The following is a 56,837-nucleotide window of genomic DNA, read 5'->3' as shown; positions in this document are numbered from 1 at the left end:
CACCCGCTTCCTGGTGACCTACCTCCTGTCCGCCCTCGGCGGGTCGGCGGCCTTCGTCCTCATCGCCGGCAGCGTCCAGAGCGGTCCCGGTGGCCCCTTCCTGACCAGCGCCGTCGGCGCGTCCGGTGCGGTGTTCGGGCTGTTCGGTGCGCTCGTCGTCGTCCAGCGACGGCTGGGACGACGGCTCGGTCAGATCGCCGTCGTCCTCGGCCTGAACCTCGTGCTCGGGTTCGTCGTCCCGCGCATCGCCTGGGAGGCCCACCTCGGCGGTCTCCTCGTGGGCGTGGCGTGCGCCGCCGCCCTGGCGTACGTGCCCGCCGGGCCCCGGCGCCGGGTGCTGCAGGTCGCCGGTCTCGTCGTCGTCGGCGTCCTCGTGGCCGCGGCGACGGTCGTCGGCCTGGCGTACGCGCCGCAGTTCGCGCACTAGGACCCACCGGCCGGCCGACGAAAGTCGGGGACGGCGTGGCGGAACGGCCGTCGCCCCCGCACCGGGCCGGCCGCGAGGCTGCGGTCGTGGGGGACGAGCTGCTGGACCTGGCGACGAACGTGGCGGGCTCCCCGTGGCTGGTGCCCGTGCTCGTGCTGATGGCCGCCGCCGACGCCGTCGTCCCGATGGTGCCCAGCGAGACGGCCGTCGTCACCGCCGGCGCGCTCGCGGCGAGCGGCCCGCCGTCCCTTCCCCTGGTGGTGCTGGCAGCCTCGGCGGGCGCGCTGCTGGGGGACCACGGCGCGTACCTGCTCGGCCGGCTGCTCGGACCCCGCGTCCCCCGGCGCCTCGCCGGAGCGCGCGACGTGGCCGCACGCGCCCTGCGAGCGCGCGGCGGGGCCGTGATCGTCCTCGCCCGGTACGTCCCCGGCGGCCGGGGCGTGGTGACCGTCACCGCCGGTGCGACCGGTTACCCCCTGCGCCGGTTCACCCCGTTCGCGCTGCTCGCGGCCCTGAGCTGGGGCACCTACTGCGGGCTCGTCGGCTACCTGGGCGGTCTGGCGTTCGCGGACGACCCGGTGCGCGGCGTGCTCCTGGGCGTCGGGCTCGCCCTGGTCGGGACGGTGGTCGTCGAGGTGGCGCTGCGCCTGCGGGCCCGTCGGGCACGTCGTCGCGCCGCGCCCCCGGATGCGGCCCCCGCGCCCGCGTCACCTGTGGACGACGAGGTTCTCCACACTGTGGACAACCGCTGTTGATGAACCACAGCGGTGTAATTCCACACCTGTGAACAGCGCTGTGGACAACCGGGCGGGGGGCCGGCGCCTCAGCGCCAGCGCGTCGTCATCACGAAGCCGGCCATCACCACGCCGAAGCCGGCGACGAGGTTCCAGCTGCCCCAGCCGGGGACGGGGTACTGCTGCTGGCTGACGTAGAACACGACGATCCACGCCAGGCCCACGACCATCAGGCCGAGCATGACCGGCACGAACCAGCGGGGGTTGGCCTTCGGCCCGGACGACTTCTCCGGCGGGGGGGTGTAGGCGGTCTTGCGGCGGATCCTGGACTCCGGCATGCCGTCCTCCTTCGACTCGTGAGCGGGGCCGGCCGTGTGGTCCACTCGACCGCACGGGGCGCAGTCGCCCCACGACGTCCGTGCGGGGGTGCGACGTCGTCTAGCGTAGTCCGTGGGGCCGCGCAGACCCCGTGACGACGAGCCAGCACCGAGCCATCGCAGAGGAGGAGCCGCGTGGACCACCAGCACGCCCGTCGCGCCTCCCGCCTCGGCACCGCCGCGGTCACCGGCGTCGCCGTCGCCGCCGGCATCCTCTTCGCGACCAGCGCGGGCGTCAGCGAGGGCACGAACCTGCGCAACGACAGCAGCGACCTGCCAGGCCTGGTGCGCGGCGAGGCCGCCCGGCTCAGCGAGCTGGAGGCCGAGGTCGCCGCGCTGCGCGGCGAGGTGCGGGACCTGACCGCCGCGGTGGACGACGCGCAGGTGCAGCAGCTGCGCACGCGGGCCGACGAGCTCGCGGAGGACGCCCACCTGGTCGCCGTCGAGGGTCCGGGCCTCGAGGTGGTCCTGGACGACGCCCCCACCGACGTGCCCGTGCCGGACGGCATCGGGCCCGACGACCTCGTCGTCCACCAGCAGGACCTGCAGGCCGTCGTCAACGCCCTGTGGGGCGCCGGCGCCGAGGCGATGACGCTGATGGACCAGCGGGTGGTCTCCACCAGCGCGGTCCGGTGCGTCGGGTCGACCCTGCGCCTGCAGGGGCAGGTCTACTCCCCGCCCTACGTGGTCCGGGCCATCGGCGACCCCGGCGCCCTGCAGGACGCCCTGGACGCCTCACCGCAGGTGGCGGTGTACCGCGAGTACGTGCGCGCCGTCGGGCTCGGCTACGACGTCAGCCGCCGCGACAGCATCAGCATGCCGGGCTTCGAGGGCGCCCTGGACCTGCAGCACGCCCACGTCGCCTACGCGGCGCCCGGCGACGACTGAGCGACGACTGAGCGACGACCGAGCGACGACTGAGGCAGGGGGCAGGGCACTGGGACGCAGGGTCGAGGGGTCGCGCGGGGTGCGGCCGGGGGACGTCGTGCGCGTCGTCGTCCACGCCGTCGGGGAGCTGTTCATCACCGCCGGCTGCCTGCTGCTGCTGTTCGTCGCCTGGCAGCTGTGGTGGACCGACGTCGAGGCCGACCGCGAGCAGGCGGCGATCACCGAGGCGCTGCAGCGCGAGTGGGAGCAGACCCCCGCCGTCCCCACGCAGCTGCCGGCCGAGCCCGTCGACCACGGGCCGCCACCCGACCTCGAGGCCCCCGCGGACGGGGACGCGTTCGGCATCCTGCACGTGCCGGCGTTCGGGCCGGACTGGCAGACCCGGCCCGTCGTCGAGGGCACGGGACTTGACCTGCTCGAGCGGGGGATCGGCCACTACGAGGGCAGCGCCATGCCCGGGGAGGTCGGCAACTTCTCCCTCGCCGGCCACCGGGTGACCTACGGCCGGCCGTTCCACCAGATCGCGGAGCTGCAGGCGCAGGACGCCCTCGTGGTGGAGACGGCGGACGCCTGGTACGTGTACCGCGTGCGCGAGCACCAGATCGTGACGCCCGACCGGGTGGACGTCGTCGCCGCCGTCCCCGGCGACCCGCAGGCCCAGCCCACCGAGCGGCTCATCACGCTGACCGCCTGCCACCCGATGTACTCCGCCCGGGAGCGCTACATCGTCCACGGGGTGCTCGAGCGGTGGCAGCCGAAGACCGCCGGGACCCCCGCCGAGCTGGGAGGCGCGTGATGTACGGCTGGATCTGGCGGCACCTCCCGGGGCCCGCGCTGCTGCGCGTCGTGCTGGCGCTGCTGCTCCTCCTCGTCGTGGTGTGGGTCTGCTTCGAGTGGGTCTTCCCCGTGCTCGCCCCGTACATGCCGTTCAACGACAACACCGTGGGATGATCCACCGATGAGCGAGCCAGCGCCTCCTACTCGGCCCGTGCGCGTCCTCGTCGTCGACAACTACGACAGCTTCGTCTTCACGATCGTCGGGTACCTCGAGCAGCTCGGGGCCCGGTGCGAGGTCGTCCGCAACGACGTCGTCGAGGCGGAGGCGGCGGACGAGGTGGACGGGGTCCTGCTCTCCCCCGGCCCGGGGACGCCGGCCCGTGCGGGCGTCTCCGAGGAGATGGTCCGCCGGTGCGCCACCACCGGCACGCCCCTGCTCGGCGTCTGCCTGGGCCACCAGGCGCTGGCCGAGGTGCACGGGGCGACCGTCACCCACGCCGAGGAGCTCATGCACGGCAAGACCTCCCGGGTCCACCACGAGGGCACCGGTGTGCTCGCGGGGCTGCCCGAGCCGTTCACCGCGACCCGGTACCACTCGCTCGCCGTCGTCGGCAGCACCGTCCCCGACGACCTCGTCGTCACGGCGCGCACCGGCGGCGGCGTGGTGATGGGGCTCCAGCACCGGGAGCTGCCGCTGTTCGGCGTGCAGTTCCACCCGGAGTCGGTGCTCACCGAGGGGGGGCACCGGCTGCTGGCCAACTGGCTCGAGGTCTGCGGGGACGGCGGTGCCGTCGAGCGCTCGCAGGGCATGGCCCCGCTCGTGCACCGCTGACGGGCGCCGGCGGCCCGACCGGGTCACCCGGGCGGACCCCCGGACCGTGGGGTCGCCTCGCGCTCAGCCGTCGTCGCCGCCACCACCGCCACCACCACCGCCGCCACCGCCAGGCGGCGGCTCGGTGGTCTCGGTGGCCGTCGGCTGGGTGGGCTGCGGCCGGGGCTGCTGGGCGGCGACCACGACGACCGTGCTCGCCTGAGGCACCGCGCCGGGCTGCGGGTCCTGGCTGATCACCGTGTCGGGGGTCTGGTCGCTGTCCTCGTAGCGGAGGTCGATCTCCAGGCCGAGCTCGAGCAGCGCGCGACGGGCGTCGGCCGTCGTCTCACCCGTCAGGTCGGGGAGCTCCACCTCGCCGGTGGAGACCACCAGGTCGACCTCCGTGTCCCGCGCCACCTCGCTGCCGACCTCCGGCTCGGACCGGATGACGGTGTCCCGGGGTGCGCGCACGTCGTTCTCCCGCGTCACCTCGCCGACCGTCAGCCCCGCGTTCTCCAGGGCGGTGCGCGCCGCGTCCTCGGTCAGCCCCTGCAGCTGGGGGACCTGCACCTCGCCGGGGCCGAGCGAGATGACGACGGCCACCTCCGTCCCCTCGGGCACCGTGACGTTCTCCACCGGGTCCTGGGACACGACGGCGTTGGCGGGCACCTCGGGGTCGTTGACCTCCTCGGCCTCCCGGTACGTCAGCCCTGCGCCCTCGATGGCGGTCTTCGCCGCGGCGCGGTCCAGGCCGACGACGCGGGGGACGCTGACGTGCGCGGTCTCGTCGTCCCCGGCGGACCCGAGCAGCTGGTTGACGCCGAACGCGGCCAGCGCGAACACCGCGAGCACGGCCAGCGCGAGCCCGACGTAGGCGCCGGTGCGCCGCTTCGGCGGCTCCTGCTCCGGGTACTCCTGGTACCCCTGGTAACGGTCGAACGCCGCGGTGCCGTGCCCGCCGTCGTCGTAGTCGTCGTAGTCGCGGTACGCCGAGGCGGGGATCGCCTGCGTCGCCCCGGCCGCGGACGCGGCCACGGTGGGCGCCGTGACGGGGCGGCCGGCGAGCGCGGACACGAGATCGCGCCGGAACGCGGCGGCGTCGGCGTAGCGGTCCTCCCGCTCCTTGGCCAGCGCCTTCATCACCACGCGGTCCAGCGACTCGGGCACGTCCGGGTTGAGCTGGCCCGGCGGCGTCGGCACCTCCCGGACGTGCTGGTAGGCCACCGACACCGGGGAGTCGCCCACGAACGGGGGCCGCCCGGTCAGCAGCTCGTACAGCAGGCACCCGGCGGAGTACAGGTCGCTGCGCGCGTCGACGTGCTCGCCGCGTGCCTGCTCCGGGGACAGGTACTGGGCGGTGCCGATGACGGCGTGCGTCTGCGTCATCGTCGCCGAGGAGTCGGAGACGGCGCGGGCGATGCCGAAGTCCATCACCTTGACGTCGCCGTCGTCGGTGACCATGACGTTCGCCGGCTTGATGTCGCGGTGCACGATGCCCGCGCGGTGGCTGTACTCCAGCGCGGAGAGCACCCCGGCGGTCATCTGGACGGCCTCGGCGACGTCGAGCGGGGCGACGGCGTCGTGGTCGGACCCGGCGGGGCGGTGCACCTGGGTCGCGTCGTCGTACGCCCGGGTCGAGCCGGCGTAGGGGTCGGCGTAGGTCTCGGCGTGCGCCTCGCCGTGCAGGCCGCCCGTGCCGCCGTACTCGCCGCCGCTGCGCAGGATCTCGCGCAGCGTCCGGCCGTGCACGTACTCCATGACGATGAACGGGGTGCGCTCCTCGACACCGCCCGGCCCCGTGTGCACGTCCTCGCCGGTGTCGTAGACCGCGACGATGGACGGGTGGTTCAGCGCCGCCGCGGACTGCGCCTCGCGCCGGAACCGGGCGTGGAACGAGGGGTCCCGGGCCAGGTCGGCCCGGAGCATCTTGATGGCGACCTGCCGGCCGAGGCGGGTGTCCCGGCCGAGGTGCACGGAGGCCATGCCGCCGCGGCCCAGGAGCTCGCCGACCTCGTAGCGGCTGGCGAGCAGGCGGGGGTTGCGTCCCTCATCGGGGTTCACGGTGCGTCCTTCGTGTCGTCGTCCGGGGACCCCGGACGGTCGGTCAGCGCCCTCGCCGCGCGGGTGCCGGCGCCGTCGCCGGCGGGCGCGGTGGGCGTCACGGTCGGCTCCCCGCCGGCCGTGCCGGTCGGTGCGGGGGTCGTCGGCGTCGGCGCCGGGTCGCCGCCGCCACCTCCACCTGGCGGGTCGTCGCCCCCGCCGCCACCCCCGGTCGGGGTGGGCGCGGGCTCGTCGCCACCGCCACCGCCGTCGTCGTCGCCCCCGCCCTGGCCGGGCGGCGGCGCCGCGACGACCACGGTCACCAGCTCCCCCACCTGCAGGGTGCCGGACGGGTCGACCGCCAGCACCGTGCCCGGCTCGGCGCCGCCGGAGACCCGGGTCGTCTCGTCGACGCGCAGGCCGAGGCGGGACAGCTCCGCCACGACCTCGCCGCGGGGCCGCCCCTCGTACCGGGACGCGACCACCTCCACGGTCCGCGGCGCGGTGGTGCGGGTCGACGTGGGGTCGGCGTCGTCGTCCTCGGTGGTCGGGGGTGCGCTCGTCGCCGGCGCGGAGGTGGTCGCGGCGGGGGTGGGCGCGTCGCCGGGCTCCCGCTCGTCACCGGAGAAGACGCCGTCGGCGAGGAGGGCGCCCACGACGACGAACAGCAGCAGCGCGAGCAGCGCGAGCAACGGCGTCGTCAGGCGCCGCCGTGGCGGACCCCCGGGCGCCCCGGTCCGCAGCGCCCGGTCCCCGGCGCTGCCCGCCGCGCCTCCGCTCACCCCGGCGCCGGAGGCCACAGGGGCGGCTGTGGTGCGCGTGTCGTCGGTGCCGCGGCCGGGCACCGCCCCGCCGGGCACGACCGTCGTCGCCGCGGTGGCGCGCGGGTCACCGACCGCGGTCGCCGCCCCCGCCGTCCCCAGACCGGCCGCCGCGGCGGCGGTCGCGGGCAGCATCGCCAGCGCGTCGTCGTCCCGCCCCTCCGCCACGGCGTCGGCGGCGTCGGCGAACACCAGGGCGTCCGCGGGCCGCTCCTCGGGCTTCTTGGACAGGCAGGCGGCGACCAGCGCCCGGGCTCCCGCCGGCAGGTGCTCCGGGAGCCTCGGCGGCGGGGTGTTGACGTGCGCCATCGCGATGGCCACCGGCGTCTCGCCCGGGAAGGGGCGCTCGCCCGTGAGCACCTCGTACGCCACGCAGCCGAGCGCGTACACGTCGCTGGCCGGGACGGCCGGGTGGCCCATCGCCTGCTCCGGCGCGAGGTACTGGGCGGTGCCCATCACCTGGCCGGTGGCGGTCAGCGGCACCTGGTCCCCCGCCCGGGCGATGCCGAAGTCCGTGACCTTCAGCCCGCCGTCCGGGGTGACGAGCAGGTTGCCGGGCTTGACGTCGCGGTGCACGACCCCGGCCGCGTGCGCGGCGGACAGGCCGCGGGCGGCCTGCGCCAGCAGGGCCATCGCCCGGCGCGGCTCCAGGACCCCCTCGCGGTCCAGGGTGTCGTTCAGCGGCTCACCGGGGACGAGCTCCATCACCAGGTAGGCGGCGGAGTCCGTCTCGCCGTAGTCGAACACGCCGGCGATGTTCGGGTGCGTCAGGGCCGCCGTGTGCCGGGCCTCGTTGCGGAACCGCTCGAGGAACTTGCTGTCGCCGGTGTACTCCGGCTTGAGGACCTTCACGGCGACCTCGCGACCCAGGACCTCGTCCTGGGCGCGCCACACCTCGCCCATGCCGCCGACGGCGATCCGGTCGGTCAGCCGGTACCTCTCACCGAGGACCTGCCCGCTCGTGGGGTTCACCGCTCCAGCACCGCCTCGATGACCTCGCGCGCGATCGGGGCCGCGGTCCGGCCCCCGGAGGCCTGGTCGCCGGCGCTGCCGCCCTCCTCGACCACCACGGCCACGGCGACCCGGGGCTCGTCGACCGGGGCGAACGCCGTGAACCAGGCGTGCGGGGCGCGACCCTCGGCGTGCTGCGCGGTCCCGGTCTTGCCGGCCACGGACACGCCGCTGACCTGCGCGGCGCGACCGGTGCCGTCCTCCACGACCGCACGCATCATCTGGGTGAGCTGCTGGGCGGTGCCGCTGCTGACGGCCCGCCCCAGCTCCTCGGGCTCGGGCCGGTCGACGACGGAGGCGTCCTCGGCGCGCAGCACCTCGCGGACCATGTTCGGGCGCATCACGACGCCGTCGTTGGCGATCGCCGCACTCACCATCGCCACCTGCAGCGGCGTGACGCGCACGTCGTACTGGCCGATGCCGGCCTGCGCCTCCTGCGGTTCGTTCATGCCCTCCGGGACGCTGCTGGGGGTGACGCGCAGCGGGATGCGCAGGTCCTCGCCGAACCCGAACTCCTGCGCCTGCTGGCGCAGCACGTCGCCCCCCAGCTCCATCCCGAGGTGCCCGAACGCGGTGTTGCAGCTGATCCGCATGGCGTCCAGCAGGGTGACCTGGTCACCGGGGCCACACGCCCGGCCCCCGGAGTTCGGCAGGGTGACGGTCGTCTGCGGCAGGTCCAGCTCGGCCGGACCCGGCAGGACGGACGAGCTGTCGTACCCGTTCTCCAGCGCGGCCGCCGCGGTCACCAGCTTGAACACCGACCCCGGCGGGTACAGCCGGCCGCCGATGGCGCGGTTCTCCAGGGGCCTGGCCGGGTCGGCCAGCAGCGCCTCGAAGGCCGCGACCGCCGCCTGCCGGTCGTGCGTCGCCAGGGCGTTCGGGTCGAACGACGGTGAGGACACCAGCGCGAGCACGTCGCCGGTGCGCGGGTCCAGGGCCACGACCGCTCCCCGCTGGTCGCCGAGGGCGGCGGTCGCCGCGGCCTGCACGGCCGGGTCGATGGTCAGCTCGACCGTCGAGCCCTGCGGCTCCCGTCCCGTCACCAGGTCGGCGAAGCGCTGGTAGAAGAACCGGTCGCCCTGCCCCGTCAGCGTGTCAGCCATCGCGGCCTCGAGCCCGGCGGGCCCGTACACGACGGAGAAGTACCCGGTGACGTGCGCGTACTCCACGGCCTGGGGGTACGTCCGCAGGAACCCGTAGACGTCGTCCACCGGGACGGACTGCGCCACCGGCTGACCGCTCACGACGATCGGGCCGCGCTCGCGCCCGGCCTCCTCGATGATCGTGCGCGTGTTCCGCCCGTCCGCGTCGAGCCGGTCGGCCGCCACGAACGACGTCCACGTGGTGCTGACGAGCAGCGTCGCGAACAGCGCGAACGCCACCAGGGCGAGCCGGCGCAGGGGTGCGTTCACGGCCGACCACCCCCCACGTCGTCCCCGAAGCCGTGATCGCGCGGCTCGCGGCGGCGCTCTCGCGCCGGTGCCCCCGCGGCCGCCGGGACGGCGCTGACCACCTGCGTCGCCGGGTCGGCGGCGCGCTGGTCCACCGCGGGCGCCGGGCGGCGCACGTGGTCGGACACCCGCAGCAGCAGACCGACGATCATCCAGTTCGCGACCAGCGACGAGCCGCCGTAGGCGACGAACGGCATCGTCAGGCCGGTCAGGGGGATGACCCGGGTGACGCCGCCGGCGACGACGAAGCACTGCAGCGCCAGGGTGAACGCCAGCCCACCGGCCAGCAGCTTGCCGAAGCCGTCGCGGGCCCCGATCGCCGTCCGGAAGCCGCGCTCGACCAGCACCATGTACAGCGCCAGGACCGCGAACAGCCCGACCAGGCCGAGCTCCTCGCCGAGGCTGGCGAAGATGAAGTCGCTCTCCGCGTACGGCACGGTCTGCGGGCGGCCCTCGCCGAGCCCGGTGCCGATCAACCCGCCCTTGGCGATGCCGAACAGGCCCTGCACCAGCTGGTAGCTGCCGCCGAACTCCGCGTCGTACACCTCCGGGTCGAACGCGTTCAGCCACGCGTCGACCCGGCCCTGGACGTGGCTGAACAGCGACCACGCCAGCACCGCACCGAGCGCGAACAGGCCCATCCCGATAGCGATCCAGCTGACCCGCTCGGTCGACACGTACAGCAGCGCGACGAAGATCCCGAAGAACAACAGCGACGTGCCGAGGTCGCGCTGGAGCACCAGCACGCCGACGCTGGCGGCCCACGCGATGAGGATCGGCCCCAGGTCGCGGCCGCGCGGCAGCTGCAGCCCCATCACCTTCCGGCCCGCCAGCGCGAGCTGGTCGCGGTGGGTGACCAGGTACCCGGCGAAGAACACGGTCAGCACGATCTTGGCGAGCTCACCGGGCTGGAAGGAGAAGGGCCCGACCCCGATCCAGATCCGGGCGCCGTTGATGGTCTTGCCCAGGCCGGGGACCAGCGGCAGCAGCAGGAGCAGGAAGCCGCCGACCATGGCGGTGTAGGTGTAGCGGCGCAGGACCCGGTGGTCGCGCAGCAGCACCAGGACGACCGCCGCGAGGCCGACGCCCACGGCCGCCCAGACGAGCTGCTTGGGCGCCAGCGGGTCGTTCTCCGGCCGGGTCAGGTCGAGCCGGTGGATCATCGCCAGCCCCAGCCCGTTGAGGGCGGTGGCGATCGGGAGCATCACGGGGTCGGCGTACGGGGCCCGCAGCCGCAGCGCCACGTGCAGGCCGCCGGTGAGCACCGCCAGGCCCAACCCGTACGCGAGCACGCCGGGTGGGAACGCGCCGTCCTGGGCCACCCCGACCATCGCGTACGCGGACATGGCGACGCCGACGGCGACCAGCAGCAGCGCCAGCTCGACGTTGCGGCGGGTCCGGGGGGTGTGCTCGGTGACCGTCGTCATCACTCGGTGCAGTCCTCCGGCACGGGGTCGCCGTACCGGTTGGTGGGGACGGGCGTGCTGGTCGGGGCGGTCGTCGGCTCGCCGCCGGCGGCGGGGGCCGTGGGCAGGGGGGTCGGGTCACCCGTCGGCAGGGGCGTGGGGACGGTCGGCGCCGCGGTCGGCGCGGGGGACGGCTGCCCGGTCACCGGGTCGACCGGTCCGGTGGTCGGCTGGTCGTCGGGCTCGACCGCGGCGCAGACGTCGGAGCGCTGCAGCAGGTTGGTCACGATCCGCCGGGCGTCGTCGAGGTCGTCCGCGGGGATGCCCTCGTCGACCGACTCCCGCCACACGGCGGGCAGGCTGTCCACCGGCAGGTCCTGCTGCTCGTGCAGCCGGTGCAGGCTGACCGGTCCGACGTCCTGGCTCAGCCCCTGGAAGATCGCGACGTCGTCGGCCTCGACGCCGACGAAGTACTGCTGCTGCAGCCACTGCCACCCCGCCCAGGAGCCCGCGGCGAGCACACCGAGGACCACCAGAGCGCCCAGCCCGCGCAGCCACCCGCGACGCCTGGCGACCGGCGGGTCCTCGTCGTCCTCCTCGTCGTCGTCGCCGTCCTCGGCGCCGCGGGACAGCGCGGCCGCGCGGGCGGCCGGGCTGTCCGCGGCGGCGGAGGGACGACGACGGTCGTGCGCCGCCGCGCCGACCACCTGCGGGCTGGACGACGGTGCGCTCGCGGCGTCCACGACGTCCGCCACGATGCACGTGATGTTGTCCTGGCCGCCGCCCCGCAGGGCCAGCTCGACGAGCCGCTCGGCGCAGGCCGCCGCGTCGGGCACCTCGCGCAGGGTGTCCGCGAGGGTCTCGTCGCTGACGAACCCGGAGAGACCGTCGGAGCACAGCAGCCAGCGGTCGCCGACCCTGGCCTCGCGCACCGAGGTGTCCAGCTCGTCGCCGGCGTCCACGTCGCCGAGGACCCGCATCACGACCGACCGCTGCGGGTGCACCTCGGCCTCGTCGGGGGTGATCCGCCCCTCGTCGACGAGCCACTGGACGAACGTGTGGTCCTTCGTCACCTGCGTGAGCACGTCGTCGGACAGCAGGTACGCGCGGGAGTCGCCGATGTGGGCGAGGGCGAGCCGGGACTCCGACCGCAGCAGCGCCGTCACGGTCGTGCCCATGCCGGCGAGGTCGGGGTCCTCGGCGACCCGCTCCTTCATCCGCCGGTTCGCGGCGTGGATCGCGTCCTCGAGGTGCTGCAGGGCGTCGTCCGAGCCGTGGGCCTCGTCGTCCAGCGCGGCCAGCTCGCCGATCGCCGTGGACGACGCGACGTCACCGCCCGCGTGACCGCCCATCCCGTCGCAGACGACGAGCAGGTGCGGGCCGGCGTAGGCGGAGTCCTGGTTGTTCTTGTACCGGCCGAGACCGATGTCCGAGCGCGCGGCGTAGCGCAGGGCGATGGCCAACGCGGCTACCTCCGGAGCTCGATGACGGTCCGCCCGATCCGCAACCTGCTCCCCGGCTCCACCGGCGACGGCGCGGTCAGACGCTCGCGACCGAGCACCGTACCGTTCGTGGAGCCCAGATCCTCGACGTACCACCGACCGTCGTCGGGGTACAACCGGCAGTGACGACCGGACGCGTAGTCGTCGGTCAGCACGAGCGTCGCCTCCGGCGAGCGCCCGATCAGCACCTGCGCCTGCCCCAGCGGGATCGTCGTCCCCGCGAGCGAGCCCTCGGTGACGACGAGCTTGGTCGGGACGGCGCGCTCGGCCTGGGCCTGCCGCTTGGGTCGCTCGGGCCGCGGGGCGGGCCGGGAGGGAGCCGGGCGCTTCGCGGACCCGCCGCGCTGCACCACCCGGGTGCCGTACAGGTCGCGGCGCAGGACTCCCACGACCCCCAGCACGAAGACCCACAGGAGCGCCAGCAGGCCGAGACGGAGCAGGGTGACGGTCAGCTCGCTCATGAGGTGGGCGTCACCCGTCCAGGTCGGCTCGCGCGGAGAACCGGATCCGGGTCCGGCCCATCGTGATGGTGCTGCCGTCGACCAGGCGCGCGGCGTCCCGGCGCTCACCGTCGACGTAGGTGCCGTTCGTCGAGCCGAGGTCGCGGATGACGGCGCCGCCGTCCTCCAGCCGGATCTCCGCGTGCCGGCGGGACACGCCCGGGTCGTCCACGAGGAGGTCCGCCTCCGAGCCGCGACCCAGCACGGTCGAGCGGCTCGTCAGCTGGTAGCGGCGGCCGTCGACGTCGATCACCGGGTGCGACACGGTGGCGACGGCCTCCGTGCCGGCCGGTGCGACGGCGCCCTTCACCCGGTGCCCCTCCACCCGGTAGACGCCGGTGTCCAGCTCGTCGTCCTGCTCGAACCGGATGGTCACCGGACCCACGAACGCGTACCGCTGCTGTCGGGCGTGGGTGGTCAGGCTGTCGGCCAACTCGTCGGCCAGCGAGTCCTCCCAGTCGGCCACGCGCGCGTGGTCGTCCGCGGACAGCGTGATGACGAACGAGTTCGGGACGAGCGTGCGGCCCCGGCTGACGACGGCCGCCTGGTTGTCGGTCTCCCGCCGCAGCGCGCTCGCCAGCTCGACCGGCTGCACCTCGCTGCGGAAGGCCTTCGCGAAGGCCCCGTTCACGGCGCGCTCGATCCCGCGCTCGAACTTGTCGATGACGCCCACGACGCACCTCCCGCCCCGCTCGTTGCCGACCGGCGTGCGGGCGCACGCCGCAGGGGCCGCTGAGGGACGACCCCTCTGCGATCGTAACGGTGACCGCGTCCGATGCCCTCCCCACACGAGCTCGCGAGGGGTCCGGGGCCTTGCGACGCACTCTCGGGGCCTGTCAGGGACCGGACCTGCGTCGCTCCCGCCGCCGTCGCCGGCCGACCACCCGGGCGGCCCCTGGCCGTCCTGGCGACCGTCCCGACCGTGCTAGCCTTGCCGTCGCTCGCGCGAGTGGCGGAATAGGCAGACGCGCACGGTTCAGGTCCGTGTGCCCGAAAGGGCGTGGGGGTTCAACTCCCCCCTCGCGCACGAGGCGGCGGTGAGCCGCTGACCAGCAGAAGCACCAGAGAGCCCCGGCCCCGAGAGGGTCGGGGCTCTCTGGTGCTCCAGCCCTGGAGCCACGGCAACGACCGTCAGCGGCTGGCGCGACGACTCCGCGTACACGCCCGCCGAGGTCGAGTCCATCGATCGAGTGCTCGCGGCCGGGTTCGCGGCAGTGGCGGCGACCCGCGAGACGGATACAGAGCGGCCTGTCGTAAGACTGGCCTACCTGCGTCGCGCCTGTTGCGGGCGCCCGGCCCGAGGTGGCCGGCGCCCACGTCACCCACCAACCGGTAGATCGTCCAGCGTGTCGACGGACCCCTGTCACCGGTTGCGCAGGCTGACCACCCGCCACCGATCAAGCCCGTCCTCCCGCATGGAGCCGCTGATCGGGGGAGGCTGCTCAGCAGGTCACGCGAAGTCAGTTGTCGGGCGTTCGACCGGTCGGGCACACTCGACGCCGCGACGAGCACCAGAGAACTCGCGGTGCGTCACGGAGCACGAGCGTGACGCCGGCGGCTCCGCCTCTTGTGCGCGTCGCACTGCATGGAGTAGCTCAGCGGAAGAGCCCCCGGCTCTAGACCGGGAGGGCGCAGGTTCGAGTCCTGCCTCCATGTCTGACGTTCCGTCCTGAAGTAGATCAGTGGTAGATCACCCGCCTTGTCACGCGGGAGGGCGCGAGTTCGATCCTCGCCTTCAGGTCCATCCCGCGCAGTCGAGGAACCCCATGCACCAGGAGCTCCGGGCCGAGGCCTCCCCGTTCTACGCGATGGGGCGGCTGCGGGACGCGCTGCACGCCGCCGCCACGTCCGGGAACGAGGCCACGCGCGCCCGCGCCGCGGCGAAGGTCGACAGCTGGCGCATGGTGCTCGACGGCATGGCGAGCGGCGAGCTGGTCATCGGCAACCGCGAGCCGGTGGCGGGCACGCCGGCGTGGGTGACCCTCGAGGTCGTCACCGGCGGTTTCGCGACCGGGCGGTACCTGGTCGAGCAGCCGCTGGACGCAGACGAACGCGCCAGGCTGGCCGACCTGCCCGCCGGCCCCGGCTCGACGCCTCGCGAGCGGCTGAACCTCTGGTACCTGAGCGACGCTGGGCAGGCCGAGCTGCTGGCCGCGCTGACCAGCGAGCGGTACCGGATCGGCCTGCCCGAGCACGCGGCGCTGACCGTCGTGGCATGGCTCGTCGACCGTGGTCACGGTGAGGCCGCGCTCGACCTGGTCGCCGAACTGCGGCCGTACCTTCATCGCCTGCGGTTCACCCCGCAGCTGACCGACCGTGCGATGCCCGCCGGCACTGCGGTCCACCTGGAGTCCGTCGGCACAGTCGCCGCCACCCTGCGGACCGCCACAGCGCCTGCGCAGCTGATCGCCATGCGGGAGACGCTCACGTTGTGGCACCCGCTCTACGACGACCTCGTCGCCCTGTGGGCGGAGACCGTCGACGGCGAGCTGCCGCACCTCGTCACCGGCGAGGGCGCCACCAGCGTCGAGGGCGGCTGGCCAGCCAGCCGCTTCCCGGGCGGTTGGGCGGCGCGGCGTGCCGAGTGGCTGAGCCGCTACGCGGCAACCGTGGACCGGACGACCGCGTCCAGCCGGCACCAGCACCCCAAGAGCAACTTCACCCGGCTGCGGCGTGCCCTGGAGTCGGCCGGGGACGACGGCACCGGCCTGTCCGGCCGTGACGTGGGCTGGGTACGGAGGGCGCTGGCGAACACGGTGACCCGTCACGGGGCTCCGGGCAGCGAGGCCCGGGCCTCGCTGCGGGCCGTTCAGGCCGTCATCGCGGGTCGGCCGACGAACGCCGCGCTGGCGCACGTCGTCGCCGGCCGACTCGACCGCTTCCCCGCGGACGGCGGCATCCCGGACCTCGATCCGGTCGTCAGTGACATCACGGACGCGGAGGCGCCGGCGATCGGCGACGGCCTGGCCGTGCCCGCATCCGTCGTCCGGACGGTGAGCCGCGCCCTCGAGGCGCCCGTGGAGGAGCTGGTCGGGCGGGGGGTGATCGGTTCCGGCGAGGTCCTCGCGCGGGTGCTGCCGCAGGTCACAGCGCAGTACGTCTCGGCGAGCATCGACGACGCGGTGCTGGCCGGACTGCACGCCCGCACCTACACGGCGTTCCGGCGCCGGCGCAGTCTGCTCCTGCTCAACCTCGAGCACCAGGTGCGATTCGAGGAGCTCCCTTGGGTCGCGGCCCTGTCCGGCTTCCGCGCCGCCCCCGGCCGGTCGCCGCAGGCGGCGCGGCAGGCGCTCCAGCGAGCTGTCCTCCTGGCCCTCGACTCGTTCCCGGAGCGGATCCTCCCCAACCCCCTGGTGCGCGAGTTCGGCGCCCTCGCCACCGCGGCGGACGTGCGGCTCCCGCTGGTCGAGGAGGTGGCCGCGGACATCTTCATGGGCACCTTCACGACGAAGTGGCGGACCGCGGCGAAGTTCGCCAGCGAGAGCCTCCAGGGCTCGCTCTACGCCCGCTACTACGACCTGCCCGCCCCGGAGTTCTGGTTCTCCAACCCGGAGCCGACCGGCTGGACACGGAGGCTGCAGCGCCGATGGGGCAAGGAGACGACCGCCGACTTCACCGCGCTGTGCAACACCCGCGCGGCCGAGGCCGGCCGGGCCGAGCACTCGTGGAGCGTGTCGGCCAACGGCGCGGTGCTCGAGCAGAGCCAGATCCTCACCACCCACAACCTGGTCGCGCTCACGGTCGGACTCGACGTGCAGTCCGCTCTACGGGAGCGAGCGCCGGAGCTTGCCGAGCAGGTGCTCACCTGGGTGCTGCGGACACACGCGCAGCTGCCGAGACAGCACCACGCGGCCCTGCAGGCCGTCAAGAACGTCTCATACGCCTGGAGGCAGGCGATCTACCTGCTCAGCTTCTGCGACGAGGGCTCCCAGAAGGCCGCGGTGCGCCGCCTCATCGAGGCCACGGCCAACGGCACTGCCGGTCGGCTGCGGCCGGTCGTCGACGGGCTGGCTCACGTTCTCGCCGGCGGCGGCTTCACCACGGACGGCTTCGCCGACGAAGGAACCGGACGACGCCTCCTGGGGTGGTCCGTAGGGGAGCACTGGCTTCTCGGGATGGTCGCCGCCCCTCGCTGACGGCGCAGACGGTCAGGAGCGGCCCGGCGCACTGGTGCTCCCGCGCGCCCAGCCCCTGCAGCGGCGCAGTTCCGGGCCCGGTAGGCCACCGGAACTGCGTCCGTGCAGCGCACGGTGTCGCAGACGGCCCGGGGACCGTCGCCGAGCACGCGCTGTCGCCGCGCGCGTCGGCACTACGGTCGCCGCGTGAGCCACGAGCAGGTCGGCAGACGCCCTCAGTACGAGTCGATAGCGCAGGCGTACGCGCGGCACGCGGCCGTCAACCCGTGGAACGCGGCGTACGACCGACCGGCGGTGCTGGCGCTCGCGGGCGAGGTCGACGGGCTGCGGGTGCTGGACGCCGGGTGCGGGCCGGGCCTGTACGCCGAGGAGCTGGTGGCCCGGGGAGCGGACGTCGTCGCGGTCGACCAGAGCCCGGCGATGGTGGAGCTGGCCCGCGACCGGGCACCCTCGGCGGAGGTCCGGGTGCACGACCTCGCCGACGACCCGGTCTGGCTCGCGGACCACTCGGTCGACCTGGTGGTGTGCCCGCTGGTGTGGCACTACCTCGACGACCGCGTCGCCACGCTGAGGTGGTTCCGTCGCCTCGTGGCCCCCGGCGGGGCGGTCGTCATCTCCACCCACCACCCGGCATCGGACTGGGTGCGGCTGGGCGGGAGCTACTTCACCGAGGCCGTCGTCGAGGAGCACTGGAGCGCCGGTGGCTGGGACATGCGCTTCTGGCGGCTCCCCCTCACCACGCTCACCGAGGAGTTCGCAGGTGCGGGGTTCCACATCGAGCGGCTCGTCGAACCCCGCCCGGACCCGGACCTGGCCCGGACGAACCCAGGCGTCCACGAGCGGCTGTCGACGTCCCCGGGCTTCGTCCTGTTCCGCCTCCGGGCGGGCTGCTCCCCCGAGCGGTCAGGGAGTCACGGCACGTAGTACGTCAGCAGGTCGCTCGTCACCGGTGGGAACAGCGCCGCCATCAGCTCGGCGTGCCGGCCGGGGTAGACGTCGGGGCGGCGTCGGGACAGGCCCTCGATGCCCAACGGCCCGAACAGCAGCGGCCCCACGGCGTCGGGCGCCACGCCGCAGCCACCCACGGCACCCGGCGACTGCATGGTGCCGCCGACCACCGGTGCGCCCAGCCGGCCGTCGACGACCGGCATCCGCAGGTGCCGGCGGAACGTGGACACCACGACCTCGTCGGGGAGCTCGACGCCGGACCGGGCGAGGCGCTCGTCCAGGACGGGACGCAGCCGGTCGAGCAGGACGGCGTCGTCCGGCACGCGCACGTAGTACTGCTCCGCCTCCGGGTCCGGCTCCCCGGTGACCTCGCGGAGGACGTCACCGGCCACGGTGCCGGGCCGGTCCGCGACGGCCAGGTCGTCGCCGTCCTCGACGGACTCGGCGAGCGCGTGGGCGTGGGCCAGCAGCGCGAGGGCGGCGGCGCGGTCGGTGGCGGCCACCTCGGTGAGCAGCACGTCGTCGTCCGGGGGGCTGGTCCGGCCGGTGGCGACGACCTCGCCGGCGCGCACCACGGCCCAGGTGGTGCTGCCGTCGTGCTCCAGCAGCCAGCGCCGGCGCGGCGGGGAGTGCGGCATCCGCAGGTCGACGGCCCGCTGCGCGCCCGCCTGCAGCCGCTCCAGCGCGGGGACGTCCTCGACGGTCGCGGGCCGGACCTCGAAGCCCACGAGCGCCTCCGGACCGGGCGGCGCGGTCAGCGGACGGCGGGGTGCGATGTCGATCGCGTACTCGTAGCCGAACAGCCGGTAGAAGTAGGGGATCCCGATCATCACCTGCAGGACGTGGCCGCGCGCCGCGGACAGCTCGTGCGCCCACCCCATCAGCGCGCGGACCAGGCCACGCCCCTCGTACGCGGTGTCCGTGGCGACCAGCTCGACCTGGCCGGCGGGCAGGCGGACCGGCTCGTCGAGCCCCTCGGTCGTCAGCTGCAGCTCCTCGTCGAGGAGCGTGGCCGTGGACACCACGCGCTCGCCGTCGACGACGACGGCGCAGGTCTCCCACCCGGCGGCGGGGTCCTCGACGACGAGCCGGTGGTCCAGCGCGTCCACGGGCTCGCCCCGCTCGACGAGCAGCGCACCGACCTGGTCGAGGTCGGCGGGCGTGGCGGTACGCAGGACGAGGCCACCCGGGAGGAGACGGTCGGTCCCTCGGGCGCTCGTCGGGGTGGTTGTCGGGGTGGTCGTCGTGGTGGGAGGGGTGGTCATGCGGACGATCCTGTCGACCGCAGGTCCGAGGACGCCACGCATTTCCGGGGCAGCCGACGCGGGACGGGGACGGCCGGCCGACCCCGAACCGCCCGTGATCCGCCCTCCTCGCGACGGCCACGGCGACCGGCGACGGTCCTAGCGTGGCAGCGCCTCGCGCGGCCCGGCACCGCGTGCGGCCGCCCCGGACCAGGACCCAGGAAGGCGACGCCCATGTCCCCCGCACCCGCACCCGCACGCCGTCTCGTGGCCGGCGCCGCCGCGCTCGCCACCGCCGCCGGGCTGCTGCTCGTCGCCCCCGCGGCGGTCGGGTCCCCCGCTTCCAGCGCCCCCGACGGTGTGGCCGCGTCCCCACCCGGCGGCGTGCCGGGTGTCGCGGTCCCCGACCTCGCCTGGGGCGCGTGCCCAGCGGACGAGCCCGCGCCGCCGCCGATCACCGGCACGTTCGAGTGCGCCACCGCCACCGTGCCCCTGGACTACGACGACCCCACCGGCGAGACCATCGAGCTGGCGCTCAAGCGGCGCCTCGCGGACGAGCCGTCCGCCCGGGTCGGGTCGCTCTTCCTCAACCCCGGCGGGCCGGGCGGGTCGGGCGTGGACTTCGTGACCGTCGCCGAGCTCTTCTACGACCCCGAGGTGCTCGCGGCGTTCGACGTCGTCGGGTTCGACCCCCGCGGGATCGCCCGCAGCACGCCGCTGACCTGCTTCGCCTCGCTGGAGGAGGTGGAGGAGTTCTACGCCGACCTGCCGCCGTTCCCGGTGACCGTCCGGGAGGACCGGCAGGTCGCCCGCGCCTACGAGGGCCTGGGCCGGCTGTGCGCCGAGCGCGGCGGGCCGGTGAAGGACCACATGACGACGGCGGACGTGGCCCGCGACCTCGACGTCCTGCGCGAGGCCGTGGGCGACGAGCAGCTCACCTACGCCGGGTACTCCTACGGCACCCAGCTCGGGACGACGTACGCCAACATGTTCCCCGGTCGGGTCCGGGCGCTGGTGCTGGACGCCGTCCTCGACCCGATCGCCTGGACGACGGGCCGCAACGCCCTCGAGGGCCGGACGGTGCCGTTCAGCACCCGCCTGCGCAGCGACTCCGGTGCGTACGCGACGCTGCAGGGCTTCTTCCGGGAGTGCCGCGCCGCGGGGCCGGAGGCGTGCCCGCTGGCCGAGGGCGGCGACCCGGAGCGCCGGTACGCGCGGCTCGCGCTGCAGCTGCTCGTGCGGCCCGTCGAGGTGGAGGTCGCCCCGGGGGTCACGCAGACCGTCGGCTACGCCGAGCTCGTCGGGACCACGCTGGGCGCCCTGTACGACCCGCCGAGCTGGCCGTTCCTCGCCGCCCTCGTCGACGAGCTGGCCGAGCTGCGCGACCCGCGCGCCGCCGGCGCGGCCTGGACCGCCGTCCAGGACCGGCTCGGACTGCAGGAGGAGCCGGCGCCGCAGGTCGAGGAGGGGTTCCTCGGGGTGGCGTGCTCGGACTCCGACAACCCGCGCCACTGGCAGGCGTGGTCGGTCAACGGCCGCGTGGCGGACCTGCGCGCGCCGTACTTCGGCCGGTTGTGGACGTGGGCGTCCATCGGCTGCGAGTCCTGGCCGGTGCGGGACGCCGACCGCTACGCCGGACCGTGGACGGCCACCACCGCGAACCCCGTCCTCGTGGTCAACCCGCGGTACGACCCGGCGACGCGCTACGAGGGCGCCCAGCTCGTCAACCGGCTGCTGCCCGGTTCGCGCCTGCTCACCCTCGAGGGGTACGGGCACACCACCCTGGCGCAGAGCGCCTGCGTCGACGCGGCCGTCGCCGGCTACCTCGTCGACGGGGTGCTCCCCGAGGAGGGGGCGACGTGCGCCCCGGACGCCGGCCCGTTCGACGCCGCGCCGGCGACCCGCACCGCGGACCCACGCGAGCTGGCCCGCCAGGAGGCGCGTCGCGAGGTGGTGCTGACCGACCGCCACGGCTGGTGAGGGGGCTGGTGAGGGGGCTGGTGAGCCGGTGGTGAGCGGACGCCGCCGCTGTCGGACCACCGCGCCACGATGACCGCATGACCCCGGACGAGCTGCTCGCGTACTGCCTGTCCAAGCCGGGCGCCTGGCAGGACGAGCCCTGGGAGGGGGACGTCGTCACGAAGGTCGGGCCGAGGATCTTCGCGTTCCTCGGAGACGGCCGATCCGTGGGCGTCAAGTGCGGCCGGACGCGCGAGGAGGCCGACGAGTGGCTGGCCCAGTACCCGCAGGACGCCTCGGTGATGGCGTACATCGGCCGGTCGGGGTGGAACACCCTGCGGGTCGGCGGCGCGATCCCGGACGACGAGGTGCGGGAGGCCGTCGACGCCTCCTACGAGGCGGTGGTGGCGAAGCTGCCGAAGCGGGACCGGCCCGAGGCCTGACCCGCGCGCGTCACCGCCGCGTCACCGCCGCGCCGGCGTCACCGGGAGGAACCGCGTCATCAGCGCCGTGATCGACGGGCCCGGTTCGACCCCGATCTCCTCGGCCAGCAGCCGGCGGTACCGGTGGAAGTGCCGCAGGGCCTCCGCGACGTTCCCCTGCCGCAGGTGCAGCTCGAGCATCAGCTGGTTGCTGCTCTCGCGCAGCGGCGCCGCGTGCACCAGCGTGATGGCGTGGGTGAGCGCCTCCCCGATCCGGCCGCTGAGCAGGAGGCGCCCGACGAGGGTCTCGAGCGCGTGCAGCTGCAGCAGGCGCAGGCGCTCCCGCGGCTGCTCCAGCCACTCGTCGTCCCACTCGTGCAGCAGGCCCGTGCCGGTGCCCGGCGGCGGCGCCGGGCAGGCGCCGCTCGCGGCGTGGCCGCCGTCCTGGAGGACGGCGGTGATCCAGCGCTCCACCCGGTGCACGTCGACGTCCACGTCACCGAGCGACACGTCGTCGCGCGACGAGCGCACGACGCACCGGTCGACGCGCTGCAGGCGCCACAGCGCGGTGCGCAGGTCGGCGCTCGCGCGGCTCTGCGGGACGTCGGGCCACAGCGTCCCGGAGACCTGCTGGCGGCTGACGGGGCCGACGACCGCGAGGTAGGCGAGCAGCCGCGCGGCTCCCGCGGGGAGCAGGACCGCGTGGCCGGACCGGCCGAGGCGGAAGCACCCGAGGACCTGGAGCAGCCAGGTCCGCTCCGGGTCCGGGGCGGGTGGGTCGGCGTTCACGTGGACGCTCGGCCCTCCCGTCGTGGCCCCCCGGCAGACACGGTCGCATCATCGCACCGCCACCGGGGGTTGCCCCGGACGGACACGGTGCCCCGGACGCGCACGGACCCGGTCCCGCTGGGGCGGGTACCGGGTCGTGGTCAGCCGCGGGCTGCGCCCGTCACGTCAGCCTGCGCCCGTCACGTCAGCCTGAGTTCGTCACGTCAGCACGGACTCGAGGTGGCAGCACATCCCGTCGTCGTCCGCCGCCACCCGCAGCCCCCGGACGCCGTACGCCACCTGCGTCTGCTCGGGGTGCCCGCGGCGCAGGGTCACCACGACGGGGACGTGCTCGGCGAGCTCGGCGTCGAAGGTCCGGCCCGGGTGCTGGCCGCTGACGTCCGACAGCTCCTTGAGCAGCGGGCCGTTGAGGAAGGCGACGCTGGACCGGCTGGTCGGGTACAGCTCGTCCCAGCGGGCGGCGGAGACGACCGTCGCGGCGCTGACGAACACGTCCTGGTACTCGGGCGTGACCGGGACGTCGGCCACGGCGGCCCAGTACGTGAACGCCGTGGTGACGTCCGCGTCCGCGACCCCGAGGTCGTGCAGGGCCTGCCGGAGCTCCGGCGTGCAGACGAGCGGTGCGCCGTCGTCCGTGGGGCGGACGTGCTTGACCAGGAAGTCGACGCGGATGCCCACGTCACACCGCCTTCGCGGCGTGCAGCGCGTCGATCTTCGCCTTGTACTGCGCGATGAGCGTGTCGTAGATCGCGACCGTCGACTCGAACGTGGCCCCGTCGATGGTGCCGGCGCCGAGCTGGTCGGCCAGCTCGTTCTCCCGCTTCTCGAAGTTGACGAGGTCGTTCTGGTAGAGCTGCACCAGGCCGAGGGTCGCCTCCGTCTGCGCCTGCTTGACCGAGAAGCGGACGTCGTACAGGTACAGGTACTGGTTGATGTACTCGTTGTCGAAGAAGCTGTGGGACTCGTACGAGCTGGCGGCCACGCTCGTGAAGACCTGCATCCCGAACCCGAGCGACTCGGACTTGGTGTCGCTGGTGTAGGAGATCGACGCGCTGCTGCCGAAGCTGAGGATGATGCTGCTGAGCACGTCGAAGACCTTGCCGGCGACGTAGAGCTCGAGGTTCGCCATCGCGCCGACCTCCGACCCCAGGGCCTTGGTGGCGTCGGCGACGGCGTCCTCGTTCACGCCCGTGCCCGCCGGTGCGGGGGCGCCGGAGAAGACCGCCTTGCTCAGCGCGTCGACGACGTTCTTCATGGTGTCGAGGCTGAACTCCTTCTGGTGCATGAAGTCGGTCTTGCTGCCGCTGGTGAACTGCTTGGCGTCGTCGGGTCGACGCCTCCTGGCGCCGGGCGGTAGTCGACAGGCCGGGGCGTCCACGAGCCGTCGTCCGCTCGTCCCGGCGACGTGGGCGCGCCGGCCCCCGTCGCGTCGACGCGGCGTCACGGGATGCGCGACGGATCGTCGCGATCGCGACGTATCGGGACGCCGCGCGTGCTCTCCTGGTGTCAGGACCTGCGACCGGGCCCGGGGTCGATGCCACCCGGCCCCGGCCCGGTCGGGGTCCCGGGCGGCAGGCGCTGCCGCCCGGCGCGGCCGGCAGGAGGCGCTGTGCCCAGGCTCAAGCAGCACGACGGGCGTCTGAACGGCCCGGAGCTCCAGCAGCTGCGGGACGCGCTGCTCGACGCGTTCACGCTCGGCTCGCTCACCGAGATGCTCCGGTTCCGGCTGGACCGTCACCGCGAGCACCTGTCGCTGGCCAACGACCTGCCCACGATCGTGCTGGACGTCCTGACCCGGGCCGAGTACGAGAGCTGGACGGCGGAGCTGCTCACCGGCGCCCGGGCGTCCAGCCCGCAGAACGCCCGGCTGCTGGCGGTGGCCCAGCAGTTCGGCCTGGCCACGGCGACCCCGCCGCGGCGCGAGCTGGAGCTGCGGATCACCGAGGCCGGGGGACTCCTGGACGTCGTGCGGTGGCGCGAGCGCCTCGGCCGGGCCGAGGGGCGCGTCTGCCGGGTCGAGGTCACCGGCGCCGACGGCGCCGGGGAGGCGCTGGGCACCGGGTTCCTGCTGGGGCCCGACCTCGTGCTGACCAACCACCACGTCGTCGCCCCCGTGCTGCGCGGCGACGTCCCCGCCACGCGGCTGGCGTTCCGGTTCGACTACAAGGTCCTCGGCGACGGCGTGGTGCTCAACCCCGGCCGGGTGCACCGGGCGGCGCCGGACTGGGACGTCGACCACAGCCCGCCGAGCCCGCTCGACGAGCAGGTCGACCCGCCGCAGGCGCCGGGCGCGGACGAGCTCGACCACGCGCTCGTGCGGCTCGCGGAGCCCGCCGGCTCCGAGCCGCTCAGCGCCGGCGCGGGTGCCGAGGCGGACGCCCCACCGCGGGGCTGGTTCGAGCCGCCGGTCTCGCCGCACGACTTCACCAAGCACCCCGCGCTGTTCATCCTCCAGCACCCCGCCGGCGGCCCGCTGCGCCTGGCGGTGGACACCGACGCGGTCCTGGGCACCGCGGGGCCGGACGGCGCGCCCACCCGGGTGCGGTACCGCACGACGACGGAGCCCGGGTCGTCCGGCTCGCCGTGCTTCGACGCCGACTGGAACCTCGTCGCCGTCCACCACAGCGGCGACCCGAAGTACCTCACCGGCGCGGCCCCCCGCTACAACCAGGGCGTCCCGGTGGCCGCCGTCCTCGCGCTGCTCGCGGCGCGCGGCAAGGCGGACCTGCTGGGCGCCCAGGAGCCGTGAGGTCGCCATGGAGCTGCTCACCGCGGAGGACCGGACGGCGCTGCACTCGGCGCTGCTCGACGCGTACGGCACCAAGGAGATGCTCAAGGACCTGCTGATGGGGTCCGCCGGGGAGACGCTGGACCGGATCAGCACCGCCGGTGACCTGCCCGGCATGGTCGCCGACCTGGTCGGGAAGGCCGCCGCGGCGCCGTGGCTGCCGGAGCTGCTGGCCTGGGCGAGCCGGACGCGACCGCCCGAGCACCCGCTGTCCCGGTTACGTGACGTCGTGGACAAGCGCGCGGCGATCCGCTCGGTCGTGCACCCCGACGACCCGCTGCTGTCCTACCGGGTGGTGGGCCAGCCGATGGCCGACCGCACGCGGCTGCGGGAGGCCCTGCGCCGCCTGGACTCCGGCAGCGGGTCGCGGGTCCTCGTCGTGGACGGCGACCCGGCCACGGGCAAGTCGCACACCGTGGCGCTGATCTCCTACCTGCGCGCGCGGCGCCTGTTCCGGCTCGCGGACGTCAACCTCGAGCTGCTCGCGCGGACCGAGACGACGCCGATCTCGGCCCCGGTGATCGGGCGCAGCATCGCGCTGCAGCTCGGGCTGGAGGGCGCCCCCGTGCCCACCGAGGAGCAGGAGACCCGGTGGGTCGGCGACTACGTCGACTGGCTGCTGGGGGCCCTGGGCAGCGACCCGACCGTGAACTGGGTGGTCGTCGACGGCTTCAGCAAGGTCCCGGTGACCGTCGCGGCCACCTCCCTGATCGAGCGCCTCGGGTACCGGGCGTACGTGAACTTCCCGACCCTGCGGCTCGTCCTGCTCGCCTACGACGACGTCGACGAGCTGGACCCGCTGCTGCCCGGCCGGATCGAGCACGAGCGCGTCGGCCGGATCAGCGTGGAGGAGCTGCGGCTGGGCCTGCTGCGCTTCTTCACCCAGGAGTACCTGGAGCAGCAGGCGTCCGAGGGCGACCTGGACCCGGACGTCGACGCCCTGCAGGCCCGGGTGGAGACGTCCGTCCAGCGGGTGCTGGAGCACGTGCACGACGACGACCCGCTGCGGATGGTGCGGCTGCGGCGCGCCTGGCGGGCGGAGGTGGCCGGGGCGCCGGACGCCTCCGGTGCGACCCCGGAGGTCTCCGGGGTGGGGAGCTGACCGTGGCCGCCGACCAGGGCCGCTCCCTGCACGACCAGCTCTCCGCGATGCTCGGGCGCGCCGACGAGGCGCTGCGGACCGGTGCGGTCGCCGCGCAGCCGCTGGACCTGCCCGCCTACGGTCGCTACCACGAGGCGGCGGCCGTCCTGACCCGCTTCGACCCCGACGCCCTCGTCCCCGTCGGTGGACCGCCCCCGGACGACGCCGAGCGGGCGGCCGGCGTGCGGCGGCTGCTGCGGGACTGCCAGCGGGTCGGCGACGACGGCTGGTGGGCGCTCGACGACCACGTGCGGCGGGAGGTCCTCGCCCAGCTCGGGAGCCGCGAGCGGCTGGAGGAGGCGCTGGCGGCCAACCCCCGCACCAGCGGCGAGGACCGCGCGGCGGCCCTGCTCGCCGCGCACCTGCGGGGCTCGGCCCCGCCCGTCGACGAGCTCGACCGCGCGGGGGTCGCCGCCGCGCTCGAGCTCGACCAGTGGCTGACCGGCCTGGGCGTGGCCGCCGTCCTCGACCTGCCGGACCCTGCACGGCTGCGCGCCCGCGGCGCCCTGCTGGCGCTGCTGCTGCCGTTCGAGGAGCTCGCCGGGGACACGTTCGCCGGCCGGGTGGAGGAGCTGCAGCGCCTGCGCGACCACGTCGGGGTGCTGCCACCCGGCTCCGTGCGCGGTCGCGTGCAGCGGGTCGCGCGCGAGGTCCTGCAGCAGAACGAGCGCCCACTCGTCGTCCACGGCCCGGGCGGGGTGGGCAAGTCCGCCCTCGTGGCGCGGTTCATCTGGGAGCACAGCACCCTGCCGGACGCCCAGCGCTTCCCGTTCGCCTACCTCGACCTGGACCGCGCGGAGCTGCGACCCGACGAGCCGCTGGTCCTGCTCGTCGAGGTGCTGCGCCAGCTCGCCCTCCAGCACCCCGAGCGCCAGGAGTTCCTCAGCCGGGTGCGCCGGCAGTGGCGCCGCGACCTGGCCGAGGCGGTCGCCCGCCAGGCCGAGCGCACGGCGGCCGCCGCCGGGACGGCGCGCGCCGTCCGGCCCCTGGTGGTGGCACCCCCTCCGGTGACCGCACCCGCGGAGCTGGCCCGCTACGTGCAGGACCTGGCCTCCCTGCTCACCTACCTGCGCGACCCCGACGAGCCGTTCCTGCTCGTCCTCGACACCTTCGAGGAGGTCCAGTACCGGGGGGAGGCGGCGGTCGCGGTCGTGGGGCGGCTCCTGCAGGAGCTGCGCACGCACGTGCCCCACGCCCGGGTCGTGGTCAGCGGGCGCGCGCCGGTGGACCTGCCCGGGACGACGGTCGACGAGCTGCCCCTGGGCGACTTCGACGACGAGGCGGCGTCGGCGTACCTGGCGGCGCGCGGCGTCCGGCCTCCCGCTCAGGTCCGAGCGCTGGTGCGCCGGTTCGGCCGCAGCCCGCTGACGCTCTTCCTCGTCGCGCAGGCCTGGCGGCAGGGCGACGGGAACGACGACCTGGACGACGTCGACACGCGTTCGGTCCTGCGGCGGCGCGCGGACGACGAGGTGGTCCAGGGCCAGCTGTACCGGCGGATCCTGCGCCACGTGCACGACGAGCGGGTGCGGGAGCTGGCCAACCCCGGGCTGGTCCTGCGCCGGGTCACCCCCGACCTCATCCGGCACGTGCTCGCCGGCCCCTGCGAGGTGGAGGTGCCGGACGACGCGGTGGCCCGCGAGCTGTTCGACGAGATGGCCCGCGAGCTGTCGCTCGTGCGCCCCGAGGGCGGCGGAGCCCGGCGCGCGCTGCGGCACCGCCGCGACGTGCGCCGGGTGATGATCCGCTGGCTGCGGCTGAAGGAGGCCACCAGGGTCCGGCTCATCGAGGACGCGGCGATCGCCTGGTACGAGGCCTCCGACGACCCGGTCGACCGGGCCGAGGAGATCTACCACCGGCTCGCGCGCCGCCAGCCCACGGCCGTCGTGGCCGACCGGTGGATCGACGGCGTCGAGGCCGAGCTGTACCCGGCCCTGGAGGACGGGGAGCTGGAGGCCCCCGAGCGCGCGTGGCTCGCGGCACGGCTCGGACGGCCGCTGGACGCCCAGGAGCGCCGCGCGGCCGACCAGGAGACGTGGGAGCGCGACGCCCGGCGCCGCGCCACCGAGCTGCTCGCGCGCGGCGACGCCTCGGCGGCCCTGCAGGCCCTGGCCGCACGCCAGGAGCGGCTCCCCGGCAGCCCGCTGTTCGTCCTGGAGGCGACGGCCCTGATGACGCGGGGACGGCTCGAGGAGGCGCGGGCCGTCCTGGCCCGGGGCATCGCCTCCCTGGAGGACCACGCCGACCCCGACGCGACGTTCGACCTGCGGGTGCGCACGGCGCTGCTGGACGTCCGCGGCCGTCACCTCGACGCGGCGCGACGCACCCTGCGCCGGGCGGCCGCGCTGGTGGACCGCCGCAGCGACCCGCTGCGGTGGCTCGAGCTCGGGCTCACCGAGACCGCGGTGGACCGGGCGGCCGCGGTCGACCTGGACGAGTCCGGCCGGCTCGCCGACATGCTGGACCGGGTGGACCGGGTCAGCGACGAGGACCTCGCGGCGCACCCCCTGACCGCCGTCGCCGTCGCCGCCCAGCTCGGCCCGCACTCGGTGCCGGTGCTCCAGCGGGTGCTGCGGGCGGTGGGCCTGGACGCCCGCCGCGGCTCCCCGCTGCGGCACCTGGCCCGTGCCCTCGCGCGCTGGGACGCCGAGGAGTCCCGGCGCCACGGCCGCCCCCCGGGGCACCTCGGCGGTCCCGGGCTGCCCGAGGGGGACGACACCCTCGAACGGCGGTGGACGCGGTACCTGCTGGACGCCGACCCGGTCGGCAGGGGCGCTGCGGTGGCCGACGTGCTCGACCGCGCGGAGCCACCGGCCGACGTCGTCGAGGCGCTCACCGCCGTCTACCGGGAGGCCACCGACGCGCTGGTCGCCCAGGCGCTCGGTGCCGTCGACCCCGTCGCCGCCTCGACCGCCGTGCCCGTCGGTGACGTCGGTGCCTCGCACCGGGTGGAGAACGTCAGCGGCCCGGTGACGGGGCCCGTCCCGGTGGTGACGTTCGGGGCGTCGTCCGGGTACCGCGACGTGGCGGTGCGGGTGGACCGCGACCTGCTCGTCTCGCTCGCCGCGGGCCTGCGCGAGGCGTTCCGCAGCCGCCGTGACCTCGCCCGGATGGTGCGGCACCGGCTCAGCCGCAGCCTGGACTCCATCGCCCCCACCGACGACCTGGCCGAGGCCGTGGGGATGCTCGTGGACCAGTCGCAGCGGCAGGGGTGGACGGCGACCCTGCTCGCCGCCGGGCTGGAGTCCCGGCCGGACAGCCCCCAGCTCAACGTGGTCGCCGAGCAGGTCGGCCTGCTGGCCGCACGCAGCTCGGGCGGTCCGGGCCCGCTGTGGGGGCTGCGGCCCGCCACCGCAGGCCACGACCCGGGCACCCTCGCCCGGTTGGGGCCGCTGGAGGCCAGGGTCTGCCGGGTCGAGGTCCGCGCCCCCGGCCGCACCGCGACGGGCACCGGCTTCCTCGTCGCCCCGGACGTCGTCGTGACCGCCCACCACCTGCTCGCCGAGGTCGCCGACGGTGCCGCGTCACCGGACTGCGTGGGCCTGCGGTTCGACTACAAGGCGCTGCCCGACGGGACGACGGTCACCGCCGGCACCGTCTACGGGCTGCGGGCGCACGGCTGGCTGCTCGACTCCGGCCCCGGCCCGGCCCGGCAGGGGCCGGACGACGACGACCCGGCGCTCGACCTGGTCGTGCTCCGGGTCGCCGGGTCACCCGGCACCGAGCCGATCGGTGGGGACAGCGCCGAGCCCGACGCGCCCGCACGCGGCTGGGTGCCGCTCCCCGCCGAGCCGCCCGCCGTCGTCCCCGGGTCGCCGCTGACCCTGCTGCACCACCCGACCGGCGCCGAGCTGCGGCTGGACACCGACCCCGAGGGCCTGCTCGGCGCGACGGACGACGGGACCCGGCTGCGGCACCGGCTGCGCACGGGTCCGGGCAGCGCGGGCGGCCCCTGCCTGGACGGGGAACTGCGGCTCGTCGGCGTGCACGTCGCGCGCGGACGCCGGTCGGGCACGGGCCGCGCCACCCCCGCGCACCTGCTGCGGGAGCGGCTGGTCCGGCGGGGACTGGGGGACGTCCTCCCACCGCCCGACGAGCCACCGACCACGGAACCGGACACCAGGAGGATGCTGTGAGACCGACGGTCGTGTACGTCCACGGGAACGGCAACAAACCGCCGGAGGACCGGCTCAAGAGGCAGTGGGACGAGTCGCTGTTCGGCCGGCCGATGGGCGAGGCGACCCGCGTCGCCTACTGGGCGCCGCTGCTGCACCCCCAGCCGCTGGGTGAGGCGGAGGCCGGTTCCCTGGCCGACACCGGTGTCGACGTCGGCACCGGGCCCCGGGCGGCCGCGCTCGACCCGCTGACCGCCCAGCCGCACGAGTCCGCGGCCGTCGTCCCCCCGCCGGAGGCCTTCCTCGCCGAGGTGGCCGCCGAGGTCGGTGACCCGGCCCTCGCCGCGGCGCCGGGGGCGTCCGACGGTCCCCTCGAGTCGGCCGCCGGCTCGGCGCCCCTGGCCGGCTGGCTGAGCGACCTGACCTTCGCCGCGGAGGCGCTCGCCGAGGGGGAGAACGCCGCGCCCCCGCCGTCGTCCCCGTTCGAGGCGCTCCCGCTGCCCAGGGCGGCCCGGACGCTGGCGTTCCGTGCGCTGGTGAAGGTGACGTTTAAGGACGTGCACGCGTACTTCTTCGGCGGGATGAAGGAGAAGATGCGCCAGGTGCTGCGCGACACCCTCACCGCCGTCGACGGCCCGGTGGTGGTGATCGGGCACTCCCTGGGGTCGGTGCTGGCCTACGACGTGCTCAGCGAGCCGGACGCCGCGGGGCGGGACGTGCCGCTGCTGCTCACCGTCGGCTCCCCGCTCGGGGTGACCGAGGTGCAGGACCTCGTCGAGCGCCCGCTGCGGGTGCCCGCCGGCGTCCGGGCGTGGCGCAACGTCTGCGACGCCCGCGACCTCGTCGCCCTGGACCACACCATCCGGCCCGAGTACCGTCCCGGCGACCGGTGCACCGACTACCTGGTGACCAACGACAGCGCCAACCACCACGGGATCCGCGAGTACCTGCGCACCCTGCCGGTCCGCCGTCCCGTCCTCGAGCTGGTCCGGGAGGTCCCGTGATCCGTCTGCGCTCCGTCGACAAGCCCCTGTCCGCCCTGGAGAGCGCGCCGCTCGCCCGCACGACCCGGCTCGTCACCCCGGGGTTCGACGGGAAGGGCCCGACCGAACCGTCGCGGTCCCTGCAGCACCTCGTCGTGCGGGGCCGCAGCGGGCCGATCTCCTCGCCGCTGGAGTCGGTCATCGGCCGCGACGACCGGGTGCGGGTCCTCGACACCGAGCTCTTCCCGTGGCGGATGGTGTGCGCCCTGCGGATGCGCTCGCCCGACGGGGCGGGCGCCGTCGGCACCGGGTGGTTCGTGGGCCCACGCACCGTCCTGACGGCGGGCCACTGCGTCTTCTCGACGGTGTTCTTCGACGGGTGGGCGGACACGATCGAGGTGGTGCCGGGGATGAACGGGCCGGGCGAGTCGGCCGAGGCGCGCCCGTTCGGCTCGGTGACGAGCCGGCGGTTCTCGACCGTGGACCGCTGGACCGACTCCGAGGACCCGGACTTCGACATCGGCTGCATCCACCTCGACGAGCCGCTCGGGGACGTCGTCGGCTGGTTCGCGCTCGGCGCCCTGCCCGCACCGGACCTCGAGGGGTACCTGGTCAACGTCTCCGGCTACCCGGCGGACCGCGGTGGCGGCTCGGAGCAGTACCACGCGCGCAACCGGGTGCTTCGGGTCACCGACCGCCGGGTGTTCTACGAGGTGGACACGTTCGGCGGCCAGTCCGGCGCGCCGGTGTGGATCCACGAGGACGAGACGAGCCCGCCGCTGGCGGTCGCCGTGCACGCCTACGGCGTCGGCGGGACGCCGTCCCACTTCGGGATCACCGCCAACTCGGCGCCGCGGATCCTGCCGGAGGTGCTGGAGACGGTGGCCGGGTGGGTCGAGCAGGACGGCGGCTGGCCGTCGGGCGGGCCGGGGACGGGTGGACCCGGCAGCGGCGCGCCCGCCGGCGAGGGCGGCGGGTGAGCCCGGACGGTGAGTGCGGGCGGGTGAGTGCGGTCGCGTGCGAGGGGCGGGTCGTCGACGCCGGCGGCGCGCCGGTCCCGCACGCCCTGGTCGTCGTCAGCGGCGGCTCGGTGCCGGTGCCGGAGCTGGCGCTGCAGGCGGGCCCCGACGGCGCGTTCCGGCTGCGCCTGCCGGCGGGCCGCTTCACCCTGCGGGCCAGCGCGGGTGAGCGCGCGGGCGAGGCGGAGGTGGACACCACGAGCGACGGTGCGACCGTCGTCCTCGTGGTCGCCTGACGCGCCGGTCGTCAGAAGACGTTCTCGCCCGCCAGCGACGCCGACGTCAGCACCCAGGCGGCGACCAGCGCCCCCGCCGACCCGACCCACAGCGCGTACCGGGGGACGTCGCGGCGGCCGGTGTCGACGACGGGGCGCGCCGGCAGGCCGTGCTCGCGCAGCGTGCGCCCCACCGTCGCCCGGACCACCAGGGGTGCGGTGACCCACCAGAACAGGCCGAGCCCCAACCCGATGGGGGCCACGAGCAGCGCGAGGAAGGCGGGGACCACGACCGCGTCCGGCCAGCCCGTGGCCCACCCGGCCAGCGCGAGCGGCAGGCCCGCGGCCGAGCCGGCGAGCGCGCCCTGGCGCAGGGGGCGGCCCAGTCGGTAGGGAGGGGGCGCCGGCGCACGCCGGGTCGCACGCTCGGGGGGCCCGCCCGGTCGCCGCTGCACCGCACGGACGCTACTGCGTCGACCGGCCGCAGGACGGGTCCGGAGGAGACGCCCCACCCGGATCCCACGCGCCGCCCGCCCCGTGAGCGACAGTGAGGGGGTGACGACCGACGCCCCCCGCCCGCCCGGTGCGCCGGGTGCCGGCGACGGCGGCCTGGCCCTGCTCACCGGGCCGGACGCCGGGGACCTGCTCGCCGCCGCCGTCGCCAGCGACGGCGGGGAGGTTCTCGGGTGGCGCGCCCGCCAGGTCGACCACCGCCCGGGCGGCTCCACCACCGTGTCGTACCGGGCCCGGGTCCGCTGGCCCGACGGCGAGCGGTTCGAGACGCTCGCCGCGACGACCGGCGTGCCCGAGCCCGCCACGCTGCCGGACGGCGTCCTGGTCGTCGGGGCCGGCGACCGGCGCGTCGCCGTGTGGCGCTTCCCCGTCGACCCCGGCCTGCCGGCCCTCGCCGCGGCCAGCGAGCCCCGCGGGGTCGCCGCGTTGCTCGCCTCCGTCGGCCTGCCCGGCGAGCCGGCCGGCGCGGACGTCGAGGTGCAGGTGCGCTCCTACCGGCCTCGGCGCCGCGCCGTCCTCGAAGCGCGGTCCGCGGCGGGGCGGCTGTTCCTCAAGGTGGTCCGGCCGTCGGCTGTGGAGAACCTGCACCGCCGGCACGTCCTGCTGCACGACGCGGGGGTCCCGGTCCCGCGCAGCCTCGCCTGGACGGAGCAGGGTCTGCTGGTGCTCCAGGCGCTGCCGGGCACGGGGATGCGTGAGCGGATGCGCACGGGCGGGGCGCTGCCCGCCGGACGGGACCTGCTCGCCGTCCTCGACGCCCTGCCCGCCGCCGTCCTGGAGCTGCCCCGGCGCACCCCGTGGGCCGAGCACGCCGCGCACTACGCGCGGGTGGTGGGCGCCGCCGTCCCGCACGAGGCGCCGCGCGCGACCCAGCTCGCGGACCGCGTCGCGGCGGGGCTGGACGGCGTCCCGGCCGACGAGCCGACGCACGGCGACTTCTACGAGGCGCAGCTGCTCCTCGACGGCGCCCGGGTCAGCGGGTTGCTGGACGTCGACACCGCCGGCCCGGGGCGGCGCGCGGACGACCTGGCGTGCCTCCTCGCCCACGCGCAGGTGCTGGCGCTCGTGGACGGCGACCAGTCCGAGCGGTTGCACGCCGTGTCGGGCCTGTGGTTGCGCGACGCCGACCGGGCCGTCGACCCCGTCGAGCTGCGGTATCGGGTCGCCGGGGTGCTGATGTCCCTGGCCACCGGGCCGCACCGGGTGCAGGAGCGGGGCTGGGTGGAGGGCACGAGAGCCCGCCTGGACCTCGTCGAGCGGTGGGTGGACGCCGCGACGGCGACCGCCACCGGGGTGGCCGACGGCCGGCCGCCCGTCGTCCCCGCGCGGCGCTGACCGTCGACCGCCCGCGGCCTGCCCGCGTCCTCGCGTTGTCGAGGTCCGTGCCGGGGGCTTGGATGGGACCATGCACCCGCGCGCCGGTCAGCCCGCCCAGCCCGAGGACCTCGTCGACGTCGACGCGCTGCTCGCCGCGTACGCCGACCGCCGACCCGACCCGGACGACCCGGCCCAGCAGGTCGTCTTCGGCACGTCCGGGCACCGCGGGTCGTCCCTGGACGGCGCGTTCAACGAGGCGCACATCCTCGCCGTCACCCAGGCGATCGTGGAGTACCGCACCGGGCAGGGCACCGACGGCCCGCTGGTGCTCGGGCGCGACACGCACGCCCTGTCCGAGCCGGCGTGGCGCACGGCGCTGGAGGTGCTCGTCGGCAACGACGTCGAGGTCCTCGTCGAGGCCGGCGACGGCTTCACACCCACCCCGTCGGTGTCGCACGCGATCCTGCGGCTCAACCGCACCGGGCGCAGCGGGCCCGTCGACGGCATCGTCGTCACCCCCTCGCACAACCCGCCGCGCGACGGCGGGTTCAAGTACAACCCGCCGCACGGCGGCCCGGCCGGGTCGGAGGCCACGGGGTGGATCGCCGACCGCGCCAACCAGCTGCTGCGCGCCGGTCTGGACGGCGTGCGCCGGGTCCCGTTCGAGCGGGCGCGCGGCGCCGTCCACGAGCACGACCTCGTGGGCGAGTACGTGCGGGACCTGCCGAACGTGCTCGACCTGGACGCCGTCCGCGACGCCGGGGTGCGGATCGGCGCCGACCCGATGGGTGGCGCCAGCGTCGGCTACTGGGCGCAGGTCGCCGAGCGGCACCGCCTCGACCTGACCGTCGTGAACCCGCAGGTGGACCCGCGCTGGTCGTTCATGACCCTCGACCACGACGGCAGGATCCGGATGGACTGCTCCTCGCCGTCGGCGATGGCGTCGCTGATCGGCGAGGCCGGTGCGTACGACGTGTCCACCGGCAACGACGCGGACGCCGACCGGCACGGGATCGTCACCCCCGACGCAGGGCTGATGAACCCCAACCACTTCCTCGCCGTCGCGATCTCCTACCTGTTCAGCTACCGGCCGAGCTGGGGTGCGGACGTCGCCGTCGGCAAGACGCTGGTGTCCTCGTCGATGATCGACCGGGTCGTCGGCGACCTCGGCAGGCGTCTCGTCGAGGTGCCCGTCGGCTTCAAGTGGTTCGTCCCCGGCCTGCTCGACGGCAGCGTCGGCTTCGGCGGCGAGGAGTCCGCCGGCGCGTCGTTCCTGCGCCACGACGGCACGGTGTGGACGACCGACAAGGACGGCATCCTGCTCGCGCTGCTGGCCTCCGAGATCACGGCCGTCACCGGACGCAGCCCCAGCGAGCTGTACCGGGAGATGACCGAGAGGTTCGGCGAGCCCGCCTACGCGCGGGTGGACGCGCCCGCCACGCGCGAGCAGAAGGCGGCCCTGGCGGCCCTGGCGCCGGACGACGTCACCGCCACCGAGCTCGCCGGCGAGCCGATCACCGCCCGCCTGACCGAGGCGCCCGGCAACGGCGCGGCGATCGGCGGGCTGAAGGTCACCACCGAGTCGGCGTGGTTCGCCGCCCGGCCGTCCGGCACCGAGGACGTGTACAAGGTGTACGCCGAGTCCTTCCAGGGCCCGGACCACCTGGCCCGGGTGCAGCAGGAGGCGCAGGAGGTCGTCGCCGCGGCACTCGAGTCCTGATCCCAGGCTCCCTCAGGATCGCGCGGCAAGTGTGCACCGACGGCGTGTGGGCTGCGACGCGGCCACGCTGGTAACCGGGGTAGCAGCCACCCGGTGCAGTGTGCATCGGACCACGACCCCCACCTAGCGTTCGAGATCTAGCATGTCCGGCACGTCCTTGTCGGCGTCGGCGTCCGCGAGCCTAGTCTCAGCATCGCTGGCTCGTCGTCGGACTGGTGGCACAGGGTGTCGACGGAGTCCGGCCTGGTTGCTATCTCTGGCAGGATGACCCGGTGTGGTTCGATGCGCGACGCATGGGCGTGCCGACGGACCTGCTGATGCGAGTCGCTCAGGGCCAGGGGTTCGTTGGGGGCAGTGGCTGCGTCTTCTTTCTAGGAGTGGATTGGGAGCGACTGGAGAGTCTAGGCAGCTCCGCGGAGCTTCGCTACAGGGACGCGCTCGTGTCCATCGGTGCGGTAGGGCACGCCTTGGTGGCCGCTGCGACTTCAGTGGGACTCGGAACCAGGATGACTCCGGCAATTCACGAGACGACTGCGTCCGAGATCTTCCACCTGCCTTCGAATTCCGAGATGCTCTACCTGCTGAAGGTCGCAAGGCGGGCTGCGTGACCTCCGTGACCGAGGCAGGTGGCTCCCTGGCGCAGAATCGGGACTACGTCGCCTATTGGCTGAGCCGCGCATTCTCGGTCCTAGGTTCGCAAGCCACGTACGTCGCCTTCCCGTTAATGGCTCTGAGCGAGTTCGGGTCGCCGCTAGCGGCATCCCTGGTCACAGCCAGTTCTTACGGCTCGGCCCTCCTTGTCGGACTTCACGCCGGGGTTCTGGCCGATCGCTACGACCGGAAGCGACTCATGGCTCTGGTTGAACTGATGCAGGCGGGGGCGATGCTCCTGGTCACATTAACCCTTATCACCGGCCGACCATCGCTTATATTGGTCTGCTTGGCCGCCTTCTCCAACGGGGCGCTACATGCCGTGTTCAATGCTGCGTCCAACGCGGCTCTCCCCGACTTAGTGGGCGCACCGCTGCTGTCCAAGGCTCTTGCTCGCAACCAGAGTCGCGACTTCATGCTGGCCCTTGCTGGGCCGAGTGTGGGCGCCGCTCTTTTCATCCTATCTCCCGCCGCCCCGTTCGCGCTCAATGCAGGCACCTTTCTCGTTGCGGCCATGCTGGTCACGAAGATTCGCAGGCCGTTGACGCTGCCGCGCGACGTCTGCCGGCCGTCTTTGGGTTGGTCCTCTATGCGAATGGGTGTAGCTCATGTTCGCGCTGATCCACCCCTACGCTACGGTCTCCTGTTTTTCGCGGGTCAGTCGTTTGTGTTGACAGCGAGCTTCTTCACTGCTATTGCTCTCCTGGTCAGTGGGGGGCACACGGTCGGAGCGGGCATCGTGGTGGCGTGTCAGGCGCTGGGCGGCCTACTGGGTTCCTTCATCGCTACCGGACTACATCGCCGCCTATCCGGTTCCTTGCTGCTCACACTACAAGGCCTCACGTGGAGCGGGGGGTTAGCGCTCATGGCGATCGCCGGACAACCCGTTGCCATTGGCTTTGCGTTCGCATGTCTTTGGCTGGTGGTCCCCGCCACTCGCATCGTGTTTCAGGAGCACCTGGCTGCTGTAACTGCTCCCGCCCTCCGCGGCAGAGTTCAGAGCGTGTCCTATCTGGCGCAATCGCTTCTCACTCCGGCAGGACCACTCGCGGCTGGACTGATTATCGGGTTGACGTCAGCTCGCGCTGGGCTGTTTGGCCTCGCCGTCGTGGCAGGAATCGTGACTCTTGCGGCCGTCGTCCTGCCGTCGCTGACGGGTGGATTGCGTTGGAAGCGCACCGCCATCCTGCAAGTGGAAGGCGCGCATGCCGATGCAGCGAAATGAAGTGCAAGGGTCGAGCCCACTCGGCTCGTATGTGAGCGCGCCTGCAGATGATCCGTATGCTGCCAGCCGAGCGCTGAGCGACCACGGGTACGTGGCAGTTGCCGGGCTTCTTCCGAGTGCCGCTGTGGTCGCCGAACGTGAACGCTGCTACTCCGAAGCCGAGTCGAGTGGCTGGGGCTCTCGTCGCGAAGGTGACAGGCTGGTCGCAGCCGACGGGCTACTGGACCGGCTCACCGCCGAGGATTACCACCCCACCTTCTTCCGCATGTGGCGGCAAGAGGCGCTACACCGACTGGCGCACCGTTCCGAGCTGGTGCAGTACATGGGGCAACTCATGGGAGCAGCCGCTGACGATGTCCTTGTTCACCCGTACAAAGTCCTGCGGTGGCAGTGGCCAGGTGAGGATCCCGGAACCGCAGGCGTGCATCAGGACTATCCCGAGCTTCAGGGCAGCGAACGGCAACTCACTATGTGGATCCCATTCCACTGCGTGGACTCGGACACGGGTGCTCTGCCGATTTACCGAGGATCCCATCTGCGCGGCGTGAGGGCGCTCGAGCTAGCCGACAATCCATCGGGCTGGCAGACCCGGCTGCGGCCAGGCGAGCGTCCGGACGTCGGGCGCCTGCGACCCGGTGACGTGCTCATTTTCACGACCTTCACCGTGCATGGCGGCGCTGTGAACCGCACCTCCACGTTTCGGCTCTCGATGGACGCCCGCTACCAACCGGTAGCGGATCCCCTATGTGCGTCGGCGGTCGAGTTGCCCGGGTTCCCGTACTCGTGGTCCGAGACGTGCGCCGAGTGGTCACCCGAGATGGCACATTACTGGGAGAGACTCCCGTTGCGCTTGCACGTCGCACGCGACACCTGGGAGAGGTGGCGGGACCGCGAGGCTCTGCGACTCGGGAGCCAAGGTGACAGCACCGCGCTGACGGCCCTTGCATTGGCCGCAGATGGTTCACCTGACCCTGCTGTCCGCGACGAGGCCCGGGCGATCCTTCGTAGCCGCATCGGCATGGGGGCCTGACCCCTATGCCGTCAGGCAGGTCGTGAGACGCAAACAGGGCCATCCGCTTCCGAGGGGCTGTCCGCGGGGCCCGGGCCCTCGAGGGCGTGCCAGTGCACCGCGGTTCAGTGTCACTCTCCGTGACGTGCTCGCCGTGGTGAACGGGTGATGTGACGTCACCCATCCACCCGGGAGGGCCAGGCAGGGCTGAAGGCCCTGGCACCGGGTGCCGAGAGGGTCAGGTGACCACCACCCGCGGGGCCTCCCTCGTCCGTCGTGCCGGTGCCCCCGCGCCGGACGAGCAGGTGCACCTCCTCGGGGTGGTGCTGCCGCTCGCGGTCACGGTCGCCGTCCTGCTGCTCGACGTCCTCGAGGGACCCACCCCGCAGTACGCGGGGCTGGTCGCCGCGACCCCGTTCATGACCGCCGCGCTCGCCGGCCCCGTCCACACCGGCTTCGTCGGCGCGGTCGTGCTGGCCGCCGCGCACCTGACCGGGTTCTTCCAGGTCGCCGGCGGGGTGCTCGTCGCCGAGACCACCCCGCACCACGTCCGCATCGGCTTCGTCGCGTTGTGCGCGGCCACGGCCGTCGTCGTGTCCGCGGTCCGGGTCCGGCGCACCCGGGCGATGCTGGACCTGGCCCGGGTCGCCGTCGCCGCGCAGGACGCGATCGTCCGCCCGCTGCCCGACACCGTCGGGTCGGTGCGCTGCGCGGCCACGTACGTGTCCGCCACCGACCAGGCCCACATCGGCGGCGACATGGTCGAGGTCGTCGACACGCCCACCGGGGTGCGGGTCCTCGTCGGAGACGTCCGGGGCAAGGGCGTGGAGGCCGTGCGGCTCACCGGGGCGGTCGTCGGGGCGTTCCGTGAGCACGCCGGCCGCGCCCCCGACCTGCCGGCGCTCGCGTGGGCGCTGGACGCCGCCGTCCAGCGCGAGGGTGGCCCGGAGGACTTCGTGACCGCGCTCCTCGTCGAGGTCCACGACGACGGTGGTGTCCTCGTCGTCAGCTGCGGGCATCCCGCCCCGTACCTGACCGGGTCCACGCCCGGGCGCGCCCCGGCCGTCGAGGTCGGCGTCCTGCCCTCGCCGCCGCTCGGCCTGATGGACTCCCTGCCGCTGGTGACCGCGGCGACCCTGGGAGACCACGAGCGGCTGGTCCTCGTCACCGACGGCCTGCTCGAGGCCCGCCGGCCACCGCGGTGGTGGGACCCGCGCTCGGGGGAGTTCATCCCCGCCGCCGCCGTCCTCGGCGCCGCCCTGGCCCGCGGGTCGCTGCAGAGCGGGCTGGCGGACGTCGTCCTCGCCGTGCGCCGGTGGAACCGCGGCCGGCTGGCCGACGACATGGCCGTCCTGGTGCTCGAGCACCGCGGGCGGGTGCGCGTGCCCGCCCAGGCCGGTCCCCCGGCCGGTGAGGCGTTCGCCGCGTCCACCGCCCCTGCCCCGGCCCCGGCCGACGGGGTGTACGACGTCGAGCGCTGGGACATGCCCCGCAGCGCCTGACCCGCCGGTGCGCCAGGCGCCCGGCGCGGGCCGGAGCCGGTACGGAAGCCGTTCCCCATGATCACCCGCAGGTCTATGGTGATCACCGATGGTGGCCGGCGTCACACTCCCGGGGGCGCACGCCGCGGCGGTGGAGCGGCTGCGGGCGTCCTACGGGTCCGTGCCCACCGGCCGGCCGGTGCGGCTCGCGAAGCGAACCAGCAACCTCTTCCGGCCCCGGCCGGCGCCGGTCACCGGCCTCGACGTCAGCGGTCTGGACGGCGTCCTGCACGTCGACCCGGTCAGCCGCACCGCCGACGTCCAGGGCTTCTGCACGTACGAGCGGCTCGTCGACGTGACGCTCGCGCACGGGCTGGTGCCGCTGGTGGTGCCCCAGCTGCGCACCATCACCCTCGGCGGGGCCGTCAGCGGCCTGGGCATCGAGGCGTCGTCGTTCCGCAACGGCCTGCCGCACGAGTCGGTGCTCGAGATGGACGTCCTCACCGGCGACGGGCGGGTGCATACCTGCTCCCCGACGCAGGACCCGGACCTGTTCGCCGCGTTCCCGAACTCCTACGGCAGCCTCGGGTACGCCGTCCGCCTGCGGATCGAGCTCGAACCCGTGCGTCCGTACGTCGCCCTGCGGCACGTCCGCTTCCGCGACGTCGACTCCGCCTGCGACGCGGTCGCCCGCGTCTGCGCCGACCGCACGTGGGACGGCGAGCCCGTGCACTTCCTCGACGGTGTCGTCTTCGCCCTCGACGAGACGTACCTGACCCTCGGACGCTGGGTGGACGACGTCCGCGACGGCGGCCAGGGGCGGCCCAGCGACTACACCGGTGAGCAGGTCTTCTACCGGTCCCTGCGCGAGCGGACCACCGACGTGCTGACCACCCGGGACTTCCTGTGGCGGTGGGACACCGACTGGTTCTGGTGCTCGCGGGCGTTCGGCGCCCAGCACCCGCTGGTGCGCCGGCTGTGGCCGCGGCGGTACCGGCGCAGCGACGTCTACCACCGGCTCGTCGGCCTGGACCACCGGCTCGGTGTGGCCCGGCGGCTCGACGCGCTGCGGGGGCTGCCGGCGCGCGAGCGCGTCGTCCAGGACGTCGAGGTGCCCGTCGAGCGGACCGCCGACTTCCTGCGCTGGTTCCGGGACGAGGTCGGGATGGAGCCGGTGTGGTTGTGCCCGTTGCGGTTGCGGGACACCGGGGACGGCGCCCGACGCTGGCCGCTGTACCCGCTGGAGCCGGGCACCACCTACGTCAACGTCGGCTTCTGGGGGACGGTGCCGATCACCCCCGGGCGCGTCGACGGTGACGTCAACCGCGCGGTCGAGGCGGCCGTGGCCGAGCACGGTGGCCACAAGTCGCTGTACTCCGACGCCTACTACGACCGCGAGACGTTCGACGCCACCTACGGCGGTGGCGCGGTGTACGCGGCGGTCAAGCAGCGGTACGACCCCGATGGCCGGCTGACCGGCCTGTACGAGAAGGCGGTGGGACGACGATGAGGATCGCCGACGCGGTCGGGCTGCTCAGCCCGCAGGACCCACCCGTGCGGCTCACCGCGTTCGACGGGAGCTCCCTCGGGCCGGTGGACGCGCCGGTGCGGTTGCACCTGGCGAGCGAGCGCGGGTTGTCGTACCTGGCCACGGCGCCCGGTGACCTGGGTCTGGCCAGGGCCTACGTCACCGGCGACCTGGAGCTGCACGGGGTGCACCCGGGCGACCCGTACGAGGCGCTGAAGCTGCTGGGGCAGTGGCGCTTCCGGCGTCCCACCCCCGGGCAGGCGCGGGACATCCTGCGGATGATGGGGTGGCGGCGCTTCATCCCGCCGCCCCCGCCGCCGCAGGAGCACCTGCCGCGCTGGCGCCGGGCGGTCGAGGGCCTGCGGCACTCGCGGCAGCGTGACGCGCGGGCGATCGAGCGGCACTACGACGTGTCGAACGCGTTCTACGAGATGGTCCTCGGGCCGTCGATGGCGTACACGTGCGCCGTGTACCCGAAGGCCGGCGCGTCGCTGGAGGAGGCGCAGGAGGAGAAGCTCGACCTCGTCTGCCGCAAGCTCGACCTGCAACCGGGCGGCCGCCTGCTGGACGTCGGCTGCGGGTGGGGTGGGATGGTCCGGCACGCCGCGAGGCACTACGGGGTGACGGCGGTCGCCGTGACCCTGTCCGGCCAGCAGGCCCGCTGGGCGGCCGAGGCGGTGGAGCGCGACGGCCTCGCGGACCGGGTCACGGTGCTGCACCGCGACTACCGTGACGCACCGGGCACCGACTACGACGCGATCAGCTCGATCGGCCTGACCGAGCACATCGGGGTTCGGAACTACCCGGCGTACTTCCGGTTCCTGCGGGCCAGGCTGCGCGACGGCGGCCGGCTGCTCAACCACTGCATCACCCGGCCCGACAACGTCTCCTCGCCGGACCCGGGGGCGTTCATCGACCGGTACGTGTTCCCCGACGGGGAGCTCACCGGGTCCGGCCGGATCATCAGCGAGGCCCAGGACGCCGGCCTCGAGGTGAGGCACGAGGAGAACCTGCGCGAGCACTACGCCCTGACCCTGCGGGACTGGTGCGCGAACCTGCGCGACCACTGGGACGCCTGCGTCGGCGAGGTCGGCGAGCAGACCGCCCGCGTCTGGGGCCTGTACATGGCGGGGTCCCGGATCGGCTTCGAGACGAACGGCGTCCAGCTGCACCAGGTCCTCGCGGTGCGGACCTCGGCGGACGGCCGGTCGGGGATGCCGCTGCGCCCGGCCTGGGGGTCCTGAGCGCCCCCGCCCTTCCCCGCCCCGCCCCGCCCTTCCCACGAGACGGACGGACACGCCGCCGGTGCCGAACGGCCCGCGGCGTGTCCGTCCGTCTCGTGCTGGTGGTCATCCCGCGACCCGCGGCGCCTGCTGCTCCGTCCGTGGACGACGAGGACCCCCGGCGAGCGTCCGCGGCTAGGATCCGGCGCCGCCCCGATCCGCCCGCTCACGGAGGACCACCCGCCATGAGGCTCGTCCCACTGGCTCTCGCCGCCGCCCTCGTCATGGTCGGCTGCACGGACGACGGCACGGAGGGCAGCACGGACGGCGCCGGGCCGGCCGCCGAGGTGGTTGACCCCGAGGCGGCCATCACCGCGATGCTGACGGAGGGCTTCACCACCTCGTCCCCCGAGCAGTGCAGCACCCTGTACACCGAGAAGGGCCTGGCCGACGCCCTGTCCACGGTCGACGCCGACCACGCCACCAACGTCGCCACCTGCGAGGAGCGCACCGACCCGTCCGCGGTCGCGCGGTCCGTCGAGGTCGAGGTCGAGCTGCTCGACGAGCGCTCGGCGAACGCCGTCGTCACCCCGGACGGCGGCCCCCAGGCGGGGACGGCGGTGCACGTGTCGCTCGTCGAGCAGGACGGCTGGCGGGTCGACGAGTTCACCCGCGTCGAGCTGGTGGACAGGGCGCTGGTGGACGCGCAGCTCGGGAGCGCCGTCCAGGCGAACGTGGGCTCGCTGTACGACCAGCCGGTCGCCGACTGCCTGCAGCAGCGGCTCGGCGCGACCCCCGACGAGCAGGTCGAGCAGCACCTGGCCGACGGGACCACCGTCGACCTCGTCGCCGACGGCCTGGTCGCCTGCCTCGGCAACGGCGTCGACTCGCTGGCCATGTTCATGCTCACGGACTACCAGCTGCGCGCTGCGGGGCTGCCCGACACCTTCAGCGGGTGCGCCTCGGTCGGCGCCATGACCGAGGGGATCACCGTCAAGGGCGTGATGACCGACGCGGAGGTGCGCCAGCGGTGGTTCGACGAGATCAAGACGCTGGGCGAGACCTGCGCCGCGGCCGGCGCCGGCGGCTGAGCCCCTCGCCCCGAGCCCTCCCCCCTGAGCCTCCTCGCCTGAGCCTCTCGCCCTGAGCCCGGCCCAGGGCGCACCGGTGACTTCCCGCGGCCGCCGCGGTCTGACCTGGACGGCGGTCCCGTGCGGGGCCGGGTCACGGGAGGAGAGACCGTGGACGTGAACGTGCTGGCGGTCGGGCTGGGCGCCGTCCTGACCGTCGTCGTCGGGGGTGCCTACTACGCCGTCGCGGGCTCGGCGGCGGTCCCGGAGCGGGCGCGCGGACGGGCCGGGGCGCCGTCCGGCGTGACCGTGCTGGGCACCGAGCTGCTCCGGGGCGTGGTCCTGACCGCCGGGGTGGCGGTGCTCGTCGCCGCGACGGCCACCACCGGCCTGGTCGACGGCCTGCTCCTGGGGACCCTGCTGTGGGTGGCCTTCCCCGTCGTGCTGCTGGCCGGTGCCGTCGTGCACGAGGGCGTCCGGCCGACCCTCGCAGCCGTGCACGCCGGCGACTGGCTGGTCAAGCTGCTCGTCGTGTCGGCCCTGCTCGCCGTGTGGCGCTGACGCCGGGCGCCGTGACGCGGCGTCAGGCGGCGACGAGCGGCGCGCGCAGCGGGTGGTCGCCCTGCGTGAGGACGACCTGCGCGGCGGCGCCGGTCCGCGAGTTCACCACGACCGGCGCGAGCAGGTTCACCGTGGAGTCCGCGAGCGACGCGCCGGGGTTGACGACGACGAGGACCATCGCGTCCTCGGCGCGCTCCAGACCCAGCTCCGCGCACACGGCGTCGTCCAGGTACGGCGCGTAGTCCGGGGCGCACACCCACGGGGCCGCGACGATGAGCCGGGTGCCCTCGCGCTCCAGGCTGCGCAGGCTGAACAGGGCGCCGGTGTCGTCGAGGGCGACGAGCTCGTACCGGGTGAGCCCGTCGAGGCCGGGCAGGGGCGCGGCGAACCGCACCTCGGGCAGCGGCTGGCCGGCGGTGGTGCCGGTGTCCGCGTCGTCCGTCACGAGGACCATCGTGGTACCCCTCATCGGAGGAAGTCCAACAGGGTGGGCTGCAGGACCTTGGCCGTGGCGCCGAGCGACGCCTGGTAGGCGACCTGCTGCAGCTGCAGCTCCATGATGGTCTTCGGCAGGTCGATGTTCTCGACGCCGGCGAGCTGGGTCTGCAGGTCGAGGGCCGCGCTCTCCGCGCCGGAGCGCAGCTGGTCGGTGCGGTTGAACCGGGCGCCCACGTCGGACAGGGCGTTGACGGCCCGGCTCTGGAAGGTCTTGAGCTCGTTCAGCCCGGCGGGCAGCGCCGACGGGTCGGTGCGCAGGTCGGCGGCGATCCGGTCGAGCAGGGCGAACACGGACGTCGCGCCGTCGCCGAACACGGTGTCGCCGGGGGTGTCGGCGCGCATGGTCACTCCCGGGGCGAGCGTGCGGGAGACCTGACCGGTCCCCTCGTAGTCGTAGGTGTCGGTGTAGGCGACGGGGCTGCCGGTCGTCCCGCCGAACACGGGGCGGTCCAGGTACGTGGTGTTGGCGACCTGGAGCAGGCCGTCGCGCAGGGTCTCGATCTCGATGGCGATCGCCTCGCGGGAGTCCGGCCCGTTCGAGCCGTTGATGCCCTGGATGACGAGGTCCTGGGCCCGGCGCAGCGTCGAGCTCGTGGTCTGCAGCGCCGAGTCGGCCTGGTTGAGCCAGCCGAGGCTGTCGTCGGCGTTGCGCGCGTACTGCTTCTGCGCGCGGACGTCGCCGCGGATCTGCAGGGCGGTCACGGTGCCCGGCGGGTCGTCGGACGGGCGCTGGATCTCCCGGCCGCTGGACAGCTTGTCGGTGAGCCGCTGGGTGGACCCCAGGGACTGCTGCATGTTCGCCAGGGCGTTCATGCTGATGGTCTTGTGCGTCACGCGCATGCCGGCCATGTCAGGTCCTTCGTCAGCGGCCGACGAGGCCGGTGCGGTTGATGAGGGTGTCGAGGGCCTGGTCGACGGCGGTGAGCATCCGCGCGGCGCCCTCGTAGGCGCGCTGCGTGGTCAGCATGTTCACCATCTCCTCGTCGACGTCGACGCTCGTGGCCGACGTCCAGGCGGCCTCCGCGTCGAGGCGGACGACGTCGGCGGTGGCGGCGCGGCGGGTGGCGGCCTGGGTGTCGACGCCGGTGGCGACGACGAACGCCTCCCACGCCTTGTTCGGTCCGTCGGCGGCGGTGCCGAGGGCGCTGATCCGGACGGCGAACGTCCCGTCGAACTGGCCCTGGCCGGGCGCGCCGGCGGCGACGTCCCGGGCGGTCATGCCGGGGTTGACGACGACCTTGCCGGGACCCACGTACTGGAACAGCTCGCGGCCCGCGGCGGCGTCCGGGTCGTCCAGGCCGCGGCCCTGGGTGTGCAGGGCGTTGACGCTGTCCATCAGCTTGGTGGCGACGTCGTCGTACCCGGCGGCCGCCGCGACGAGGTCGGTGCCGAGGGCCTGCTTGCCGGCGCCGAGCTCACCGGTGGTGACGACCGCGGGCGTCCCGTCGGCCCAGGTGAAGGTCACGGGGGTGGAGGCGACGCCCTCGAGGGTGGCGGGGGCCTCCATCGCGAGCCGGTTGGTGCGGTCGCCGCGCACGAGCGCCGTCCCGGACAGCAGGACGTCGACGGTGCCGTCGTCCTTCGTCCGGGTGGTGGCGCCGGTGAGCTTGGCGAGGTCGACGACCATCCGGTCCCGCTCGTCCACCAGCTCGTTGGCGGGGGCGCCGACGGCGACCGCGGCCTTGATCTGGTGGTTGAGGTCGGCGACGGCGGACGCGGTGGTGTTGACCTGGGTGACGAGCGCGGAGGTCTGCTCCCGCACCTGCAGCCACTGGTTGGTGACGCCGTTGTACCCGGCGGAGACCTGGTCGGCGACCGCGCGGGCCTGCTCGAGCATGACGCCGCGGGCGGCGAGGTCCTCGGGGTGGTTCGCGACGTCGCCCCACGTGGCCCACAGCTCGGACAGCTGGGCGGTCAGGCCGGTGTCGCCGGGCTCGGCGAACCGGGTCTCGACCTGGGTGAGCACCGCCTTGCGGGCGTTGAGGAACGACGCGTCGGCCTCTGCACCGCGCAGGCGGGCCATGGCGAACTCGTCGGACAGCCGGACGATCGCGGCGACCTGCACGCCGTCCCCGACGGTGCGGGGCGTGCCCTGCAGGGAGTACGGCGACCCGGGGCCGAGCGCCTGCAGGTCGGCCCGCTGGCGGGTGTACCCGGCGGTGCCGGCGTTGGCGACGTTCTGCCCGCCGACGTCGAGGGCACGGCGCTGGGCCTGCATGGCCGACAGCGCGCTGGACAGTCCGGAGAACGTACTCACAGGGCCTCATCCACCAGGTGGGAGCGGGCGCCGGCGACCGAGGCGGTCGCGGCCCTCCCGCGGGGGTCGTAGGTATGGAGGGGCTCCTCGACGGCGAGGAGCGTCTCGTGGACGGCGCGCGCGCCGGCGGCGACGGCGTCCCGGTTGGCCTCGGCGGTGGTGGCGATCTCCTGGGTCAGGACCAGGAAGGCCTGCCGGTGGCCCTCGAGCAGCTCGGTCCACGGCTCGGGCGCCGCGGCGACGAGCGCGCGCAGGCTGGGCTCCGGGCCGAGGCCCAGCTCCTCACCGACGACGCTGACCTCGACGGCGCGCAGCGCCTCGGCGTCGCGGATCTGGTCCAGGACGACCTCGACCTCGCGCGTGGCGTGCGGCAGCCAGCGGGTCCGGCCCGCGGCGAGGAGCAGCTGCTCCTCCTCGAGCTTGAACAGCAGCAGCTCGAGCAGCTCGCGCTCGCGCCACAGCACGTTCGAGACCTCGGCCAGTCCCATCGTCCACCCACCTCTCGCCGCCTCGGGGTTCGGGGCGGTTCGCCTGCTCATCGGCAGGGCATTGACCCATCTGAGGGCTATTCGGGTGGGTGATGTCCTTCAGCGCTCAAGCCGTATGCGTACAGCGACGAACCCCTCACCGTGAGCAACGGAGCAGCCCGATCGGACCGTGTCGAGGAGCTGGTGCGCGAGCACCTCCCCCTCGTCGGTTACGTCGTCAACGAGATCGCCCTGCGTCTGCCCGGTCACGTCAGCCGGGACGACCTGGCCGGTGCCGGCCGCGTCGGCCTGACGCAGGCCGCCATGGCCTACGACGAGACGACGGGGGTGCCGTTCAACCGGTACGCCTCCCAGCGCATCAAGGGTGCGGTGCTCGACGAGCTGCGGTCCATGGACTGGGCCACCCGAGGGACCCGCTCCCGCGGCCGCGAGGTCACCCGCGCCGAGGACGAGCTGACCGACCGGCTGGGCCGCACGCCCACCGCCCAGGAGGTCGCCGAGCGCCTCGGGATCGGCCTGGCCGACCTCGACCGCCGCCGCGCCGACTCCGAGCGGGCCCTGCTCAGCCTCGACGCGTTCGACGCCTCGATCGCCGACACCCTCCCCGACGCCGCCCCGGACCCCCAGCAGCACCTCGAGCAGTCCGAGAAGATCGGCTACCTGCGCTCCGCGATCGCCGCCCTGCCCGAGCGGCTGCGGCACGTCGCCGTCGGCGTCTACCTCGAGCAGCGGCCGATGGCCGAGCTCGCCGCCGAGCTCGGCGTCACCGAGTCGCGGATCAGCCAGCTGCGCGCCGAGGCCCTCACCATGCTCCGGGACGCGATGAACGCCCAGTTCGCGCCGTCCCTCGTCCCCCAGCCGCGCAAGCCGGACGGCGCCGTCGCGCGCCGCCGGACCGCCTACTACGCCCAGGTCGCGCAGCACGCCGCGATGTCGGGCCTCATGACCCGCCCGCCGGCCGTCGTCGTGGGGGCGGCGGCCGTCGGGCGATCTGCCTGACCGAGGCAATCACCCGGTCGGACCAGCAGGAACCGCTCAGGTGGGCAGCCCGCCCACCGATGAGCACCACGTCAGAAGGCCAGACCACGGACGGTCGGCCAGCAAGAGCCCGATTCAAGGAGGATCACCATGGGTCTCTCGATCAACCAGAACATCGCGGCGGTCAACTCGTACCGCAACCTGTCCAACACGCAGAACGACCTGAGCAAGTCGCTGGAGAAGCTCTCCTCCGGCTTCCGGATCAACCGCGCGGCGGACGACGCTGCTGGTCTGGCCATCTCCGAGGGCCTGCGCTCGCAGGTCGGCGGTCTGAAGGTCGCGGCCCGCAACGCCCAGGACGGCATCTCCGTCGTCCAGACCGCTGAGGGTGCGCTCACCGAGGTGCACGCGATCCTGCAGCGCGTGCGTGACCTGGCCGTCCAGGGCGCGAACGACTCCAACAACACCGAGGCCCGCGCCAACATCAAGACCGAGTCGGACAGCCTCGTCGCCGAGCTCGACCGGATCTCGAAGTCCACCAACTTCAACGGCACCAAGCTGCTCGACGGCTCGACCTCCGAGCTGAAGTTCCAGGTCGGCGCCGACGGCGACGCCGACAGCCAGATCACGGTCTCCCTCGCGGGCGCCAACGTGAAGTCGATCGCCCAGAACCTGACCGGCGGCGACCTGACGACGACCGGCACCTCGTTCGCGATCGCGGACGTGGCCACGGTCGCCGGCGCGATGTCCTTCACCAGCACCAGCGGTGGGGTCTCCAAGACCGTCACCACGGCGGACCTGGGCGTCGCCGGCACGTTCGACAGCGTGGAGGGCTTCGCCGACGCGCTGCGGGCCGACGAGGCCTTCGCGGCCAACTTCACCGTCACGGTGACCAAGGACGCGAACGGTGCCGGCACCGGCATCGTCGTGACCGCGAACGACGGTGGCACGCTGGCCGCCGCCGACAACGCCACGGCGGGCACGGGCCTCGCGGCCGGTGTCGACGGCACCGCCGTCAGCGGTGGCCTGAACTACTCCAACGCCACCAACGCGCAGGCGTCCATCAACCTGATCGACGAGCAGATCAAGTCGGTCTCGACCGCTCGCGCCGGTCTGGGTGCTCTCCAGAACCGCTTCGAGCACACCATCAAGAACGTGAACGTCGCCGTGGAGAACCTCTCGGCCTCCGAGAGCCGGATCCGCGACACCGACATGGCGTCCGAGATGGTGCAGTTCACCCGCGCGCAGATCCTGTCCCAGGCCGGCACGTCCATGCTGGCCCAGGCCAACCAGATCCCCCAGGGCGTCATGTCCCTCCTGAGGTGATCGAGCTCCACCCGCTAGACCCCAGCTAGACCCCAGTTGGACCAGCACCACCCGGCCGGCGGCGGGTTGACGAGAACCGTCAGCCCGTCGCCGGCCGGACCCGCTTCCCCGCTCCCCGCGAGCACGGACCGAGAGGCACGACCACCTCATGGCAACCCTGGGCATCGACGGACTCGTCAGCGGCCTGGACACCACGTCGCTCATCAACCAGCTCATGCAGGTCGAGGCGATGCCCCAGACCCTGCTCAAGCGCAAGCAGTCCACGACCCAGACGCTCGTCTCCGCGCTCCAGTCGCTCAACACCAAGGTCGCCTCCCTGACCGAGAGCGCCCAGAAGACCGCCAAGCCGGAGTCCTGGGACGCCGTCACCGCCAAGAGCAGCGCGACCAGCGTCACCGCGAACGCGACCGCCACGGCGCAGCCCGGCAGCGTCAGCTTCACCGTCGAGCAGGTGGCCGCGGCCAAGGTCGCGCTCAGCCGCGAGACCCTCGACGACAGCTCCCTGGTCGCCGGCATCCCGCCGGCCGTCACCGTCAAGAAGGCCGACGGCACGTTCGTGACCGTGGAGCCCACCAGCGGGAGCCTCAACGACATCGCCCGCGCCCTGAACAACGCCGCCGACTCCGGCGTCAAGGCGACCGTCGTCCGCGTGGGGGTCGACGCCGACGACAAGCCGCTCTACCGGCTCCAGTTCACGGGGACGAGCACCGGCTCCGACGGTGGGTTCGAGGTCTACGCCGGGACCCAGGCGGAGGTCGAGGGCTACGACGCGGCCGCGCTCGCCGCGAACCGGCTCGACGCGACCGAGGTGACCGCGGCGGCGGACGCCCGGATCACCCTGTGGAAGGGCACGGCCGCCGAGAAGACCTTCCAGCAGTCCTCGAACACCTTCAGCGGCCTGATGACGGGTGTGGACGTCACGGTCTCGAAGGTGACCGGTGCGGGCGAGGACCCGGTGACCGTCACCGTGGCCCAGGACGCCGACGCCCTGAAGAAGCTCGCGTCGGGTCTGGTCGGCTCCCTCGGCGTCGTCCTCTCGGAGGTCGCGTCGCGGACCGCCACCACCACGAAGACGAACACCGACGGCAGCACCGCGGTCACCGGCGGCCTGTTCTCCGGGGACGGCGCGGTCCGCCAGCTCCAGCAGCAGCTCACCACGGCGATGGGTGGCGCGGTCACGACCGCGTCGGGCGAGCTGGTCTCGCCGTCGTCCGTCGGTCTGGTCATCGGCCGCGACGGCACGTTCACCTTCGACGAGGCGAAGTTCAGCGCGGCCCTGACCGCCGACCCGGCGCGGGTCCGGGACGTCGTCACCCAGGTCGCCGACCGAGTCGCTCAGGTCGCGAGCGGAGCGTCCGACAAGACTGACGGGACCCTCACCCGCAAGATCCAGGGCCAGGAAGGCCTGGTCAAGGACATGGGGACCCAGATCGAGCAGTGGGACCGCCGGCTCGAGCTGCGCCGGGCCAACCTCCAGCGCACGTACTCGGCGCTGGAGGTGACCCTCTCGGGTCTGCAGTCCCAGTCGAGCTGGCTCGCCGGCCAGCTCGCCACCCTCCCGTCGTACAGCAGCAAGTGACCTGACCGGCCAGTCCGGTCGCGAGGAGCCAGCCATGTACACCGCAGCCGCCGGCCGCGCGAGGTTCGTCGACGACTCGCTCGCCACCGCCACGCCGTCCCGACTCGTCACCATGCTGTACGACCGCCTGTGCTTGGACCTGGCCCGCGCGGAGCACGCCCAGCGCGCCGGCGACCGCACCACCGCGAACGCGCAGCTGCAGCACGCGCAGGACATCGTCTCCGCGCTGCACCAGTCGCTCGACACCACGTGGGAGGGGGCCGCGAACCTCGGCGGCCTCTACACCTACGTGACCGGTGAGCTCGTGCAGGCGAACATCGCCAACGACCCGGAGCGCACCAAGGCGTGTGCCGACCTGCTGGGCCCGCTGCGCGACGCCTGGCACGAGGCGGCGAAGGTCGCCGCCGCCGAGGCGACCACCCGCTCCGCGTCCCTGTCGTTCACCGCGTGACCGTGGGCACCGCCGTGGCGCGCGACAGCGACCGCACCGCCCCCGGGAGCGGGGACGCCGACGGGGCCGGCTGGCACGAGGCCTGGTCGCGGGCCCTGCACGGCATGGAGCTGGACGTCGTCCAGGCCGAGGCGCTGCTGACCGCCGTCCACGCCGGCGCCGACCTGCCCAGCCCGGACGAGGTGAGCCGGCGCCGCTGGTCGCCACCCACCGGCCTCGGCCCGCTGCCGATCGCGCTGCAGGACAGGGCGGCGGCGCTGCTGGCCCGTCAGCAGGAGGTGGGCCGCCGCCTCGCCGAGGCCGCCCACACCAACCGCCAGCACCAGCGGGCCGCCGTCGCCCACCGCGAGGCGCCCCCCGCCGTCCCCGTCTACGTCGACGTCGCCCTCTGACCCCCACCCCCCCCTTGCTCACCAGCGCGGGGTTTGCGCGCTGGAACGGCACGGATCCGACCGATCCGTGCCGTTTCGCTGCGTAGAGCCCGGTGGGGTGAGCAAAGGGGTGGGGGGTGGGGGTGGGAGGCCGGACGGGTGGATCCCTCAGGTCCGGGCGCCGTGCGCCGATGGGTGGACCGGCGGCACCTACCCGCCCCTCGCGCCCACCGCCCCCGGTGAGCGCCCCGGCCCGACGCAGCAGGAGGCACCCGTGGAGGAGATGGACGAGATCGTCCAGGAGTTCCTCGTGGAGTCCCACGAGAACCTGGACCAGCTCGACCGGGACCTCGTGCAGCTGGAGGCCGAGCCCGGCTCCCGCGAGCTGCTGGCGAGCGTCTTCCGCACCATCCACACCATCAAGGGAACGAGCGGGTTCCTCGCGTTCTCCAAGCTCGAGTCCGTCACCCACGTCGGTGAGAACCTGCTCGCGCGCCTGCGCGACGGCAAGCTCGTCATGACGCCGGCCACCACCGACGTCCTGCTGCGGATGGTCGACACCGTCCGCGAGCTGCTCGGCAGCATCGAGGCGACCGGGGCCGAGGGCAGCGTCAGCGTCGACGGTGTCGTCGCCCAGATCACCGACGCCCTCGAGGGCCGCGAGCCCGTCGCCGCCCCGCCGGCCGCCGTCCCGGCGCCCGAGCCCGCGCCGGCTCCCGAGCCCGACCCCGTCCCGGCCGCCGACACGGCCGCGCAGCCGGACGCCGTCCCCGCAGCCGCCGAGCCCAAGCCCGCGGCGCGCAAGAGCACCCCCAGGAAGTCCGCGCCGAAGAAGCACGAGCCGACGAAGCCCGAGCCGACGAAGCCCGAGCCGGCGGCGCCCGAGCCCGCGCCCGTGAACGAGACGGCTCAGCCCGTCGCGCAGGCTCCGGAGCCGGCGCCGGCCCCGGCGCCCGCGCCCGCGCCCTCGGCCGCCAAGCCGACCGTCCAGCCGGAGCCCGTGCCGGAGCCCGGCGCCGACGCCGCCACCACGGCCCCGAAGCGCAGCGCCGCCGACGCCTCGATCCGCGTGGACGTCGACCTGCTCGACGCGCTGATGCGGCTCGTCGGCGAGCTGGTCCTGACCCGCAACCAGATCGTGCGCCAGGCCGCCGTCCAGGAGGACGTCGACCTCGCTCGGGCCTCGCAGCGGCTCAACCTGATCGCCACGGAGCTGCAGGAGGGCGTCATGAAGACGCGCATGCAGCCCATCGACCACCTGTGGTCGAAGCTGCCGCGCGTCGTCCGCGACCTCGGTGCCCAGTGCGGCAAGCAGGTCCGCCTGCAGATGGTCGGCAAGGACACCGAGCTCGACCGCACCCTGCTCGAGGCCGTCAAGGACCCGCTGACCCACCTGGTCCGCAACGCCGTCGACCACGGCCTGGAGTCGCCCGAGAGGCGCCGCGCCGCCGGCAAGGCCGCCGAGGGCGTCGTCACCCTCAAGGCGTTCCACGAGGGCGGCCAGGTCGTCGTCGAGGTCACCGACGACGGTGCCGGCATCGACGCCGACAAGATCGCCGCGAAGGCGCAGGAGCGCGGGCTCAAGACCGCCGCCCAGCTCGCCGCGATGTCCCCCGGCGACGTCCTGCAGCTGATCTTCCTGCCCGGCTTCTCCACCGCCGCGGCCGTCACGAACGTCTCCGGCCGCGGGGTCGGGATGGACGTCGTGAAGACGAACATCGAGGCCATCGGCGGCACCATCGAGGTCGAGTCGACCGTCGGCGCCGGCACCACCTGCCGGCTGCGGATCCCGCTGACCCTCGCGATCGTCCCCGCGCTCACCGTCGAGTGCGCGGGCGACCGGTACGCCATCCCGCAGGTCAGCCTCCTGGAGCTCGTGGCGCTGGACGCCGAGCGGGCGGCGACCGCCGTGGAGGACGTCAACGGCGCGAAGGTGTACCGGCTACGCGGGTCCCTGCTGCCGCTGGTGCAACTCTCCGAGGTCCTCGGTGTCGACTCCGACCGCGAGGACGGGCACGTCGTCATCGCCGTCCTGCTCGCCGAGGGCAAGCGCTTCGGCCTCGTCGTGGACCGGGTCCTCAACACCGAGGAGATCGTGGTCAAGCCGCTGTCGGCCCGGCTGAAGTCCCTCGGGACCTACTCCGGCGCCACGCTGCTCGGTGACGGCCGGGTCGCGCTGATCCTCGACGTCCAGGCCCTGGCCCGCCGTGCCCTGTCCACGGAGGCGCTCGACCGCCAGCTCGGCGAGGGCCAGCAGACCGTGGTCCGGCGAGAGCCGAACCAGGTCCTCATCGCCGGCGTCGGCGGGGACCGGCAGGTCGCCATCCCGCTGTCGATGGTCGCGCGGCTCGAGCAGATCAAGTCCGCGTCCGTCGAGCGGGTCGGGTCCCGCGAGGTCGTGCAGTACCGCGGCGCGATCCTGCCGCTCCTGCGGCTCGACCGGCACCTCGGCACGTACTCCGAGCGGGATGCGGACGAGCTGACCGTCGTCGTCTACAGCAGCGAGGGCCGCAGCGTCGCGATCGTCGTCGAGCAGATCGTCGACATCGTCGAGGAGGACGCCGAGGTCCGCAGCGACATCGACGACCACGGCCTGCTCGGGTCCACGGTGATCCGCGACCGGATCATCGAGCTCCTCGACGTGCGCGCCGCGATCCTCGCGGCCGACCCGAACTTCTTCACCACCCCCGTGGGTGACCAGACCGTCCTGCAGGAGGCGTGATGTCCACGCAGCTCGCCACGTTCCGGCTCGACGACCGCACGTACGGCGTCGACGTCGCCAAGGTGCAGGAGGTGCTGCGCAGCCAGCCCCGCACCCGGGTGCCGCTGTCACCGCCGGCGGTCGCCGGCCTCATCAACCTGCGGGGTCAGGTGCTCACCGCCATCGACCTGCGGCACCAGCTCGACCTGCCGCCGCGCCAGGGCGAGGAGGAGCCGATGATCGTCGTCATCCGCGTCGCGGGTGAGCCGATCGCGCTCCTCGTCGACAGCATCGGCGCCGTGGTGGACGTCGACGACGAGCAGTTCGAGGCGCCGCCGGACACCCTCAGCGGCCCGACCCGCGAGCTGATCCTCGGCGCGTACAAGCTGCCGGGCTCGCTGCTGCTCTCCCTGGACGTCGACCGCGCCGTCGCGGCCTGAGCCCTCAGCACCCGCACCAGAACGACCAGAACCAGACCGACCAGACCGCAGGACCAAAGCAGGAGGTGCGCCGTGAAGCGCTTCGAGTGGACCGTCGGGCGCCGGGTGCGCGTCCTGGGGGCCGTCGGCGCCCTGTCGACCTTGGTGATCGGGTGGGCGGCCTGGGACGGGATGACGAAGGTCGACGAGCGGCGCGAGGCGCTCAGCACGGCGTCGAGCGCCGGCTCGGTCATGCTGCAGCTCGACACCCGGGCCAGCGAGTTCAAGGTGCTCGGCTACCGCGCCCTGACCGCGGACGACCCGAGCGCGCTGCTCGCGGACGTCGCGGAGGACCGCGCGACCGTCGAGGGCCTGCTCGACCAGCTCGACGCCCTGCCGCTCGAGGGCGAGCTGGCGCAGGCCGCCGACGGCCTGCGCGGCCCGTTCACCGCGTTCGTCGACGAGGTCGACGCGTTCATCGACGCCAGCGTCGAGGACCAGACGGCGATGCAGCCGCGCGGAGACGAGATCCAGGCGGCCAACGGCGCGACCGACGAGGCCGTCGGCCAGGCGCTGGACGTCGTCACCGCCACCATGGAGCGAGAGACCGCCGCGCTGGAAGGCACGGCCGCCAGCGTCCGGACGTTCAACAGCGTCGTCACCGCGCTGATGCTGGCGCTCCTCGTCGCGACCGTCGTCGTGACGACCCGCGCCATCACCCGGCCCCTGAGCCGGGTCCTCGCCTCCCTGCAGCGGGTCGCCGCCGGCGACCTCACCGAGGACGTCGAGGTCCGCTCCCAGGGCGAGCTCGGCATGCTCGAGCGCGGCCTGCGCAGCACCGTCGAGTCGATGCGGTCCGTCATCGCGTCGGTGACGGGGTCGGCGGATGCGGTGGCGTCGAGCTCGCAGGAGCTGGCGGCGTCCTCGCAGCAGATCGCTGCGGGGGCTGAGGAGACGTCGGTGCAGGCTG

Annotated in this window: 51 protein-coding genes and 2 tRNA genes (1 of these 53 running past the window's edge); 36 read left to right on the top strand and 17 right to left on the bottom strand. The window is 74.2% G+C overall.

The features are described 5' to 3' along the window. Both ACYVQV_RS04045 and ACYVQV_RS04040 read left to right on the top strand, forming a co-directional pair. A protein-coding gene (locus ACYVQV_RS04045; RefSeq protein WP_461021983.1) for a rhomboid family intramembrane serine protease crosses the window boundary here: on the top strand, positions 1 to 427 show its end. Its footprint begins 452 nt before the window's first position; only the last 427 of its 879 coding nucleotides appear in the window; the start codon falls outside the window, past its left edge; the stop codon is at positions 425 to 427. Between the two features lie 86 nt (positions 428 to 513). Continuing rightward, complete coding sequence (locus ACYVQV_RS04040; RefSeq protein WP_461021982.1) at positions 514 to 1,182, top strand: DedA family protein; 669 nt, start codon at positions 514 to 516, stop codon at positions 1,180 to 1,182. Positions 1,183 to 1,250: 68 nt separating this feature from the next. On the opposite strand, the gene crgA is transcribed toward ACYVQV_RS04040, so the two are convergent. Next, a complete protein-coding gene (crgA, locus tag ACYVQV_RS04035; protein ID WP_461021981.1) occupies positions 1,251 to 1,499 on the bottom strand; it encodes a cell division protein CrgA in 249 nt (82 codons plus the stop codon). Positions 1,500 to 1,673: 174 nt separating this feature from the next. Here crgA and ACYVQV_RS04030 point away from each other — a divergent pair, with 174 nt between their 5' ends. From ACYVQV_RS04030 to ACYVQV_RS04015, 4 genes are all read left to right on the top strand, one after another. After that, positions 1,674 to 2,426 (top strand): DUF881 domain-containing protein, encoded by a 753-nt coding sequence (locus ACYVQV_RS04030; protein WP_461021980.1) that lies wholly within the window; start codon positions 1,674 to 1,676, stop codon positions 2,424 to 2,426. A gap of 97 nt (positions 2,427 to 2,523) precedes the next feature. Continuing rightward, a complete protein-coding gene (locus ACYVQV_RS04025) occupies positions 2,524 to 3,222 on the top strand; it encodes a class E sortase (RefSeq protein WP_461021979.1) in 699 nt (232 codons plus the stop codon). Further along, positions 3,222 to 3,377, top strand: a complete 156-nt coding sequence (locus tag ACYVQV_RS04020) for a hypothetical protein (RefSeq protein WP_461021978.1) — start codon at positions 3,222 to 3,224, stop codon at positions 3,375 to 3,377. The genes ACYVQV_RS04025 and ACYVQV_RS04020 overlap by 1 nt, the downstream gene beginning before the upstream one ends. A 7-nt stretch (positions 3,378 to 3,384) precedes the next feature. Beyond that, positions 3,385 to 4,035 carry an aminodeoxychorismate/anthranilate synthase component II gene (locus ACYVQV_RS04015; RefSeq protein WP_461021977.1) on the top strand — a complete coding sequence of 217 codons (651 nt, stop codon included), beginning with the start codon at positions 3,385 to 3,387 and terminating at the stop codon, positions 4,033 to 4,035. Positions 4,036 to 4,098: 63 nt separating this feature from the next. On the opposite strand, the gene pknB is transcribed toward ACYVQV_RS04015, so the two are convergent. From pknB to ACYVQV_RS03980, 7 genes are read right to left on the bottom strand one after another with little or no spacing between them, the layout of a single operon-like run. Next, the gene (gene pknB / locus ACYVQV_RS04010) at positions 4,099 to 6,075 is read right to left on the bottom strand and encodes a Stk1 family PASTA domain-containing Ser/Thr kinase (RefSeq protein WP_461021976.1); all 1,977 of its coding nucleotides are present in this window, start codon (positions 6,073 to 6,075) and stop codon (positions 4,099 to 4,101) included. After that, positions 6,072 to 7,847 carry a serine/threonine-protein kinase gene (locus tag ACYVQV_RS04005; protein WP_461021975.1) on the bottom strand — a complete coding sequence of 592 codons (1,776 nt, stop codon included), beginning with the start codon at positions 7,845 to 7,847 and terminating at the stop codon, positions 6,072 to 6,074. Before ACYVQV_RS04005 ends, pknB begins: the two co-directional genes overlap by 4 nt. Continuing rightward, positions 7,844 to 9,298: a peptidoglycan D,D-transpeptidase FtsI family protein gene (locus ACYVQV_RS04000; protein WP_461021974.1), complete on the bottom strand. Its 1,455-nt coding sequence runs from the start codon at positions 9,296 to 9,298 to the stop codon at positions 7,844 to 7,846. Before ACYVQV_RS04000 ends, ACYVQV_RS04005 begins: the two co-directional genes overlap by 4 nt. Then, positions 9,295 to 10,764 carry an FtsW/RodA/SpoVE family cell cycle protein gene (locus ACYVQV_RS03995; protein WP_461021973.1) on the bottom strand — a complete coding sequence of 490 codons (1,470 nt, stop codon included), beginning with the start codon at positions 10,762 to 10,764 and terminating at the stop codon, positions 9,295 to 9,297. The genes ACYVQV_RS04000 and ACYVQV_RS03995 overlap by 4 nt, the downstream gene beginning before the upstream one ends. Continuing rightward, a complete protein-coding gene (locus tag ACYVQV_RS03990; RefSeq protein ID WP_461021972.1) occupies positions 10,764 to 12,206 on the bottom strand; it encodes a PP2C family protein-serine/threonine phosphatase in 1,443 nt (480 codons plus the stop codon). The genes ACYVQV_RS03995 and ACYVQV_RS03990 overlap by 1 nt, the downstream gene beginning before the upstream one ends. A 5-nt stretch (positions 12,207 to 12,211) precedes the next feature. Beyond that, positions 12,212 to 12,706 carry an FHA domain-containing protein FhaB/FipA gene (locus tag ACYVQV_RS03985; RefSeq protein WP_461021971.1) on the bottom strand — a complete coding sequence of 165 codons (495 nt, stop codon included), beginning with the start codon at positions 12,704 to 12,706 and terminating at the stop codon, positions 12,212 to 12,214. A gap of 10 nt (positions 12,707 to 12,716) precedes the next feature. After that, positions 12,717 to 13,418, bottom strand: coding sequence for an FhaA domain-containing protein (locus ACYVQV_RS03980; protein ID WP_461021970.1), 702 nt, complete (start codon positions 13,416 to 13,418; stop codon positions 12,717 to 12,719). 270 nt (positions 13,419 to 13,688) lie between these two features. On the opposite strand from ACYVQV_RS03980, the gene ACYVQV_RS03975 reads away from it, so the two are divergent. The 4 genes from ACYVQV_RS03975 (at position 13,689) to ACYVQV_RS03960 (ending at position 17,805) form a co-directional block, all read left to right on the top strand. After that, a tRNA-Leu gene (locus ACYVQV_RS03975) sits at positions 13,689 to 13,772 on the top strand. Between the two features lie 641 nt (positions 13,773 to 14,413). Then, positions 14,414 to 14,489, top strand: a tRNA-Thr gene (locus ACYVQV_RS03970). A gap of 22 nt (positions 14,490 to 14,511) precedes the next feature. Further along, a complete protein-coding gene (locus ACYVQV_RS03965) occupies positions 14,512 to 16,881 on the top strand; it encodes a hypothetical protein (RefSeq protein WP_461021969.1) in 2,370 nt (789 codons plus the stop codon). A 186-nt stretch (positions 16,882 to 17,067) separates the two neighbouring features. Continuing rightward, positions 17,068 to 17,805 (top strand): class I SAM-dependent methyltransferase, encoded by a 738-nt coding sequence (locus tag ACYVQV_RS03960; protein ID WP_461021968.1) that lies wholly within the window; start codon positions 17,068 to 17,070, stop codon positions 17,803 to 17,805. Here ACYVQV_RS03960 and ACYVQV_RS03955 read toward each other — a convergent pair. Beyond that, positions 17,793 to 19,094, bottom strand: a complete 1,302-nt coding sequence (locus ACYVQV_RS03955) for a GNAT family N-acetyltransferase (protein WP_461021967.1) — start codon at positions 19,092 to 19,094, stop codon at positions 17,793 to 17,795. The genes ACYVQV_RS03960 and ACYVQV_RS03955 overlap by 13 nt on opposite strands. A 213-nt stretch (positions 19,095 to 19,307) precedes the next feature. Between ACYVQV_RS03955 and ACYVQV_RS03950 the strand changes: the two genes are divergently transcribed. Both ACYVQV_RS03950 and ACYVQV_RS03945 read left to right on the top strand, forming a co-directional pair. Then, positions 19,308 to 21,053, top strand: a complete 1,746-nt coding sequence (locus tag ACYVQV_RS03950) for an alpha/beta hydrolase (protein WP_461021966.1) — start codon at positions 19,308 to 19,310, stop codon at positions 21,051 to 21,053. Positions 21,054 to 21,130: 77 nt separating this feature from the next. Beyond that, positions 21,131 to 21,475: an MmcQ/YjbR family DNA-binding protein gene (locus ACYVQV_RS03945; RefSeq protein ID WP_461021965.1), complete on the top strand. Its 345-nt coding sequence runs from the start codon at positions 21,131 to 21,133 to the stop codon at positions 21,473 to 21,475. Positions 21,476 to 21,496: 21 nt separating this feature from the next. On the opposite strand, the gene ACYVQV_RS03940 is transcribed toward ACYVQV_RS03945, so the two are convergent. The 3 genes from ACYVQV_RS03940 to ACYVQV_RS03930 form a co-directional block, all read right to left on the bottom strand. Further along, entirely contained in the window at positions 21,497 to 22,243 is a 747-nt protein-coding gene (locus ACYVQV_RS03940; RefSeq protein ID WP_461021964.1) for an AfsR/SARP family transcriptional regulator, read from the bottom strand. 198 nt (positions 22,244 to 22,441) lie between these two features. Then, a complete protein-coding gene (locus tag ACYVQV_RS03935; RefSeq protein WP_461021963.1) occupies positions 22,442 to 22,921 on the bottom strand; it encodes a hypothetical protein in 480 nt (159 codons plus the stop codon). Position 22,922: 1 nt separating this feature from the next. After that, on the bottom strand, positions 22,923 to 23,687 hold the full coding sequence (locus ACYVQV_RS03930; RefSeq protein WP_461021962.1) for a hypothetical protein: 765 nt from the start codon (positions 23,685 to 23,687) through the stop codon (positions 22,923 to 22,925). Between the two features lie 165 nt (positions 23,688 to 23,852). Between ACYVQV_RS03930 and ACYVQV_RS03925 the strand changes: the two genes are divergently transcribed. Genes ACYVQV_RS03925 through ACYVQV_RS03900 form a run of 6 tightly spaced genes read left to right on the top strand, consistent with a single transcriptional unit; the run spans position 23,853 to position 32,522 of the window. Continuing rightward, the gene (locus ACYVQV_RS03925; protein ID WP_461021961.1) at positions 23,853 to 24,992 is read left to right on the top strand and encodes a trypsin-like peptidase domain-containing protein; all 1,140 of its coding nucleotides are present in this window, start codon (positions 23,853 to 23,855) and stop codon (positions 24,990 to 24,992) included. A gap of 7 nt (positions 24,993 to 24,999) precedes the next feature. Further along, positions 25,000 to 26,133: an effector-associated domain EAD1-containing protein gene (locus ACYVQV_RS03920; protein ID WP_461021960.1), complete on the top strand. Its 1,134-nt coding sequence runs from the start codon at positions 25,000 to 25,002 to the stop codon at positions 26,131 to 26,133. 2 nt (positions 26,134 to 26,135) lie between these two features. Continuing rightward, positions 26,136 to 30,305 (top strand): trypsin-like peptidase domain-containing protein, encoded by a 4,170-nt coding sequence (locus ACYVQV_RS03915; protein WP_461021959.1) that lies wholly within the window; start codon positions 26,136 to 26,138, stop codon positions 30,303 to 30,305. Continuing rightward, positions 30,302 to 31,288 carry a hypothetical protein gene (locus ACYVQV_RS03910; protein ID WP_461021958.1) on the top strand — a complete coding sequence of 329 codons (987 nt, stop codon included), beginning with the start codon at positions 30,302 to 30,304 and terminating at the stop codon, positions 31,286 to 31,288. The genes ACYVQV_RS03915 and ACYVQV_RS03910 overlap by 4 nt, the downstream gene beginning before the upstream one ends. Next, on the top strand, positions 31,285 to 32,247 hold the full coding sequence (locus tag ACYVQV_RS03905) for a trypsin-like serine peptidase (RefSeq protein ID WP_461021957.1): 963 nt from the start codon (positions 31,285 to 31,287) through the stop codon (positions 32,245 to 32,247). The genes ACYVQV_RS03910 and ACYVQV_RS03905 overlap by 4 nt, the downstream gene beginning before the upstream one ends. Further along, positions 32,244 to 32,522: a carboxypeptidase-like regulatory domain-containing protein gene (locus ACYVQV_RS03900; protein WP_461021956.1), complete on the top strand. Its 279-nt coding sequence runs from the start codon at positions 32,244 to 32,246 to the stop codon at positions 32,520 to 32,522. The genes ACYVQV_RS03905 and ACYVQV_RS03900 overlap by 4 nt, the downstream gene beginning before the upstream one ends. A gap of 11 nt (positions 32,523 to 32,533) precedes the next feature. On the opposite strand, the gene ACYVQV_RS03895 is transcribed toward ACYVQV_RS03900, so the two are convergent. Continuing rightward, positions 32,534 to 32,956, bottom strand: coding sequence for a hypothetical protein (locus ACYVQV_RS03895; RefSeq protein ID WP_461021955.1), 423 nt, complete (start codon positions 32,954 to 32,956; stop codon positions 32,534 to 32,536). Between the two features lie 100 nt (positions 32,957 to 33,056). Between ACYVQV_RS03895 and ACYVQV_RS03890 the strand changes: the two genes are divergently transcribed. The 10 genes from ACYVQV_RS03890 (at position 33,057) to ACYVQV_RS03845 (ending at position 44,799) form a co-directional block, all read left to right on the top strand. Then, the gene (locus ACYVQV_RS03890; RefSeq protein WP_461021954.1) at positions 33,057 to 34,349 is read left to right on the top strand and encodes a phosphotransferase; all 1,293 of its coding nucleotides are present in this window, start codon (positions 33,057 to 33,059) and stop codon (positions 34,347 to 34,349) included. Positions 34,350 to 34,419: 70 nt separating this feature from the next. Further along, entirely contained in the window at positions 34,420 to 36,051 is a 1,632-nt protein-coding gene (gene pgm, locus ACYVQV_RS03885; protein WP_461021953.1) for a phosphoglucomutase (alpha-D-glucose-1,6-bisphosphate-dependent), read from the top strand. 293 nt (positions 36,052 to 36,344) lie between these two features. Next, on the top strand, positions 36,345 to 36,659 hold the full coding sequence (locus ACYVQV_RS03880) for a nitroreductase family protein (protein WP_461022080.1): 315 nt from the start codon (positions 36,345 to 36,347) through the stop codon (positions 36,657 to 36,659). After that, positions 36,656 to 37,927, top strand: coding sequence for an MFS transporter (locus ACYVQV_RS03875; RefSeq protein ID WP_461021952.1), 1,272 nt, complete (start codon positions 36,656 to 36,658; stop codon positions 37,925 to 37,927). Before ACYVQV_RS03880 ends, ACYVQV_RS03875 begins: the two co-directional genes overlap by 4 nt. After that, the gene (locus tag ACYVQV_RS03870; protein WP_461021951.1) at positions 37,908 to 38,957 is read left to right on the top strand and encodes a phytanoyl-CoA dioxygenase family protein; all 1,050 of its coding nucleotides are present in this window, start codon (positions 37,908 to 37,910) and stop codon (positions 38,955 to 38,957) included. Before ACYVQV_RS03875 ends, ACYVQV_RS03870 begins: the two co-directional genes overlap by 20 nt. Before the next feature lie 221 nt (positions 38,958 to 39,178). After that, entirely contained in the window at positions 39,179 to 40,438 is a 1,260-nt protein-coding gene (locus tag ACYVQV_RS03865; RefSeq protein WP_461021950.1) for a PP2C family protein-serine/threonine phosphatase, read from the top strand. An 88-nt stretch (positions 40,439 to 40,526) separates the two neighbouring features. Continuing rightward, positions 40,527 to 41,927, top strand: a complete 1,401-nt coding sequence (locus ACYVQV_RS03860; RefSeq protein ID WP_461021949.1) for an FAD-binding oxidoreductase — start codon at positions 40,527 to 40,529, stop codon at positions 41,925 to 41,927. After that, entirely contained in the window at positions 41,924 to 43,189 is a 1,266-nt protein-coding gene (locus ACYVQV_RS03855; RefSeq protein ID WP_461021948.1) for a class I SAM-dependent methyltransferase, read from the top strand. The genes ACYVQV_RS03860 and ACYVQV_RS03855 overlap by 4 nt, the downstream gene beginning before the upstream one ends. A 224-nt stretch (positions 43,190 to 43,413) precedes the next feature. Further along, on the top strand, positions 43,414 to 44,259 hold the full coding sequence (locus tag ACYVQV_RS03850) for a hypothetical protein (RefSeq protein ID WP_461021947.1): 846 nt from the start codon (positions 43,414 to 43,416) through the stop codon (positions 44,257 to 44,259). A 150-nt stretch (positions 44,260 to 44,409) separates the two neighbouring features. Then, a complete protein-coding gene (locus tag ACYVQV_RS03845) occupies positions 44,410 to 44,799 on the top strand; it encodes a DUF1761 domain-containing protein (protein ID WP_461021946.1) in 390 nt (129 codons plus the stop codon). Positions 44,800 to 44,821: 22 nt separating this feature from the next. On the opposite strand, the gene ACYVQV_RS03840 is transcribed toward ACYVQV_RS03845, so the two are convergent. Genes ACYVQV_RS03840 through flgN form a run of 4 tightly spaced genes read right to left on the bottom strand, consistent with a single transcriptional unit; the run spans position 44,822 to position 48,042 of the window. Next, complete coding sequence (locus ACYVQV_RS03840) at positions 44,822 to 45,268, bottom strand: flagellar assembly protein FliW (RefSeq protein WP_461021945.1); 447 nt, start codon at positions 45,266 to 45,268, stop codon at positions 44,822 to 44,824. Continuing rightward, a complete protein-coding gene (gene flgL, locus ACYVQV_RS03835; protein ID WP_461021944.1) occupies positions 45,265 to 46,146 on the bottom strand; it encodes a flagellar hook-associated protein FlgL in 882 nt (293 codons plus the stop codon). The genes ACYVQV_RS03840 and flgL overlap by 4 nt, the downstream gene beginning before the upstream one ends. Before the next feature lie 13 nt (positions 46,147 to 46,159). Continuing rightward, complete coding sequence (gene flgK / locus ACYVQV_RS03830; protein WP_461021943.1) at positions 46,160 to 47,554, bottom strand: flagellar hook-associated protein FlgK; 1,395 nt, start codon at positions 47,552 to 47,554, stop codon at positions 46,160 to 46,162. Further along, positions 47,551 to 48,042: a flagellar export chaperone FlgN gene (gene flgN, locus ACYVQV_RS03825; RefSeq protein WP_461022079.1), complete on the bottom strand. Its 492-nt coding sequence runs from the start codon at positions 48,040 to 48,042 to the stop codon at positions 47,551 to 47,553. Before flgN ends, flgK begins: the two co-directional genes overlap by 4 nt. A gap of 141 nt (positions 48,043 to 48,183) precedes the next feature. Between flgN and ACYVQV_RS03820 the strand changes: the two genes are divergently transcribed. The 8 genes from ACYVQV_RS03820 to ACYVQV_RS03785 all read left to right on the top strand — a co-directional run. Next, positions 48,184 to 49,041 carry a sigma-70 family RNA polymerase sigma factor gene (locus tag ACYVQV_RS03820; RefSeq protein WP_461021942.1) on the top strand — a complete coding sequence of 286 codons (858 nt, stop codon included), beginning with the start codon at positions 48,184 to 48,186 and terminating at the stop codon, positions 49,039 to 49,041. A 129-nt stretch (positions 49,042 to 49,170) separates the two neighbouring features. Continuing rightward, on the top strand, positions 49,171 to 50,346 hold the full coding sequence (locus ACYVQV_RS03815) for a flagellin N-terminal helical domain-containing protein (protein WP_461021941.1): 1,176 nt from the start codon (positions 49,171 to 49,173) through the stop codon (positions 50,344 to 50,346). Positions 50,347 to 50,494: 148 nt separating this feature from the next. Continuing rightward, positions 50,495 to 51,925, top strand: coding sequence for a flagellar filament capping protein FliD (gene fliD, locus ACYVQV_RS03810; protein WP_461021940.1), 1,431 nt, complete (start codon positions 50,495 to 50,497; stop codon positions 51,923 to 51,925). Between the two features lie 34 nt (positions 51,926 to 51,959). After that, the gene (gene fliS / locus ACYVQV_RS03805) at positions 51,960 to 52,376 is read left to right on the top strand and encodes a flagellar export chaperone FliS (protein ID WP_461021939.1); all 417 of its coding nucleotides are present in this window, start codon (positions 51,960 to 51,962) and stop codon (positions 52,374 to 52,376) included. Then, positions 52,373 to 52,768 carry a hypothetical protein gene (locus ACYVQV_RS03800; RefSeq protein WP_461021938.1) on the top strand — a complete coding sequence of 132 codons (396 nt, stop codon included), beginning with the start codon at positions 52,373 to 52,375 and terminating at the stop codon, positions 52,766 to 52,768. The genes fliS and ACYVQV_RS03800 overlap by 4 nt, the downstream gene beginning before the upstream one ends. Positions 52,769 to 53,021: 253 nt before the next feature. Further along, positions 53,022 to 55,469 (top strand): chemotaxis protein CheA, encoded by a 2,448-nt coding sequence (locus ACYVQV_RS03795; protein ID WP_461021937.1) that lies wholly within the window; start codon positions 53,022 to 53,024, stop codon positions 55,467 to 55,469. Further along, positions 55,469 to 55,888, top strand: a complete 420-nt coding sequence (locus ACYVQV_RS03790) for a chemotaxis protein CheW (RefSeq protein WP_461021936.1) — start codon at positions 55,469 to 55,471, stop codon at positions 55,886 to 55,888. The genes ACYVQV_RS03795 and ACYVQV_RS03790 overlap by 1 nt, the downstream gene beginning before the upstream one ends. A 72-nt stretch (positions 55,889 to 55,960) precedes the next feature. Then, on the top strand, positions 55,961 to 56,837 hold an 877-nt coding region (locus ACYVQV_RS03785; RefSeq protein WP_461021935.1), incomplete at its 3' end, for a HAMP domain-containing protein.

The sequence above is a fragment of the Thalassiella azotivora genome (assembly GCF_054781695.1).
This window is presented reverse-complemented; position numbering and strand designations above follow the sequence as displayed.

Excerpts from the sequence above, each read along its gene's own strand:
- crgA (WP_461021981.1), bottom strand. The coding sequence starts at position 1,499 with ATGCCGGAGTCCAGGATCCGCCGCAAGACCGCCTACACCCCCCCGCCG.
- ACYVQV_RS04020 (WP_461021978.1), top strand. The coding sequence starts at position 3,222 with ATGTACGGCTGGATCTGGCGGCACCTCCCGGGGCCCGCGCTGCTGCGC.
- ACYVQV_RS04015 (WP_461021977.1), top strand. The coding sequence starts at position 3,385 with ATGAGCGAGCCAGCGCCTCCTACTCGGCCCGTGCGCGTCCTCGTCGTC.
- ACYVQV_RS03995 (WP_461021973.1), bottom strand. The coding sequence starts at position 10,764 with ATGACGACGGTCACCGAGCACACCCCCCGGACCCGCCGCAACGTCGAG.
- ACYVQV_RS03985 (WP_461021971.1), bottom strand. The coding sequence starts at position 12,706 with ATGAGCGAGCTGACCGTCACCCTGCTCCGTCTCGGCCTGCTGGCGCTC.
- ACYVQV_RS03965 (WP_461021969.1), top strand. The coding sequence starts at position 14,512 with ATGCACCAGGAGCTCCGGGCCGAGGCCTCCCCGTTCTACGCGATGGGG.
- ACYVQV_RS03955 (WP_461021967.1), bottom strand. The coding sequence starts at position 19,094 with ATGACCACCCCTCCCACCACGACGACCACCCCGACAACCACCCCGACG.
- ACYVQV_RS03950 (WP_461021966.1), top strand. The coding sequence starts at position 19,308 with ATGTCCCCCGCACCCGCACCCGCACGCCGTCTCGTGGCCGGCGCCGCC.
- ACYVQV_RS03945 (WP_461021965.1), top strand. The coding sequence starts at position 21,131 with ATGACCCCGGACGAGCTGCTCGCGTACTGCCTGTCCAAGCCGGGCGCC.
- ACYVQV_RS03920 (WP_461021960.1), top strand. The coding sequence starts at position 25,000 with ATGGAGCTGCTCACCGCGGAGGACCGGACGGCGCTGCACTCGGCGCTG.
- pgm (WP_461021953.1), top strand. The coding sequence starts at position 34,420 with ATGCACCCGCGCGCCGGTCAGCCCGCCCAGCCCGAGGACCTCGTCGAC.
- ACYVQV_RS03880 (WP_461022080.1), top strand. The coding sequence starts at position 36,345 with ATGGGCGTGCCGACGGACCTGCTGATGCGAGTCGCTCAGGGCCAGGGG.
- ACYVQV_RS03870 (WP_461021951.1), top strand. The coding sequence starts at position 37,908 with ATGCCGATGCAGCGAAATGAAGTGCAAGGGTCGAGCCCACTCGGCTCG.
- ACYVQV_RS03860 (WP_461021949.1), top strand. The coding sequence starts at position 40,527 with ATGGTGGCCGGCGTCACACTCCCGGGGGCGCACGCCGCGGCGGTGGAG.
- ACYVQV_RS03855 (WP_461021948.1), top strand. The coding sequence starts at position 41,924 with ATGAGGATCGCCGACGCGGTCGGGCTGCTCAGCCCGCAGGACCCACCC.
- ACYVQV_RS03850 (WP_461021947.1), top strand. The coding sequence starts at position 43,414 with ATGAGGCTCGTCCCACTGGCTCTCGCCGCCGCCCTCGTCATGGTCGGC.
- ACYVQV_RS03840 (WP_461021945.1), bottom strand. The coding sequence starts at position 45,268 with ATGAGGGGTACCACGATGGTCCTCGTGACGGACGACGCGGACACCGGC.
- flgL (WP_461021944.1), bottom strand. The coding sequence starts at position 46,146 with ATGGCCGGCATGCGCGTGACGCACAAGACCATCAGCATGAACGCCCTG.
- flgN (WP_461022079.1), bottom strand. The coding sequence starts at position 48,042 with ATGGGACTGGCCGAGGTCTCGAACGTGCTGTGGCGCGAGCGCGAGCTG.
- ACYVQV_RS03815 (WP_461021941.1), top strand. The coding sequence starts at position 49,171 with ATGGGTCTCTCGATCAACCAGAACATCGCGGCGGTCAACTCGTACCGC.
- fliD (WP_461021940.1), top strand. The coding sequence starts at position 50,495 with ATGGCAACCCTGGGCATCGACGGACTCGTCAGCGGCCTGGACACCACG.
- fliS (WP_461021939.1), top strand. The coding sequence starts at position 51,960 with ATGTACACCGCAGCCGCCGGCCGCGCGAGGTTCGTCGACGACTCGCTC.
- ACYVQV_RS03790 (WP_461021936.1), top strand. The coding sequence starts at position 55,469 with ATGTCCACGCAGCTCGCCACGTTCCGGCTCGACGACCGCACGTACGGC.